Genomic DNA, 55,185 nt, shown 5'->3' on the forward strand with positions numbered 1-55,185 from the left:
CAACGATGGTGTTAGAAGGTGAAGTCGACATAAGCCGAAAGCTTGTCAGAACTTGCAAACCAACAGATATCACATACCCAATTAGGGGAAGCGACTCAACACCGATTCCCCAACCGAATTGCTTGACGACCATAGAGCGTTGGAACCACCTGATCCCATCCCGAACTCAGTAGTGAAACGACGCATCGCCGATGGTAGTGTGGGGTTTCCCCATGTGAGAGTAGGTCATCGTCAAGCTCCTATCCCCAAACCCCCAATCCGAGTAATCGGGTTGGGGGTTTGGCTTTTGGGGCCCAGAAAACAGGTAATCTATCGGAGCTGCTCCGGCGAAGGGTCGCCGGCAGGGAGAGGGCGTTTCCCACCCTCATGCCTGATTGCCATCACCGGTCCAAACCAAGCGCAGACGCGGCGGTCGAACCGAATGAGTCATCGTCCGACGCCGCACACTGAACAGCGAATTTCCGAAACTGGATGCTGGACTGCCGAGCCTTGCCAATGCCTGATACGGCCGATTCCCGGTCTCTTGCCGAGCGCCCGCTCGACGAACTGATCGCCTGCCACGAGTGCGATCTGCTGATGCTCAAGCCCAACCTGGCGCTGGGGCAGAAGGCGATCTGTCCGCGTTGCGGCTACGAGCTCTACACCCACCGCCACAGCGTCGTGTCGCGCAGCCTGGCACTGGTCCTGGCGGCGCTGCTCCTCTACTTCCCGGCCAACTTCCTGCCGATCATGCGGCTGGATCTGCGCTCACATAACCCATCAAAGCGGCTGGAGTTGCTCGTGGAGTCGTCCGTTTTGCGTCAGTTCCATGAATTCGTCGCCTAGCCTGTCACTTTCTTCCATAGCCTTTCGCCAGTAGCGCTCTCTACCCAGGTCGTCGCCCAGGAAGCGGGTGAAGTCCTTACGGTCCGGCAGCTTGCAGTGGGGAAGACGACCTAGATAATCCTTCGAAGGGGAAACCAGCAGGACGTTTCGAAGGCGTTCGCTGCAGCCCTTTCGCCAGGGAAGCGCCTTATCGAACCAGCCAGGAATGACCTTGTCGGTGAAGTGCGGGTAAAGCACTACACCTTCTCCCGTATAGGGAAGGTCTAGGTGGTAGTCGAGCAGGCCACCGTCTCGATAGGTCCCGGGGCCCAGGCCGGGAATATCTTTCACTCCTTCCATCACCATGGGAATCGAGCCCGATGCCAGTAGTGCCTGGCGCAGGTTGCCGGTGTCCAGCGGCAGGTAGCGTGAGGGAAAGTCGCTGAGCGCGGCCAGCGGGGGTGGCAAGCGACTGTCGTGCAGAATGACGCGCTCGAAATGGCGAGCGAGGCGACGGCGGCCCAGCAGATTGCTGCCGGCCACCGACGACAGGCCAAGGCCGAGGCGGCCTCGGTGATCGGCGGACAGCAGCCCGTTGCTTTTCACCACCACGATGTTCAGCCGATTCAGCGGTGAATTCAGGATGTCTGCATCCTGGCCGGCGAGCAGTTCATCCAGCATGCGGATACAGGCGCGGCTGACTTCGGCCATGCTCACGCCCTTGGCGAAGCGCTGCGATGTGTAAAGCTCGCCCAGTCGACGAATCCCGTCGACTGGGTCGGGCAGGCAGGCACTGGCGAAGCGCCAGGAACCGATCGATGCGCCGATCAGCGACCGTTCCCGCGGCGCACCAGGTAGCCACTCCCCGAACAGGGCGAGATCCAATCCCTGGATACCCAGTGCCTTGGGTCCGCCGGCCGCTCCGGGTAAGATGCCGACGTCCTCGGCGTGCAAACCCCGCTCGCGTATGCGTGTCAGGGCTCGCGCTCCGGCGCGGAGGGAAAGCGCAGGGAATTTGATATGGATGGCGGTCATGCTGGGCTCCGGTTCTAGCGCACGATTATAAGGATTCGTACGGCTCGCCCAAGCAGCCTTCATGGGCCGAATGATGGGGATGTCCTCGCCGGATGCTTCGGTACCTGCGGTTCAGCTTGAGTTAAGCGGCGTTGGATAGTCTGTGCTTGTCCAAACAAAACACAGGAATCCAAAAGATGAATGCCAAGATCACTGCCCTTTTTGCCGCTGCCGCCTTCGCCTCCCTTACCAGCCTGGCGCAGGCCAAGGACCTCGGCCCGGATGAAGCGCTGAAACTGCGTGACGCCGGCACGGTCCAGAATTTCGAGAAGCTGAACCAGGCCGCGTTGGCCAAACACCCAGGTTCGGTGATCGAGGAAACCGAATTGGAAGAGGAATATGGGCGCTATCTGTACAAGGTAGAGCTGCGCGACAAGCAGGGTATCCAGTGGGACCTCGAGCTTGACGCCACCAATGGCCAAGTACTGAAGGATCACCAGGACGATTGATGAAGCGATTTACCCCTTTCTGCTCGGCGCTGTTCGCCTCTTTTGTTCTGGCCCTGGTCGTGCCTGCTTCCGCACGCGACCTGGACCAGGACGAGGCTCTGCGCTTGCGTGAGAAAGGCATCATTCAGCCGCTGGAAACGCTGCTGCAAAACGCCCTGGGACGCCATCCCGGGGCGCGTTTGCTGGAAGCCGAGCTTGAGGAGGAGGACGACGTACTCGTCTATGAGATCGAGCTGCTCACCACCGAGGGCGTGGTGCGCGAGATCGAGCTCGATGCGTCGACGGGCAGGATTCTGAAGGACGAGGAAGACGACTGATGCGCCTGTTGCTGGTGGAGGACAGCGTACCGCTGGCCGACGAACTGATCGCCGATCTCACCGCCAAGGGCTACGCCGTGGATTGGCTGGCGGACGGTCGCGACGCGCTCTATCAAGGGGCGAGCGAGCCCTATGACCTGATCATCCTCGACCTGGGGTTGCCCGGGAAGCCCGGGCTCGAACTGCTCGCCGAGTGGCGCGCAGGGGGGCTGAGCGTACCCGTGCTGATCCTCACTGCCCGCGGTTCCTGGGCCGAGCGCATCGACGGGCTCAAGGCCGGCGCCGACGACTATGTCACCAAACCCTTCCACCCCGAGGAGCTGCAACTGCGTATCCAGGCGCTGCTGCGGCGTTCCCATGGGTTGGCCAATCAGCCGCACCTGGAGGCATCAGGGCTGCAGCTGAACGAATCCGAGCAGACGGTGAGCCTGGAAAATCGCGTCACCGAGCTGACCGCGGGCGAATTCCGCCTATTGCGATACTTCATGCTGCATCCCGGGCAGATTCTTTCGAAAACCCGCCTGGCCGAGCACCTCTATGACGGCGAGACCGAGCGCGATTCGAATGTGCTCGAGGTCCACGTTAACCGGCTTCGCGGCAAGCTCGGCCGCGAGGTGATCGAGACCCGTCGCGGCCAGGGTTATCGCTTCGCCGGTATCAAGGCTTGAGGTCGATTCAGCGGCGTCTTGGACTCGGGCTCGGCGGTGCGCTGCTGGTGGTGGGGCTGCTTCTTGCGCAGACGAGCCTCTGGCTTTTCGAGTCGGGCCTGCGCCGGTACCTGGAAGACAACCTGCGGGACGACAGCGAGGCCCTGCTCGCGGCGCTGGTACGCGGCCAGAATGGCCCGCAACTGGACGAGTCGCGGGTAGGCCCGGCCTTCCAGCAGCCGCTGTCGGGGCACTATTTTCATATCGACGTGGACGGCAAGACCTGGCGCTCGCGATCGCTGTGGGACAGCACGCTCCCGTTGCCGGAGAAGCCGGGCCTGATGGAGGCGTTGGCGAACGGCCCTCAGGCGCAGCAATTGCTGGTCTACCGCGCCGACTACCGGCGGCTCGGGCGCTCGCTGTCGATAACGGTGGCACAGGATTACACGCCGATTCTCGACAGTTTCCGACGCGTCCGTATCGTCGGGCTGGCACTCGGCGCGGGTGCCTTGTTGCTGATCCTGCTGCTGCAACGGCTTACCGTTCGACGCGCGCTGCGGCCGCTCGAGCGCGCCCGAGTACAGATCGCGCAGCTTCAGGATGGCCGCCGCGGCACCCTCGATTCCGATGTCCCCGACGAGCTGGAGCCTCTGGTCAGGCAGATCAACCACTTGCTCGAGCACACCGAACAGACCCTGCAACGCTCGCGCAATGCCCTCGGCAACCTCGGTCACGCGCTGAAAACGCCGCTGGCGGTACTGGTCAGTTTGCTTGCGCGAAGCGAGTTCGATGCCCATCCGGCGTTGCGTCAGACCTTGCGCGAGCAGCTGGAGCAGATTGAGCAGCGCCTGGCTCGTGAGCTGGGCCGCGCGCGGCTGGCCGGCGAGGTCCTGCCGGGCGCGCAATTCGTCTGCGCCCGGGAGCTACCCGCGCTTTTCGCGACCCTGCAGATGATTCACGGTCAGGCGTGCGTTCTGAGCTGGGAGGCCGAGCCCCACCTGAGCATTCAGCGTGATCGCGAGGACGTGCTGGAGTTGCTGGGCAATCTGCTGGACAACGCCTGCAAATGGGCCGATTCGAAGGTGCGCCTGCAGGTGCTCGAAGCGCGCGGCGGGATCGTCCTGCTGATCGATGATGACGGCCCCGGAATCGAGACGAGCCGCCGTGACGACGTGTTGGGGCGAGGGGTTCGACTCGACGAGCAGGTCAGCGGCCATGGCCTTGGCCTGAGCATCGTCCGCGATATCGTGGAGGCGTGGCGGGGGCATGTCGATCTGCTCGATAGCCCGCTGGGCGGGTTGCGCGTGAGTATCCGGCTACCTGCGTCGGCCGGCGGGGCTGGCCCTTCCTGAGCCAGAATGCAATCCGCCCGGCGCGCGATGCGGACCGGGCGGATTCGACATCCGGGTTACGGCAGGATCAGGAGAGGAAGCCACCGTCGACGTTCAGCGCCACGCCGGTGGTGTAGCTGGACGCGTCGCTGGCGAGGTAGAGCACGGTGCCGGCCATTTCGCTCGGGTCGGCGACGCGCTTGAGCGGGATGCGTTGCAACGCCATCTTCAGGATGCTGTCGTTCTTGGTCAGCGCGGAGGCGAACTTGGTATCGGTAAGGCCCGGCAGCAGGGCGTTGCAGCGGATACCGAACTGCGCGCATTCCTTGGCGAATACCTTGGTCATGCTGATCACCGCCGCTTTGGTCACCGAGTAGATGCCCTGGAACTCGCCCGGCGAAACGCCATTGATCGAGGCGACGTTGATGATGCTGCCGCCGCCGTTTTCCTTCATCAGCTTGCCGCCTTCGATGGACATGAAGTAGTAGCCGCGGATGTTCACGTCGACGGTCTTCTGGAAGGCCGAAAGGTCGGTGTCCAGCACGTTGCAGAACTGCGGGTTGGTGGCGGCGTTGTTGACCAGGATGTCCAGGCGCCCGAACTGTTCGCGAATCTGCGCGAACACGCTCTGGATCTGTTCCATTTCGCCGATGTGGCAGGCGATGGCGGTGGCTTTGCCCCCTTCGGCGGTGATCGCGTCGGCCACGGCCTGGCAGCCGTCGATCTTGCGGCTCGACACGATGACATGGGCGCCTTGCTGGGCGAGCAGTTTGGCGATCGCTTCGCCGATACCGCGGCTGGCGCCGGAGACGAAGGCGATCTTGCCGTCGAGGTCGAACAGGTGCGTCTTGGACATGGGGTTCCCCTTGTTATTGGTCGTTAGAGCCGAGACTTGCCGATGACTTGCAGGCTCATGTGCTCAAGCAGTTTGTTCATCTGGACGAACTGGGCGAAGCGCTTGTCCTGCGTCTGGCCGTGGTAGAAGCGGTAGTAGATCTGCTGGACAATGCCGGCCAGGCGGAACAGGCCGTAGGTGTAGTAGAAATCGAAGCTGGGTATGTCGATGCCGGCACGTTCGGCGTAGTAGTCGACGAACTCCTGGCGCGTCAGCATGCCCGGCGCGTTGCTCGGCTGGCGGCGCATCAGCTGGACCGGCGCCGGGTCGCCGGCCTCGATCCAGTAAGCGAGGGTGTTGCCCAGGTCCATCAGCGGATCGCCGATGGTGGTCAGCTCCCAGTCGAGTACGCCGATGATGCGCATCGGATCGTTCGGGTCGAGGATCACGTTGTCGAAGCGGTAGTCGTTGTGGACGATGCCCGGCTTGGGATGATCGGCCGGCATCTTGTCCTTCAGCCAGGCCTTCACCGGCTCCCAGCTCGGCGCATCGGGCGTCAGCGCCTTCTCGTAGCGATCGCTCCAACCGCCGATCTGGCGTTGTACGTAGCCTTCCGGTTTGCCGAGATCGCCGAGGCCGCAGGCCTGATAGTCGACGTTATGCAGGTCGACCAGCTTGTCGATGAAGCTCTTGCATAGCGCACGGGTGCGGGTTTCGTCGAGGTTGAGTTCGGCCGGCAGGTCGGCGCGCAGGATGATTCCCTTTACCCGCTCCATCACATAGAACTCGGCGCCGATGACCGACTCGTCGACGCAGTGCACGTAGGCTTTCGGGCAGTAGGGGAAATCGTCCCGCAGCAGATTGAGGATGCGGAATTCGCGTCCCATGTCGTGCGCGGACTTCGCCTTGTGCCCGAACGGCGGCCGGCGCAGGACGAACTCCTGGCCGGGGTACTCCAGCAGATAGGTGAGGTTGGAGGCGCCGCCGGGGAACTGGCTGATGCGGGGCGTTCCATCCAGCCCGGGGATTTGCGTCTTGAGATAGGCGTCGATGGCGGCGGCGTCGAGTTCCTCGCCATCGCGGATGCCGGTGGATTGATCAGTCAGCGTCATGTTTATCCCTTCTACTTATGATCGGCGCCTTTGATTATTGGACAATCTAATGCGCTTGCCGAAGCCTTCACAAGGCATGCAGGCCGTTATAGACCAGCGTGTTGCCGGCTGATCAGGTTGCCTGATCGCCGTCCGGGCAATAAAAAACCGGAGTGAATGACTCCGGTTTTTTCGCTGCCTGGGTCGATCAGACCGGGAACAGTTCGCTCAGCTTCATGGCCAGCATCATGTCGCCTTCGGCGCGCAGTTTGCCGCCCATGAAAGCCTGCATGCCGTCGGTTTCGCCGCTGGTGATGCCCTGCAGGGTCTCGGTGTCCATGATCAGGGTGACGTTCGGTGCGTCGGCGTCGCCCTTCTGCACGTCGCAGGTGCCATCCTTGACGACCAGATAGTGGTTTTCGCCATCTTCGATGTTGAACTGGAAGACCAGATCCAGGCCGGCAGCCGCGCCAGCGTTGAACTTGGATTTCATGGTTTGGATGATGTCTGCGGAATTGCTCATGGTTTCGTTCCTTTGTTATGGATGATGACGGCCACGCAGGGCCGATTGGCCGGCGCTCAGCGGTAGGTGATGAGCTCCGGCGCCTTCAACAGTTCCAGGTGCGCGTGACTGTTGAAGGAAGCCAGTGACACTTCGTTGCCCCGAAACCGCAGGTGGCTGAGCGAGGTGTTGACGATCTGCCAGTTGAGTTCGAATGCCTTGACCGCCGGAACCCCGATGATCAATTGCAGCAGGGCGCTGATGGTGCCGCCGGAGGTGAACACGACGATGCGGTCTCTCGGCCCGGCGCTGCTCAGCAGCCGCTCGAGCCCGCTGCGCGCCTGGTCGAGGAAGGACTGCCAGCTTTGCAGGCCTTCGCGTTCGTGCTCGCCGGAAATCCAGCGGCCGATGATCAGCGAGAACAGGCGCTGGAATTCGGCGCGGTGCTCGGCGGCGTTGCGCATGATGTGCAGCGCGTCGGGCTCTTCGGCGAGGATGTCCGGCAGGTGTGCGCGGATCACCTCGTCGGCCTTGAACTCATTGAAGGCCGCGTCGGTTTCCAGTTCGGGAATCGTCAGCCCGGCATCGCGCATGCGGGCGACCGCGGTCGCACCGGTATGCTGCTGGCGGCGCAGGTCGCCGCTCAGGCAGCGGTCGAAGGTGATGCCGACACGCGCCAGGTGGTCGCCCAGCACTTCGGCCTGACGCACGCCGGTGGCGGACAGCACGTCGTAGTCGTCGGCACCGAACGAAGCCTGGCCATGTCGAATCAGATAGATGCTGCCCACGTCCGCTTTCATCCCGGTACGCTGAAGTTTCGCGAGAGTAGGGGGATCGGCGGCGCACTGTCAACGAAAAAACATACGCTTGTTTGAATGCCGGCGACGAGCAGTCGAGTTGGCTTGCCGGTGGCTACCCACGGGCCGCGGCCGGTATGCTTGGGAAAGAACAGGTCGTCGGCACTGGCCGGCGCATAGCGATGAAGGAGTCGATGTGGAGTTTCTGGCGGATTACGCAAGCTTTCTGGCCAAGACGCTGACCGTGGTGCTGGCGATCCTGGTGGTGCTGCTCACCATCGCCGCGCTGCGAGGCCGAGGACGCAACCGCAGCAGCGGTCAGCTCAACGTGCACAAGCTGAATGATTTCTACAAGGGCCTGCGCGACCGGCTGGAGCAGTCGGTGATCGACAAGGACCGCCTGAAGAGCCAGCGCAAGGCAGAAGCCAAGGCGGAAAAACTGGCGAAGAAGGCTGCAGAACCTAAGCCGCGCGTCTATGTGCTGGATTTCGACGGCGACATCAAGGCCTCCGCCGTGGAGAACCTGCGCCACGAGGTGACGGCGCTGCTGACGCTGGCTACGCCCAAGGATGAGGTGGTGTTGCGCCTGGAGAGCGGCGGCGGCATGGTTCACAGCTACGGGCTGGCGTCTTCGCAGCTGGCGCGAATCCGCCAGGCCGGCGTTCCGCTGACCGTCTGCGTTGACAAGGTCGCGGCCAGCGGCGGCTACATGATGGCCTGCATCGGCGAGAAGATCATCTCCGCGCCCTTCGCCATCCTTGGTTCGATCGGCGTGGTTGCGCAGTTGCCGAACGTCCATCGGCTGCTGAAGAAACATGATGTCGATTTCGAAGTGCTTACCGCAGGCGAGTTCAAGCGCACCCTGACCGTGTTCGGCGAGAACACCGAGAAGGGCCGGGAGAAATTCCAGGAGGACCTTGAAACCACCCACGAGCTGTTCAAGAACTTCGTCGCGCGCTACCGCCCGCAGCTGGCGATCGACGAGATCGCCACGGGAGAGGTCTGGCTCGGCATGGCCGCGTTGGGCAAGCAACTGGTCGACGAGTTGAAGACCAGCGACGAGTACCTGGCCGAACGCGCCAAGGATGCCGACCTGTTTCATCTGCACTACGCGGAGAAGAAGAGCCTTCAGGAGCGCTTCGGCATGGCCGCCAGCGTTGCCGTCGACCGCGTGCTGCTGAACTGGTGGAGCCGGCTCAACCAACAACGATTCTGGTAGGAGGACAAGATGAGCACATTCAAGGCGTTACAGGTCAGCGAGGGCCAGGACGGGGCATTCGTGCAGCGGGTGGTGGAGCGCGATGTCGCCGACCTGCCCGCCGGCGATGTGCTGGTCCGCGTTCGCTATTCGTCGCTCAACTTCAAGGACGCGCTGTCCGCCAGCGGCAATCGCGGCGTCACCAAACAGTTTCCGCACACGCCGGGCATCGACGCGGCCGGCACGGTGGTCGAGTCCGCCGTCGGTGAGTTCGCCGTCGGTGACGAGGTGATCGTCACCGGCTACGACCTGGGCATGAACACCGCTGGCGGCTTCGGCCAGTACATCCGCGTACCGGCGCCCTGGCTGATCAAGCGTCCACAGGGGCTGAGCCTGCGCGAGGCGATGGTGCTGGGCACAGCCGGGCTGACGGCGGCGCTCTGTGTGGACAAACTCGAGAGCGCCGGGCTGGATCCCCAGGCCGGTCCGGTTCTGGTTACCGGTGCCAGCGGCGGCGTCGGCAGCGTCGCCGTGGCTCTGCTCTCCAGCCTCGGCTACACGGTGGCGGCGGCCACTGGCAAAGCGGAGCAGGCGGATTACCTGCGCAGCCTGGGCGCCACGCAGATCGTCACCCGCGAGGCGCTCCAGGAGGGCCTGGAAAAACCCATGCTCAAGGAGCAGTGGGCGGGAGCGGTGGATACCGTCGGCGGCGACATCCTGTTCAACGTGGTCAAGTCGCTGCGCTACGGTGGCAGCGTCGCCTGTTGCGGGCTGACGGCGGGCGTGGGGTTCAAGGCCAACGTCATGCCGTTCATCCTGCGCGGTGTGAACCTGCTGGGCGTCGATTCGGTGGAGCTGCCGCTGGTGGTCAAGGCGTCCATGTGGGACAAGCTCTCGCTGCAATGGAAGTTGGCCAACCTGGACGAATTGAGCCGTGAAATCAGCCTCGACGCATTGCCCGAAGCGATCGTGGCGATTCTCGCCGGAAAGCAGGTCGGTCGCCTGCTGGTCAATCTCGGCTGAGCCGCCGATTCATTGGCCGGCATCAACTTGGCCGGCCCGCCGAACTGGCACAGTGCTGCCCTCACTTAGCTGCCTGGGGGCATCATGAAAGAATTCCGCATTGCGCTGATCGGCGCGGGTGAAACCGGCACGCCGCTGCTCGAACAACTTCTCGCCGCACCGTTCGTGAAGATGCTTGGTGTGGCCGATATCGATGTGCAGAGCCCTGGCATGATCCTGGCGCGCCAGCATGGCGTGCACGTCACCACCGATTTCACCGAGCTGGCCGCGATTGGCGAGGAACTGGATATCCTCATCGACGTGACCGGGAAGCCGGAAGTCCGCGAGCTGCTGCGCAAGCAGATGATCGACAGCGGCAACCGCCACACCCTGATCATGCATGAGCTGATCAGCCTGCTGATGCTTTCGCTGTCGGCGGGCAAGCTGGTGGAGAGCAAGCACGTGGCGCTGGACTACCACGCCTGACCCTTCCCCCGCACAAGAAAAAGCCCCGCTCTGCGGGGCTTTTTCATTCATGCCTGGCGGCGTCGGAACAGCGGTAGAGGCTGGTCGGCGGATGCCTGGTAGACCTCGGAGAAGTCATCCAGACCCTTGAGGGCATCGAAGGGGTCCTTGTCTTCACGCACGGCGAAGGCGTCGAAACCGCAACGCTTGAGCGCGAACATCTGGTCGCGCAGCACATCGCCGATAGCGCGCACTTCGCCCTTGTAGCCGTAGCGGGTGCGCAGCATGTAGGCGGTAGAGGAGTGCCGGCCATCGGTGAACGCCGGGAAATTCAGGGCGATCACCTGGAAGTGCTCCAGCTGGTCGGCGATTTCCTCGATTTCCTCACCGGCTTCCAGCCACACGCCCAGCCCGCCGTCGCGCGCCTTGAGGGCGTGGGCGTGCTCGCGCCACAGCGAAAGCGGAACGATCAGGTCGTCGCAGTTGGGCATGCCGTCGAGCGTGGCATCCTTGCCGAGCAGGTGCCACGTCTCGTTGACGACCTTGCCGTCCTTAATGATTCGTTGCATATACACGCTCCTTGAACGGGTCGATGCCCACGCGGCGGAAGGTGTCGAGGAAGCTCTCGTCTTCGCCGCGTTTTTCCACGTAGACGTTGATCAGCTTGTCGATCACGTCGGCCATGTCGTCCTGGGCGAAGGATGGACCGAGGATCTGCGCCAGGCTGGCGTCGCGACCCGAGCTGCCGCCGAGGGATACCTGGTAGAACTCCTGGCCCTTCTTGTCGACGCCGAGAATGCCGATGTGGCCGACGTGGTGGTGGCCGCAGGCGTTCATGCAGCCCGAGATGTTCAGGTCGATGTTGCCCAGGTCGAAGAGGTAGTCGAGATCGTCGAAACGGCGCTGGATGGCTTCGGCGATCGGAATCGACTTGGCGTTGGCCAGCGAACAGAAATCGCCACCCGGGCAGCAGATGATATCGGTCAGCAAGCCCACGTTCGGGGTGGCGAAACCGTGCTCGCGCAGTTCGCCCCACAGGGTGAACAGCTGACGCTGCTCGACGTCGGCGAGGATGATGTTCTGGTTATGGCTGTTGCGCACTTCGCCGAAGCTGTACCGATCGGCGAGGTCGGCGATGGCATCGAACTGCTTGTCTGTCACGTCGCCGGGCGCCACGCCGGTGGGCTTGAGCGACAGGGTCACCGCGCAGTAGCCGGGCTTCTTGTGCGGGAAGACGTTACGCGAGCGCCAGCGGGCGAAGCCGGGATGCTCGGCGTCCAGTTGCGCGAGCGCCGCATCCTGGTCTTCAAGGGCCTGGTAGGCCGGGTCGACGAAGCAACTGGCGACGCGTTGCAGCTCGGCCTCGGTCAGAGTCGTCGGGCCGTCTTTCAGGTGCTCCCATTCGGCGTTCACGCGCTCGGCGAATACCTCGGGGGTCAGTGCCTTGACCAGAATCTTGATCCGCGCCTTGTACTTGTTATCGCGACGGCCATAGCGGTTGTACACGCGCAGGATGGCGTCGAGATAGCTGAGCAGGTGTTTCCACGGCAGGAACTCGTTGATGAAGCTGCCGATCACCGGGGTACGGCCGAGGCCACCGCCGACGGAAACGCGGAAGCCCAGTTCGCCCTCGGCGTTCTTCACCGCTTCCAGGCCGATGTCGTGCACTTCGATGGCGGCGCGATCACTGGTGGAACCGTTCACCGCGATCTTGAACTTGCGCGGCAGGTGCGAGAACTCGGGGTGGAAGGTCGACCACTGGCGAATGATTTCGCACCAGGGGCGCGGATCGACCAGTTCATCCTTGGCTACGCCAGCGAACTGATCGGTGGTGGTGTTGCGGATGCAGTTGCCGCTGGTCTGAATCGCGTGCATCTGCACGGTCGCCAGCTCGGCGAGGATATCCGGTATGTCTTCCAGCTCCGGCCAGTTGAACTGCACGTTCTGCCGGGTACTGATGTGGGCGTAGCCCTTGTCGTAGTCGCGAGCGATCTTCGCCAGCATGCGAACCTGGCGAGAGGAGAGCAGACCATAGGGCACGGCGACACGCAGCATGGGCGCGAAACGCTGAATGTAGAGGCCGTTCTGCAGGCGCAGTGGGCGGAACTCTTCACCGGACAGTTCGCCGGCAAGGTAGCGGCGGGTCTGATCGCGGAACTGCTTTACGCGGTCCTCGACGATTTTTTGATCGTACTCGTCGTATACGTACATATAAGGTGGGTCCTGTTTTCAGGCTGTTCTACAGCTGCTAGCGCGCACGGTCGCGCTCTCCAGAACGGAGCCGCGGAAAGATACCAGCAAGCAGATATGCGCAAAAGTGCTGTTTAGGCATATCGAAAGAACGGCTAATGCTAAGCGCTGCGTGTTGCGTCGCCTTGAGAGACGCTGTCACATCGACTTAACTACTGCTGTGCCGTCCACAACAATAAGGAGAACGGAATGAGCGAGCCGTCCGAACACCCTGAAAGCCGCGACAGCATCGTCGATGCCTGGGCGATCTTCATCCTGATCGTCATCGCGGTGAGCACTGCAGTCTTCTGGGTAAGCCATCAGTAGCCACGCCTGCTATACGCCAGCGATGCTGAGTACCAGTTTGACCACGCCGAGTACCAGAACCACGAAGAGCAGCGTGAAAAGCACGCCGAGTGCGATGAAATGCACCGGTTTGCCGCGGCTGAAATCGCGCGCGCGGTTTTTCCCGCTCTGCACGCCGAGTGCCGCAGCCAGCACGCTGCCGAGCATTTCGCGAAACGTCAGGGGTTTGTCGTCCGGTTCGTCTGTCATGTCTTGTTCCTTTTTTTCGTACAGTCTAGTTGCGGCTTTCGCGACGCCACGGTCTACTCGATCACTGGTGCTGACGTGGTTCATTGTCCGAGAGCTTTTTTCCAGGCGTGCTGATAGAGGTGGGGGTGGCATGCAGCCGAAGCCGTCGAGCAGGGCTGTCTCGCGACGTTTTCGTGCGCTCTGTGGCGCGTTGATTCTGGCTACTGGCGCGGCCGCTCGCGGGGAGCCGGTGAACGTCTATATCGGTCACGGGCAGATGCCGTTCGCGGACAGCGGGCCGGACCAGGTCGGGCTGTTCGGCGAGGTGATGGGCGAACTCTGTGCGCGCCTGACGCTGGAGTGCCGCATTCGCGACGTGCCCTGGAAGCGCGTGCAGCACGACGTCGCCGAGGACCCGCGAGGCATCGTGTTGAACCTGGGGCGCACGCCCGAGCGTGAGGGAAACTTCATCTGGCTGGTCGACGTGGTGCCCACCTCGTACGTGCTGGTGAGCGTCGAGCAGTCGTTCGACAGCCTGGACCAGGCGCTGCGGGCCGGGCCGGTCGTCGTCATGGGGGGGACGCCGCGCGCCGAGGAGGTGCATGCCCACAGTGCCGGCGCGCAGCGCGTGGTCGAGGTCACCGATCCGGAGATGGCCGCCCGCATGCTCGCCAGCCGGCGAGTGGTCGCCTGGTACGAGATCGACCTGCGCTCGCTTTACCTGTGGAAGCGCCTGGGCCTCAACCATCAGCCGATGCATATCGGCAAGCCGATCTCGTCGACCGACAGCTACATCGCCGCCAGCCCGAAGTTTCGCGGTGCCCAGGCGCTGAAGGCACGGATGAACAAGGCCTTCGAAGCCATGAAGCACGATGGCAGTTGGCGACGGATGCTGGCGGGCTACCTGGACGAACGCAAGGTCGAGGAGCTTCTGCAGGCCGAACTCTGAAAAGGCGCATTCGCCCGGCGGTTTGCAACTTCTTGCTGCTCTGGCGATCCCGTCGCTCGTCGAGCCGATCACCTTCATATCGCCTTGGGCAGGGCACGCCGACGCCCGTCGCTGGTCAATAACCTCTATGAGCCCAGCGGCCCTTTCCTGCGTCCGCTGCCAGACGACCGACCAGTGAAGCCAGCCGATGCAGACGACACAAGAACAGTACGCCAATTTCCGCGCGGCCTGGGTTGCCCAGGCGCAGGCGAATCCCTGGGTGACCGTGGGCCTGGTGCTCGCCTTGCTGGCGCTGCTCGGGCTGATTCTCAGCGCCGGGTTGAGCGCCTTCGAGGAAAACCCGGAGCGCCTGCGTTATGCGCTGTACGGCGGGTTCGCAGGGTTCGCCGCCACCGCGGTCGGTGCGTTGCTGGCGGTCGGTTTGCGCAACATTTCCTCTCGCCTGCAGGACGTGATGCTGGGCTTCGCCGCCGGGATGATGCTCGCCGCCAGCTCGTTCTCGCTGATCCTGCCGGGGCTCGACGCCGCCCGGGAAATCACCGGCAACGACGTGCTGGCGGCCTGCACCGTGGTGCTCGGCCTGGGCCTGGGCACCCTGCTGATGGTCGGCCTGGACCGTTTCACCCCGCATGAGCACGAAATCGGCGGGCGCCACGGTCCGGAAAGCCAGCGGATCAATCGGGTCTGGCTGTTCGTCTTCGCCATCACGCTGCACAACCTGCCGGAGGGCATGGCCATCGGCGTAGGCTTCGCCGGTGGCGATCTCACCGTCGGCATTCCACTGGCTACCGCGATCTCGCTGCAGGACATTCCAGAAGGCCTGGCGGTGGCGATGGCGCTGCGCACCACCGGCCTGTCGGCGCTGAGTGCGGCGCTGATCGCCGTCGCCACCGGGTTGATGGAGCCACTGGGTTCGCTGCTCGGCGTCGGCATCTCCAGCGGCTACGCCATCGCCTATCCCACCAGCATGGGACTGGCCGCCGGGGCGATGATCTTCGTCGTCAGCCACGAGATCATTCCGGAAACCCACCGCAACGGACATCAGAGCGCCGCGACCATGGGGCTGATGGGCGGTTTCGCGGCGATGATGTTCCTCGACACGGCCCTCGGTTAGAGGCGCCGCAAGCGTCTCAGTGCAGGCCGAGCCCGGCGAGGAAGTCGTCGACATCGGCGGTGTAGCCGGCGTCGGCACCGAGCAGTTCATTGATCTGCCGGTGCGAGTAATCCTTGCGTATCACCCTGGTTTTCACCCCGAGTCGGTCGGTCTTGGCGGTGAACATGTCCACCTGGGCGCAGGAGTCGTCGCGTCGGGTCGAACAGACAGCGAGCAGCGGATGCATCGCCGCCGTCACCGCGTAAAACGGTGACGCCGACTTCCACAGCGCCTTGTCCTTGCCGAATGCGCGGTCGTAGAGCGGCAGATGTCGGGACTGCATGATCGTCTCTATGTCATAGACGGCGCTGTCCAGCGCGACGGTTCCGAGCCACGGCCTGGGCACCACGCCGGCGCTCAACGTCCCATCGGTGGCCAGCAGGGTAACGAGATGCGCGCCGGCCGAATGGCCCATCAACACCACCTTGGCAGGATCGCCGCCCCAGCTGGCGGCCTGGCTTTGCACCGCCGCCAGAGCGCGGGCTACATCGCGGGCCTGCTCGATCGGATCGGCATCCGGGAGCAGCCGGTAGTTGGTGGAAACGAAGATGTAGCCCTTGGCCAGGTAATGCGCGGCCTTGTTGTCGACCACCGGGCTGTTGCGTTTGTCGCCCTCCGACCAGCCGCCACCGTGAACCATCAGGATCAGTGGGGCCGATTGCGCATGCGGCGGCAGATAGACGTCGAAGCGTTGCAGGGGGGCGGTACCGTAGCTCAGGTCCCGCCGGACCTGGCTACCGGCGGGCAATGACGCACGCACGGTGGATTCGTTCTTCTCTGCCCGAGCGGCCTGGCGGGCCTCTATCGCGTCGCGGAGCGGTCCGGCCTGGGCGACGCTGCCGGCGAGCGCAGCGATCAGGAACGCATGGACGAGGTGTTTTCCAACAGGCGAGGGCATGGCGACTCTCCGACGGGGGAAAGACGCGATGCTAGCCGATGGCTGCGCCCGGGCGATAGACGGTCGTGATGGCCTCAGCCCGGTCGCCGTTGCAGCCTACGCGTATTGACCACATCTACCGCGCGGGCGCGCAACTGGCCGCAGCCACCCTCGATGTCCTGACCGGCCGAATTGCGCACCTTGGTCAGTACGCCGCGGCTGTGGAGGTAGCGCACGATCTCGACGATGCGCGCGCCGGCCGGGCGCTGGTACTCGTCGTCCTCCAGGCTGTTGTAGGGAATCAGGTTCATCACCGCGTACTTGCCCCTGAGCAGGCGCAGGATGCCGTCGAGTTCTTCCTGGCTGTCGTTGATCCCGTCGAGCAGCGTCCACTGGTACTGGATCGGAAACCCCACCGTGCGGGCGTAGGTTTCGCCCAGCTCGACCAGCTCGTCGGGATCGATGCGCGGCGCGCGCGGCAGCAGGCGCTGGCGCAACGCGGCGTCGGTACTGTGCAGCGAGAGGGCCAGGGCGGGCTTGACCCGCTGCTGCGGCAGGCGCTCGAACACCCGCGGGTCGCCGACCGTGGAGAAGACCAGATTCTTGTGGCCGATGCCGCCGTCGGTGCCGAGCAGGTCGATGGCGTCGAGCACGTTGTCCAGGTTGTGCGCCGGCTCGCCCATGCCCATGAACACGACCTTCTTCACCGGGCGAAAACGTCGGGCGAGGGCGACCTGGGCAACGATTTCCGCGCTGCCCAACTGGCGCAGAAGACCGCTCTTGCCGGTCATGCAGAACACGCAGCCCACCGCGCAGCCGACCTGGCTCGACACGCAGAGACCATCGCGCGGCAGCAGCACGCTTTCCACCATCTGCCCATCGGCCAGCGCCACCAGCAACCGCGCGGAGCCGTCAGCGGCAGGATGTTCGGAGCGCAACCGAGCCAGCCCGGCAACCTCACCGGCGAGCGCCGCCAGCCCCTCGCGGACGCTCAGAGGCAGGAAATCCTGGGCCTGCTGGTGGCGGGTGCCGCTGTCCAGAGGCAGACCCTTCAGCCAGGCACGGCTGATCCGGCCGATGTGCACGGGCTTGGCGCCGAGGTCGGCGAGGCGCTGGTGAATGTCTTGGATACGCATGGGGCGCGAATCCTACCATTGGCGTGGATACAGGCGAAGGTGGCCGCTACGGGCGGCTCTGTCGCAAATCCGACATTGGCCACCCATTCAAAGGCTGTCACTGTGCGGTTTCCGACAAGGGTTTTTAGCCTGTAGCAAAAATCCTTTTGGATCATGTGGTTAGAGGACTCTCAGAGGCTGGCCCGGTTTCTGCTCTGGCGTGTACCAGCGCCCGGCATTCCGGGCGATCAAGGACCCCCACTCAGCGAGAGATGAACGATGGCCAGGATCGGACTTTTTTTCGGCAGCAATACCGGCAAGACCCGCAAGGTCGCCAAACTGATCAAGAAGCGCTTCGACGACGACACCATGGCCGATCCGCTCAACGTCAACCGCGCGACCCCCGAGGACCTCGCTCAGTATCAGTACCTCATCCTCGGCACCCCGACTCTGGGCGACGGCCAGTTGCCGGGGCTGTCCTCGGACTGCGATAGCGAGAGCTGGGAGGAATTCCTGCCGCAGCTCGAAGGCGTCGACTTCACCGGCAAGACGGTGGCGCTCTATGGACTGGGTGATTCGGTGAGCTACGCCGACGAGTTCCTCGACGCGATGATCGTGCTCTATCGCTTCGTCGTCGAACGCGGTGCCAAGGTGGTTGGCGCCTGGCCCACCGAGGGCTACGACTTCGAGCACTCCGAGTCGATCGTCGACGGCAAGTTCGTCGGTCTCGCGCTGGACCTCGACAACCAGAGCGGCATGACCGACGAACTGCTCACCGCTTGGCTCGGCCTGATCGCCAAGGACTTCGATCTGCCGCTGTAAGGCGTCGCCGCGAAGGCTCCGGCACGCGCCTTCGCTCAGACGATATCCAGCGAGCGCTTGTGCTGTGGCGGCGGGAAGGCGGCGTCCAGGGCGCGAAGGTCCTCGGCATCCAGCTGGATCTCCAGCGCCGCCGCGTTTGCCTGCACATGTTCCGTTTGCACCGCTTTCGGGATGGCCAGAACCGGGCGCTCGTCCCACTGAGGGCGGATCGCCCAGGCCAGCAGAATCTGCCCGACGCCGGCGCGGTGCTTGTCCGCCACGGCCTGCACCTGCGGGTGAGTCCACACCGCGTCGTCCAGCCCGCCCGCCTGGGCCAACGGGCAGTAGGCCATGACCGGCATGCGCCGTTCCGCCTGGTAGGGCAGCAGGTCGAAGTCGATCCCGCGCGAACCGAGGTTGTAGAGCACCTGGTTGGTCTGGCAGTGCGCGCCGAAAGGCGTTCCGGCCAGCTCGCGGAGGTCGTCGACATCGAAGTTCGAAACGCCGTAGCTGCCGATCTTGCCCTGGGCGATGAGCGTCTCGAAGGCGCCGAGGGTTTCCTCCAGGGGAGTCGACGAGCGCCAGTGCAGCAGGTAGAGGTCCAGGTGCTCGGTGCCCAAGCGCCGCAAGCTGTTCTCGCAGGCCTTGATCAGGGCGTCATGTCTGGCGTGGCTGGGCAGCACCTTGCTGACCAGGAACACCTCGTCGCGGCGCCCGCGGATCGCTTCGCCGACGACCTCCTCGGAACGACCGTCTCCATACATTTCCGCGGTGTCGATCAGCCTCAGGCCGAGGTCGAGCCCCATTCGCAGCGCGCGGACCTCGTCGTTGCGACGTGAAGACCGCTCGCCCATCCGCCAGGTGCCCTGGCCGATGGCGGGGATGTTCCTGGCGTTGGGAAATCTGACCTGCGGAAGGGGCATGCGGGTGTCCTCGAGGAAGAGGGTTTCTGGGCGTCCATCTTCTCCGATGGCGAATCGATGCCAGCGTTCCCCGAGCGACGAGCAGAACGCCAGTTACTGCCGGGCGCCGGCTTCTCGGGCAGCGGGAGACGCTGGCGTGCTATCGTTCGCGCCGCTGCAAACCCGCACGTGGAGCTCCCATGAAATTCATACACCAGCGCGAACACCTCAACGAAGACGACCTCGTCATCATCGAATGCTCGCAGACTTGCAATATCCGCCTGATGAACGACGCCAACTTCCGTGCGTTCAAGAACGGCGGCCGCCATGTCTACCACGGCGGCGCCTTCGATACCTTTCCGGCGAAGATCACCGTGCCCAGCACCGGTTTCTGGAATATCACCCTCGACACCGTCACTCGCAAGGCCATCAGCGTCACGCGCAAGCCGACGCTGAAGCACTCGATCAAGATCGTCCGTCGCTCGAGTTCGCGCCTGAGCTGATCGCGTGCGGCATGCGCGGCTGCGGCTTGCGCAACGGCCAGTAGTTCTTGATCGGCAGGAAGAACAGCGCGAACAACCGCACCCGTTCGACGATGTAGTAGAGGGCGATGGGCAGCGCGCAGGCAAGGGTGAAGGAGATCAACCCGGCAGGCATGCCACTGATTCCCAGCTTGGTTTCCAGCAGGTAGTACGACTTGTTCTGGATGAAGGCGTGGAAGATCAGGATCAGCAGGCTCGCCTCGCCGATGTAGGAAAACACCTTCGCCACCACCGCCTTGCCCTGGCCGAGAAGATGGGCGACGGCCAGCGTGATGTAGATGCCGCACACGGCTTCCAGCGTGGTGATCACCACGTCGTCGTACAGCCGCTTGTTCAGGTCCATGGTGGCGTTGAAGGCGTAATGGCAGATCGCGAAGATCGTCACGGCGCCAAGCAGCAGCGGAATCGAGAGGCTGAAGTTGAATACCTTCTCGCGCAGCCAGTACCCCAGCAGGAAGAAGCCCAGCGTGACCGGTAGCAGGTCAAGGCTGAACGGCATGCCCTTGAACTCGTACTGATCGCCCGGAAACGACAGCCCGCGTATCCAGTCCTGATTCATCGCCACTGCGCCGAGCATGAAAAAACTCGCCATGAAGGCCAAGCGCGGGCGGATACCCAGTTGCAGCTTCTCGAACGCCGAGATGCCCAGCCAGGCAACGATCGTCAGCAGGAACAGGTGGGTGAGGAACCAGAGCGGCGACCAGTAGCTGGTCATCCCGTTCTCATCGCCGTACAGCGTGCGCAGGCTGCCGCCGGTACTGTGCAACACGCGCGCGGCGTACTCGGTGAAGTTCAGCGGCTTGGCCAGGACAACCGCCAGACCGAACAGAATCAGCGTTACGAAATAGGGTTTGAGCAGCGAGTCGAACTTGTTGAAAGACAGTTTCGCCAGTGAGTCGGTGTGGCGGAAGAACAATCCCGAGAGGAAGAAGAAGAACGGCATGTGGAAGGAATAGATGACATTGAACAGATCGTTCTTGGTGTCCGAGACGATCCAGTTGTGGCCGAACACCACCAGCAATATCCCCATGCCCCGCGCAATATCGATATGTGCATATCTGGCTTTCATGAAGTCCCCTTTCATCGATAATGGAAGTCGATCGGCCGATGTCCGACAAGACTGCGTTTCCGAGATGGAGAGACACAAAAGCGAGATGCTATGCCCGTCAGAGCCCGGCGAGTCGGCCTCGCCAACAGGCCTGGTAGTGGCCTACTGCTGCTGGCGTCGTAATTAACGACGCTCTAGGGTAGTGACGGTTAATACAGGCGGCGAATAAAACTGACTAGCGGTAAATGACTGTCTGGTCATATCCGGTTATTCAAAAGAAAGGCTTCGATATTGAACTTATTTAAATATCGAGTGACTAATGCCACACTCATAGTGGCGAAATGCAATTAATGGCTAATTGTCATCGCCAGTTCAATCAGGTTGATTTTGAAGTGCCATTATTCTCGCGGGCCCAGGATTTTTTAACATTGGAACGAATGAATGGGCGGCGGGGAAGTTGTCTGGGTATTACCGGTTATCCAGGCGCCTGTTGGCCGTGAAGTAATCCGCTTCGCGAATCAGTTGATCCCAGGCGGGAAGAGCCTCGTGGTACGGCAAGATGCCGCTTTCGCCCGTCGCGGGCAGGGCAAGCAGAAGCTTGTCCACCTTCTCCGAACCCTTGAGCAGAATCACTTCGCCTTCCTGCGCGTCGTTCAGCAGATCGCGCAGTTCCGCATGGTTGGCCGCGTACAGGACGACGCCGTTGCGTTCGTCTTCTTCCGCCCCTTTCAGCGAGGGGGGCTTGTCTCCGAAGAAAACCAGCCGCTCGCAGTGCGGCCTGGCCAGCGCATAGGCGCGGTTGTAGCTGCGCCCGGTGGAGCCCGGATAATCGGAAATCTTGCCGATCACGATGGTCCTGCGCGGCGCCTCGGGGAATGCGTCCATGAGCGAAAACGCCAGGCCGAGGGTGGAGAGTGGCGACTTGATGGTGTCGCACAGGTAGGTCGGACCTCCCGCGACGCGATGGATCGAACATCGTCCTGCCATCTGCACGTAGCTTCGCGCGCGCTCGGCGATTTCGGCCAGCGACATCCCCAGATGGTGGGCGCAGGCGACTCCGGCCAGCGCGCTGACGATGAAGTGCCTGCCCAGCAGGCCGATATCGAACGCCGCGGTTTCCGCGCCGTGGCTGCAATCGAACCGTAGCCGGCCGTTCGCCGAAACCCGCACGTCGCTCGCACGGAAATCCGCCTCCGGGCTTTCTCCGAAGCGCACCGCCCTGCCTGGCGCCAGCTCGGCCATCTTCGCCACCAGTGGGTCGTCGGCATTGAGAAAGGCAGTGCCGCCGGCCGCGAAGACGCCCGAGACCAGCTTGCCTTTCTCCTGCGCGGTCGCGTCGGTCCCGCGGTAGTTGGTGTAGTGGTCGTTGGATATGACGGTGACGATGGCCAGTTGCGGCTGGACGAGCGCCGCGGAGGCATCGATGGCGCCCGGTCCGTGGCCGCTGATCTCGAACAGGGCGATCTCGTCCTGGGCCTCGAGGCGCTGGATGCGACGGGCGATGGGCTCGCTGGTGTTGTAGATCAGCGACAGCGCGCAGCGCTTCCTGGCGGACAGCAGGTGGTGGAGGAACGCCGCCGTGGTGCTTTTGGCGCCGCTGCCGGTTATCCCGATGAAGGTGGTGTCCCCAAGACCCTGGCGATGGGCGAGGGCCTGCTCGCGGGCGAGGTCCGAGCGCGAGAGCACCTGCTCGCCCAGCAGTCGCGCCCGGATCTTGCGGAAGGATCGCAGCAGATTCATCGGCGCCGCTTCAGTTGTCGTAGCCGAGGTTCGGCGCCAGCCAGCGTTCGCTGACCGCCAGCTCCTGGCCTTTGCGGGCGCTGTAGCGTTCGACCTGGTCCTTGTCCACCTTGCCGACGGCGAAGTACTGCGCCTGCGGGTGGGCGAAATACCAGCCGCTGACGGCCGCCGCGGGGAACATCGCGTAGTGCTCGGTGAGGAACACACCGCTGCGTCCGGCCTTGTCGAAGTCGGCCTCGGGATCGAGCAGAGCGAACAGCGCCTTCTTCTCGGTGTGGTCCGGGCAGGCCGGGTAGCCGGGGGCCGGGCGGATGCCCTTGTAGGCTTCCTTGATCAACTCTTCGTTGCTCAGGTGCTCGTCCGGCTGGTAGCCCCAGTATTCCTTGCGCACCTGTTCGTGCAGCCATTCGGCGCAGGCCTCGGCGAGGCGGTCGGCCAATGCCTTGACCATGATCGAGTTGTAGTCGTCGCCGGCGTTCTGGTACGCCTTGGCGACTTCCTCGGCGCCGATGCCGGCGGTGGTGATGAAGCCGCCGATGTAGTCGCGCACGCCGCTGTCCTTCGGCGCGACGAAATCGGCCAGCGACAGGTTCGGTTTACCGTCCGGCTTGATGGTCTGCTGGCGCAGGTGATGCAGCGTCGCCAGCGTCTCGCCGTCGTCGCCATAGACTTCCAGGTCGTCGTCCTGCACCTGGTTGGCCGGCCAGAAGCCGAAGACGGCGCGCGCCTTGATCAGCTTCTCGTCGATCAGCTTCTTCAACATCGCCTGGGCATCGGCGAACAGCGCGCTGGCGGCCTCGCCGACCACCTCGTCGGTCAGGATGCGCGGGTATTTGCCGGCCAGGTCCCAGGAGATGAAGAACGGTGTCCAGTCGATGTATTCGGCCAGCGTCGCCAGGTCGATGTCGTCGAGCAGCCTGACGCCGGTGAAGGAGGGCACCGGGGCCTGGTAACCGGCCCAGTCGAACGACGGCTTGTTGGCGACCGACTGCTCGTAGCTCAGGCGCTCGGTGCGCGCGCTGCGGTTGGCGGTGCGCTCGCGCACCTCGACGTACTCGGCGCGGGTGCGCTCGACGAAGCCGGCCTTCAGTTCCCTGGACAGCAGCTGGGTCGCCACACCGACCGCGCGGGAGGCATCGGTGACGTAGACCACGGCGTCGTTCTGGTATTTCGGCTCGATCTTCACCGCGGTGTGCGCTTTCGAGGTGGTGGCGCCGCCGATCATCAGTGGTAGGTGGAAATTCTGCCGCTGCATCTCGCGGGCGACATGCACCATCTCGTCCAGCGACGGCGTGATCAGCCCGGACAGGCCGATGATGTCGCACTTCTCGGCGATGGCGGTCTGCAGGATCTTCTCGGCCGGCACCATCACGCCCATGTCGACGATGTCGTAGCCGTTGCAGCCGAGCACCACGCCGACGATGTTCTTGCCGATGTCGTGCACGTCGCCTTTCACGGTGGCCATGAGGATCTTGCCCTTGGCTTCCGGCTTGTCGCCTTTCTCCGCTTCGATGAAGGGAATCAGATGCGCCACGGCCTGCTTCATGACGCGCGCGGACTTGACCACCTGCGGCAGGAACATCTTGCCCGAGCCGAACAGGTCGCCGACCACGTTCATCCCGCTCATCAGCGGCCCTTCGATGACCTCGATCGGCCGCGCGCACTGCAGGCGGAACTCCTCGGTGTCTTCGACGATGAACGCGGTGATGCCCTTGACCAGCGCATGTTCCAGGCGCTTGCCGACCGGCAGCGCGCGCCACTCCTCGGTTTCCGCTTCCTTGACGCTGCCGTCGCCCTTGAACTTGTCGGCGATGGCCAGCAGCGCATCGGTGCCTTCGAGCGTGCGATTGAGCACCACGTCTTCCACGGCGTCGCGCAGCTCTTTGGGAATCTCGTCGTAGATCTCCAACTGGCCGGCGTTGACGATGCCCATCGTCAGGCCGTTCTGGATCGCGTAGTAGAGGAACACCGAGTGGATCGCCTCGCGCACCGGGTTGTTGCCGCGGAAGGAGAACGACACGTTGGAGACGCCGCCACTCGACAGGGCGAACGGCAGGTGGTCGCGGATGTAAGCGCAGGCCTCGATGAAGTCCACCGCGTAGTTGTTGTGTTCCTCGATGCCGGTGGCGACGGCGAAGATGTTCGGGTCGAAGATGATGTCTTCCGGCGGGAAGCCGACTTCATCCACCAGGATGTCGTAGCTGCGCTGGCAGATCTCGCGCTTGCGCGCCGCGGTGTCGGCCTGGCCGGCTTCGTCGAAGGCCATCACCACCACGGCGGCGCCGTAGCGCTTGCACAGGCGGGCGTGGTGCTTGAACGCCTCGACGCCTTCCTTCATCGAGATCGAGTTGACGATGCCCTTGCCCTGGATGCACTTGAGGCCGGCCTCGATCACGTCCCACTTCGAGGAGTCGATCATGATCGGCACGCGGGAGATGTCCGGCTCGCCGGCGATGAGGTTGAGGAACTTCACCATCGCCGCCTTGGAGTCGAGCATGCCCTCGTCCATGTTGATGTCGATCACCTGGGCGCCGACTTCTACCTGCTGCAGGGCGACTTCCAGGGCCTCGGTGTAGTTCTCCTCGCGGATCAGCCGGGCGAACTTGGCCGAGCCGGTGATGTTGGTGCGCTCGCCGACGTTCACGAACAGCGAGTTGCGATCGATGGTGAACGGCTCCAGGCCGGACAGGCGGCAGGCCTTGGGAATCTCCGGGATGACGCGCGGCGGGTATTTGCCGACGGCTTCGGCGATCGCCTGGATGTGCGCCGGGGTGGTGCCGCAGCAGCCGCCGATGATGTTGAGGAAGCCGGAGGCGGCGAATTCCTCGATCACCACGGCCATTTCAGCCGGGGTTTCGTCGTATTCGCCGAAGGCATTCGGCAGGCCGGCGTTCGGGTGGGCGGACACGTGGGTGCCGGCCTTGGCGGCCAGTTCGGCCAGGTACGGGCGCAGGTCGGCGGCGCCAAGGGCGCAGTTCAGGCCCACGGAAATCGGCTTGGCGTGCGCCACCGAGTTCCAGAAGGCTTCGGTGGTCTGCCCGGACAGCGTGCGGCCGGAGGCATCGGTGATGGTGCCGGAGATCATTATCGGCAGCTCGAAGCCGATCTCCTCGAACACGCCCTGCACGGCGAAGATCGCCGCCTTGGCGTTGAGGGTGTCGAAGATGGTTTCGATCAGGATCAGGTCGGCGCCGCCCTCGATCAGGCCGCGGGTGGCTTCGGTGTAGTTCTCCACCAGTTCGTCGAAGGTGACGTTGCGGTAGCCGGGGTCGTTGACGTCCGGGGAAATCGAGCAGGTGCGGCTGGTCGGGCCGAGCACGCCGGCGACGAAGCGCGGCTTGTTGGGGGTCTCCAACGTCTTCGCATCGGCCACGCGGCGCGCCAGACGGGCGCCTTCGACGTTCAATTCGTAGACCAGCGCTTCCATGCCGTAGTCGGCCTGGGATACCTGGGTGGCGTTGAAGGTGTTGGTCTCGAGAATGTCGGCGCCGGCGTCCAGGTAGGCCTTCTCGATGGCGCCGATCACGTCCGGACGGCTGAGGATCAGCAGGTCGTTGTTGCCCTTGACGTCGCTCGGCCAGTCGGCGAAACGCTCGCCGCGGTAGTCCGCTTCCTCCAGCTTGTAGCTCTGGATCATCGTGCCCATGCCGCCGTCGAGGATGAGAATGCGCTCGCGAAGTGCGTGCTGGAGGGCCTGGAGGCGGGCGCGATCGTGCATGGTGACTACCTGGGGTAAAGCGGGAAGAGGGCGCGAATGATAGCAAAGTTGCGCTACGGCTAATCCTCGCCCGCATTTGTATGAGAAATACTCATGCAGGCGTGATGCCTGGCGGTCGCCGGCCCCGCTAGAATCGCGGCTCATTTTTTCCGGGAAAACGCTACATGCGCATCCGCCTGCTTCTCGCTGTTTTCCTGGTGATATCCGCAGAGGCGCTGGGCGCCGAGGGCATCTCCTACAGCCGCGACATCCAGCCGATCCTCACGCAGAAGTGCGTGGCCTGCCACACCTGCTACGACGCGCCCTGCCAGCTGAACCTGGGCGGCACCGAGGGCGTCCTGCGCGGGGCCAGCAAGCTGCCGGTGTATGACGGCGAGCGGCGCAAGGCGCAGGAGCCGACGCGGCTTTATCTGGATGCCCGGGGCGAGGCGGCCTGGCGGCGCAAGGATTTCTATTCGGTGCTCCACGACCGCGATGGCCAGGCCGCGCTGATGAAGCGAATGCTGGAGCTTGGCCGGCAGGAACCGCCGACGCCGAACGCCAAGCTGCCGGCCGACCTGGATATCGGTATCGGTCGCGACAACCAATGCCCGCTGCCGGAGGAGTTCGACGCCTACGCCAAGCGCTTCGCCCATGCCGGCATGCCGTTCGCGGTCACCGGGCTCAGCGAGCAGGAATACACCACGCTGCAAACCTGGCTGGCGCAGGGCGCGCCGGTGGATCAGCAGGACATGCAGCCGAACCTGAGCGAGGTGGCACAGATCTCCGACTGGGAGCGCCTGCTCAACGCGCCCGGCGCACGCGAGTCGCTGGTCAACCGCTGGCTGTTCGAGCACCTGTTCCTCGCGCACCTGTATTTCGACGGTGGCGAAAGCGGGCATTTCTTCCAGTTGGTGCGCTCGCGCACGCCGAGCGGCCAACCGATCGACCCAATCGCCACGCGGCGGCCGAACGACGATCCGGGCACCGTCTTCTACTACCGCCTGTGGCCGATCCAGGGCGTGATCGTGCACAAGACGCACATCACCTATCCGCTCAGCGCGCAGAAGCTGGCGCGGGTGCGCCAGCTGTTCTACAGCGGCGACTGGCGGGCCGATGCGGTGCCCGGGTACGGCGCGCAGCGACGCGCCAACCCGTTCGAGACCTTCGCCGCGATTCCGCCGCAGGCGCGTTACCAGTTCATGCTGGATAACGCGGAATACTTCGTGCGCACCTTCATCCGCGGGCCGGTGTGCCGCGGGCAGATCGCCACGGACGTGATCCGCGATAATTTCTGGACGACCTTCCAGGCGCCCGAGCACGACCTTTACCTGACCGACGCCAAATACCGCGAGGAGGCGACGCCGCTGCTGGCGATGCCGGGCCAGTTCGACGACGTAGGCGACCTGCTCGGCCTCTGGCTCGCCTACCGCGACAAGCGCAACGCCTATGAGCAATTGCGCATGAAGGCCTACGCCAAGGCACCTCCAGCCGCTTGGGGCGATATCTGGCGCGGTAATGACAACGCGCTGCTGTCGATCTTCCGCCACTTCGACAGCGCGTCGGTACGCAAGGGGCTCATCGGCGACGTGCCGAAAACCCTCTGGCTGCTCGACTATCCGTTGTTCGAGCGGACCTACTACCAACTGGTGGTGAACTTCGACGTGTTCGGCAACGTCTCGCACCAGGCCCAGACACGCCTGTATTTCGACCTGATCCGCAATGGCGCCGAGGTGAATTTCCTCCGCCTGCTGCCGGCCGCGGCGCGGCAGGCCGAGCTGGACAGCTGGTACCAGAACAGCGGGCGGCTGAAGATGTGGCTGGATTACCAGGGCATCGATACGCACACGCCGAGCGTGCTGGGCTTGCCGGAAAAGTACGCCAAGCGCGCCTTCGGACTGGCGCTGGTGGAGCATTTCGCGGCGGTCAATGCATATCCCGACCCGATCAATCGCTGCCGCGACGGACGCTGTTTCCGCCCGCAGGCGGCGCCGGTGCTGCAGCGGGTCGAACAAGCGCTGAGTCGCCTGGTAAGCCGGCCGGCGACCGAACTGGAGGTGATCGACGAACTGCCGGAGGCGACCCTGCTGCGGGTCGAGCGGGGCGACGGTCGACGCGAGATCTACACGCTGCTGCGCAACCGCGCGCACAGTAACGTGGCCTTCCTGCTTGGTGAGTCGCTGCGCTACCAGCCCGGCCTCGACACCCTGACGCTGTATCCGGGCGTGCTGACCAGCTACCCGAACTTCATCTTCGACCTCCAGGCGAGCGAGGCCGACGCCTTCGTGGCCGCGCTGGAGCAGGTGCGCGACCCGGCGAGCTTCGAGCGGGTCGTGGAGCGTTGGGGCATCCGGCGCAGCCATCCGGACTTCTGGCACTACTTCCTCGATCTCTCGAACTACCTGCGCGAGACCGAGCCGGTGGAGGCGGGGATGCTCGACATGAACCGCTACCAGAACCTTTAGCGGGCGCCGCGCCACCGTTCCGCCGGGCGGCGGCGACGAATTTTCTGCCCTCGAACGCGGTCGACATCTTGAGAAAAGATGCAGGGCCGCGCCGGGCAGTGGCGGACTTTCCAGACTGCGGCGGGCGAAACAGGCGGTGTATCGCCGGGCGCCGGGAGGGCGTCTCGCACGAGTGACGCGGTATGTTGATTTCGCTTCAGGCGCTCAGAGCGGTTGCGGCCTGGATGGTGGTTTGCCACCACGTGATGCAGGTGTTCTTCGACTTCAAGGCAGACAGCCCGATCGGGCAATTCTTCGTGCAGAAGGGCGCCATCGGCGTCGATATCTTCTTCGTCATCAGCGGCTTCGTGATCTACCTGTCCACCGCCGGCAAGGACATCCAGGCTGGGCGTTTCCTGCTCAACCGGATCATGCGCATCGTGCCGGCGTACTGGCTGTACAGCCTGCTGATGGCGGCGATCATTCTCTATGCCCAGCAAATGACGCCGGGGCAGACCTTCGAGCTGCGTCACCTGATCCTCTCGCTGCTGTTCATCCCGGCGGAAAACCCCGGCGGCTACGGGCTCTATCCGACGCTGAACGTCGGCTGGACGCTGAACTACGAAATGTTCTTCTACCTGGTGTTCGCCCTGTCGCTGGTGGCGCCGCAGCGCCTGCGCCCGCTGTTGATCGCCGTCACGCTGGCACTGGTGAGCACCTTGCTGGCGCATCAGGACTGGCTGAGCAATTTCTACCGCAACAGCATCCTGTACGAGTTCCTCTTCGGAGTGGCCATCGGCATCGCTTACCGGCGTGGCTGGATCGGCCAAGGCACCTGGCTGCCGTTGCTCATCCTGGCGGCATCGATGGCGCTGGTGCTGCATCTGGATGCTTCGTCGCGGCTGCTCAACTGGGGCGTTCCCAGCGCGTTCATCGTCGTCGCCTGCGTCGCGCTGGAACCCTGGTTCGCGCGGGTGAAACCGCTGAAGATGCTCGGCGACTGTTCCTATTCGGTGTACCTGGTGCACGTCATCGTGCTGTCCACCGGCTGGTACCTGTACGAACGCTTCGGCTTCGACGAGTACTGGGTGATCGCCGCGTGCATGCCGGCGATCCTGCTGATTTCCTGGGCCAGTTACCAACTGATCGAGCGTCGGCTGTTTTTCCGCACCCGGCGCTGGCTCGAACCGCAGGCGGCGCGGGCGGATGCCTGAATGCTTTCCCGACTAAAAAGCTAGGACTTTATCCGGGCGACCGCTTTGGCGTAGACTGGACGCATGTATCGCGAGGAATCGACATGAGCGCTATCACCATTACCGACGCCGCCCACGACTATCTGGCCGACCTCCTGGCCAAGCAGAACACCACGGGTATCGGCATCCGCGTGTTCATCACCCAGCCCGGCACGCAATACGCGGAAACCTGCATCGCCTATTGCAAGCCGGGCGAAGAAAAACCCGAAGACACCGCACTGGCGTTGAAGAGCTTCACCGCTTGGATCGACTCGGTGAGCGAAGCCTTCCTGGAAGATGCCGTGGTGGATTACGCCACCGACCGCATGGGCGGCCAGCTGACCATCAAGGCGCCGAACGCGAAAGTGCCGATGGTCAACGAGGACAGCCCGCTCAACGAGCGCATCAACTACTACCTGCAGACCGAGATCAACCCGGGCCTGGCGAGCCACGGCGGCCAGGTCACCCTGGTGGATATCGTCGACGAAGGCGTTGCCGTGCTGCAGTTCGGTGGCGGTTGCCAGGGCTGCGGGCAGGCCGACGTGACCCTCAAGGAGGGCATCGAGAAAACCTTGCTCGAACGCATCCCGCAGCTTAAGGGCGTGCGTGACGTTACCGATCATAGCGTTCGGGAAAACGCGTACTACTGATCGACCCAGCAGTTAAGAAAGCGGCCCTGGTGCCGCTTTTTTTTTGCCTATCCGCCAGGCCGCCGCCGTGCGACGTGAGGGGGCGTTCACGGCTTTTTTTGGGCGCATGGCTCGACTTCCGTCCGCGCTCGGGCGATAAACGTGTGGCGAAGAGCCGCGACGTTTCATCCCATTGTCGTGATTGAATTTTTTGAGCTGCGAGACGGCTGCCTATGTCCCTGATTCCCTTGCTCGTCTGCGACGACTCCAACATGGCGCGCAAGCAGTTGCTGCGCGCCCTGCCAGTGGACTGGGCGGTGTCCGTCACGCAGGCGACCAATGGCCGCGAAGGGCTGGAGGCGATTCGCCGCGGCGAGGGCGAGATCGTCCTGCTCGACCTGACCATGCCGGAAATGGATGGCTATGAAGTGCTCGCCGCGATGCGGGCCGAAGGCCTGTCCAGCCGCGTGATCGTGGTGTCCGGCGACGTTCAGGAGGAAGCGGTACGCCGCGTGATGGCGCTCGGTGCGCTGGCCTTCCTGCGCAAGCCGGCCGATCCGCAGGAGCTGGCCGATACGCTGAAACGCCTCGGCCTGCTGGGCGCGCCGGGCGTGCCTCCAGTCCCGGTGGCGAGCCTTGCCGAAACCACGGTCGGCTTTCGCGATGCCTTCCGCGAGACCGTCAACGTCGCCATGGGCCGTGCGGCGGCGTTGCTGGCGCGGGTGCTCAAGGTGTTCGTGCAGTTGCCGGTGCCCAACGTGAACATCCTCGAAGTCGGCGAACTGCACATGGCGCTGGCCGATGCGCAGCGTGGCGAGCGCCTGACCGCGGTCTGCCAGGGCTACATCGGCGAAGGCATCGCCGGGGAGGCGCTGCTGATCTTCCATGACTCCGAAGTGGCCGACATGGCGCGGCTGATGCGCTGGTCGTCGAGCGAGTACTCGGAGATGGAAATGCTGCTGGACCTCTCCAGCGTGCTGATTGGCGCCTGCCTCAGCGGCATCGCCGAACAGATCGACGTGGTGTTTTCCCAGAGTCATCCGCAGGTTCTCGGTGCCCATGCCGGCCTCGACGACCTCATCCAGGTCAACCAGCGTCGCTGGAAGAAGACCCTGGCGGTGGAGATCAGCTACAGCCTGGAAGGGCACGACATTCACTTCGACCTGCTGCTGCTGTTCACCGAGGATTCGGTGGAGCTGCTGTCGCACAAACTCGCTCACGTGATGAACTGACCATGGCAGAGATCGATCTGGAAGAATTCCATTGGCTGGCGGCCATCGTGCAGGGCATCGATGTCGGCGTGGTGGTGCTCGACCGTGCCTACCGCGTGGAGGTGTGGAACACCTTCATGGAGAACCGTTCCGGGCTGCAGCCCAGCCAGGCCTATCACCGCTCCTTCTTCGAGCTGTTCCCGGAGGTCAACGAGGAGTGGTTCCGCATGAAGGTGGAAAGCGTCGCCACGCTGGGCACGCCGGGTTTCACGGTGTGGGAGCAGCGACCGTACCTGGTGCGCTTCAAGAACTACCAGCCGATCACCGGGCGTGAAGACTTCATGTACCAGAACACCACGCTGCTGCCGTTGCGCTCGGTGAACAGTGAGATCGGCCACATCTGCCTGGTGATCTACGACGTCACCGACGTGGCGATCAACCGACGCCAGTTGCAGGCGGTCAACGCCAAGCTGGAGGGGCTGTCGCGCATCGACCGTCTCACCGGGCTGTTCAACCGCGACCACTGGGACGAATGCCTGCGGCACGAGTTCGCCCGCACCCAGCGCTACGACAGCCCGCTGTCGCTGGTGATGATGGACATCGATCACTTCAAGGCGATCAACGACAGCTTCGGATACCTGGCGGGCGACCAGGTCATCCAGCGCCTGTCGGAGTTGCTCCGCGAGCACATTCGCGATGTCGACATCGCCGGCCGCTACAGCGGCGAGGAGTTCGTCGTGCTGCTGCCGGATACCGGCAAGGACGGCGGCCTGGTGTTCGCGGAACGCCTGCGCACTGGGGTGGAGAGGTTGCGCGTCGAGCATGACGGCCACGTTATCCCGTTCACCATCAGCCTGGGCGTGGCCCAGCCCACTGCGCTCTGCGTCGATCACCACATGCTCATCGAGTGGGCCGACCAGGCGCTGTACAGCTCGAAGAAGGGCGGGCGCAACCAGGTTTCGGTGTACCTGTAGCGCCGCTCAGGCGCAGTCGGCCTTCGATTCGGCGGCGTTCTGCAGGTTCTCCAGAAACTTCATCAGCGCGACTTCCTCCACGCGCAGCCCCTTGCGCGGCCTCGGCTTCTTCAGCTCGGCCAGCGTGCCGTCACCGAAGGCATCGATCACCGCCGGATGGATGTAGCACTTGCGGCAGATGGCCGGGGTGTTGCCGAGCTGGCTGGCGACCGCCTTGACGATTTCCACCACCTGCTTGCGGGGGTCGACCTCGCCGGCGAGCCTGGCGCTTTCGCAGAGGCTTTCCAGGGCGAGCGCGCTGCCGGCCCAGGTGCGGTAGTCCTTGGCGGTGAAGTCTTCGCCAGCGTGAGTCTGCAGGTAGGCGTTGATGTCGGAGGAGGTCACCACATGGCGCTCGCCGTCCTCGTCCAGGTACTGGAAGAGGTGCTGGCCGGGCAGTTCCAGGCAGCGTTTGACGATCCTCGCCAGGCGCGGATGGCTGAGTTTGACGTTGTGTTCGATGCCGCTCTTGCCGCGGAAATGGAAACGAATGGCGGTGCCTTTGACGTCGACGTGGCGATTGCGCAGCGTGGTCAGACCGAACGACTTGTTCTCTTTGGCGTAACGGCTGTTGCCGACGCGGATCAGCGTCGAATCCAGCAGCGAAACGACCGTGGCCATCACCTTGTCGCGGCCCATGCCCGGTTGTGCCAGGTGTTTTTCCAGGGTGGCGCGCAGTTTGGGCAGGGCACGCCCGAACGCGAGCATGCGTTCGTACTTGTCCGCATCGCGAACCTCGCGCCAGCGCGGGTGGTAGCGGTACTGCTTGCGTCCGCGCGCGTCGCGGCCGGTGGCCTGCAGGTGCCCGCTGGGGTTGGGACAGATCCAGACATCGGTATAGGCCGGCGGAATCGCCAGCTTGTTGATCCGGCTGATCTCGCTCTCGTCGCGGATACGCTCGCCGTCGACATCGAAGTAGACGAACTTGCCGCGCAGCTTGCGCCGGCTGATGCCGGGCTGCGTATCGTCGACATAGCTGAGGTCGGGCGGAAGCGTCGAACAGAGCGGGGTGCCGGTGTCCGCGGACTCGTCCGGCGGCACCGGCAGCCGCCCTTCGGCCAGCGGTATCAGGCGCATACGTACTCCTTGAAGCGAACGCGCTGCGAGGCAGCGAGGGGTCTGGGTGCTGCCGGCGACTCAGGCGTCGGAACCGCGATACGGCTCGCCTTCCTTCTCGGCGCTGTTACGCAGAAGCAGCTCAATGGCCATGGCCATTTCGTCGATGGCTTCGCGATAGAGCGCGGGGTTGTCCTGGGTTTCCGCCTGGTCGGCGTGTTTGCGGGCGGTGTTGAGGTGCTGAATGATTTCGGAATGGTCGCCGAGCATCGTCTGGTTCCTCTGGTGAGTATCTGCATTGCCTAGAAACAGTGACCCGGTCGCAAAGGCGGCGGTTCAGCCCACCGGTCAGCGCGCCCTCGGGCGGTCGGTCGCCATGGACCAGCGTTTGCGTTCGCAGCGCGGGCAGGGGCCGCCCTGTCCGTAGTCCAGCGACTGGACGAAGCCACAGCGGCAGCAGGCGTAGAGGCCGTTCTGGTGGACGGTCTCGACGACCACCCGCTCGCTGGGCGGAAGCACGGACAGCCCGTGGCGCGTCTCATCGCTGTCGAAGAAGTACAGGCTCACGTCGCCGTTCACCTCGAGGATGCCCAGGCGCACCTGGCCCAGGTGCTCGACGCCTTGCTGGCGCAGCTCCATGAAGAATTCGTCGTCGGAGATGTTGGTGGCCTCCAGCGTCGGCAGGTCGTACTGGCCATCGCGGATGATCACCATCGGCTTGCCCTCCATCCAGGCGCCGAAGCGCGGGCTGCGCTCCATCGCGTACGTGGTGGCGCGATACAGCACCAGCAGGGTGATGAAGACCATCACGATCGGCAGCAGGGGAACATCGTCGTAGAAGGACACATCGCCCGCCGCCGAGCCCAGGGTGAGGATCACCACCACCTCGAACAGCGACAGCTGGCGCACGCCGCGGCGCCCGGAGATCTTCAGGAAGGCGAACACCGCGAGGTAGGCGAAGCTGGCGCGCAGCGCGACCTCGCCGAGGAACAGCACGGGGAATTCGTCCAGCAGCATGCGTTTGAGGTCGAACGCTTCCATTGCTTCTACCTGGCTTCAGCAGTGTTTGAGGTCCACCTGGAAGGGCATCGACCAGGGATACAGCGCATGCCCGTCCTTGCTCAGCTCCAGCCGCGCCTGTTCGATCAGCCCGGCGAAACGGATCGGCTCGCTGTACTGCGAGCGCGCCAGGTGGGCGATGGAGTAGAGGGCTCGGCCGGCCTCGTCGCTCACCTTCAGGGAGAAGCTGGCGTCCTCGCGGTCGGCAACGGTCGTGCAGTGGAGCGGGAGGAAGGCCTGATCGATGATGCGTCGGGCTTCGTCGAGGGTGAGGTGCGTGGTACTCATGGTGATCCTCCCGCCGGTGGCTGAGGGATAGACCGGAGCAGCGCTCCCGGAGTTCGTCGCGGGGCCTGCGGCACGCTGTCGGTGCGCAGATACGAAAAGGCCCGGCGATTGCCGGGCCTTTCGGTTTACTCGGGCATGCTCCACGGGGAGAGCCTAAAGCCTTCCTGGCTAAGCTCCTGCCGCGCCTGCTGGAGGATTTCCGCCAGCTGCTGCGGATCGCAGTAGGTGGTGCGGGAAATCTTCGAGCGACCGAGGACCCGGGTGCAGGTCCTGTCGACGACGCTCAGGCTCAGTTCACCACTGCCTTCCAGCGGAGCCCAGGCGACGCATTCGAATGGTTGGAAAGCGCGGCCGGCGATCAAAAGTGCTTCGTTGACACGGAGCGGGGCATTCATGGGGGCGGTCTCTTAAAAGTGCCTAAATGGAGGGGCCTGGTACGGTCACTTGCAGCAGGCTCGGTCATGTCATTGATGTCGGTGTTAAGCCGGAAGTCACGGGATGTCGACAATCGGAAAATAAATGTCGCGTGTAGGGATTTTTCGCGGGGTTCCTATTCGGTTCGGCGGGTGAACGGGTTGTTCGGATGAATCACTTCAAGGTCGGTTTCCAGCGCCTGGATCAGTCGGTCGATCTCCTTGTGGGTGAGCTTGGTGTTGCAGCGGATTCCAGTGACGGTCAGCAAGGGGTCAGCGGTCAGTGGGTCCAGCACCCGGACCAGAAGGCTGTCCGGCGTCTCGAAGGAAACCTCCAGACCCAGCGGTCTGAAGTGGCGCCGCATCAGTTCCAGCGCCTGGGGCAGAGTGAGCCTGTTCAACCATGGGGTCCTACTTGCAACGCAGAGATGCGAACCCGGCATGGGTTCGAATGGACGAGGCGAAACTAGCACCCCGCCAGCGACGGCTCCTTGACCCGCGGCAGCTGAATTCCGCCGTGGCGTGAATCCGATGAACGTACGAAGAGCCGCACGACCCTGCGCTGTCCACCATAGGTACCCACGCGATGGAGAAGAAGATGCACACGATCAGATTCCCGTTACTCGTCCTGGCCACCGTCATTCCCCTCGTCAGTCACGCGGGCGCCGGTTTGAGCCTGGAAGACCAGCGTCGCCAGAGCGGCGAGCAGATGGAAAACAACCGCCAGCAGGTGGGTGACAACCTCAACCAGATCCGTACTCCCGCCGATCAGGCGGCGCCGGGCACGGCCAACTCCGCCAACGGCACGTCGACTAACGGCAATTCGGTGAACAGCGGCAACGGCACCCCCACGACCACCGGCCAGCAGCGCTCCACCACCGAGCCCGGCACGCCCACCACCGGCCAGCAGCGTTCGACCGTCGCGCCTGGCACGCCCACCACGGGCCAGGAGCGTTCCACGGTCACGCCGGGTACGCCAACCACTACGAGCCCGGGCAACACCGACGGGACGCTCAACCAGAATGGCGCGAACCCGAGCAATTCCGGCGGCGCGGGCACCAGCGGTACAGGCAGCAACAACGGTGGAGCACCCATCGGCGGAAGCGGAAGCGGTGGTAGCTCCGGATCTGGCTTCGGTTCGGGTTCAGGCGCCGGCGGTTCAGGTGGAGCAGGCGCAGGCGGTGGTGGCGGCGGTAGCTGAAGCGCTCACTGGCGTGGATAGACGATCACGGCCGCGCGCAGCTTGCGCCGGCCGAACCGGCTCATCTTGTCGAACTCGGCGTGGCTGACCGGCACGTGCTGGCAGTCCATCTGCCGGCGATGGATGCTGTGGTCCACGTCCGGGTCGTGCAGGTAGACGAAGTCTTCGTCGCAGTCGGTGACGATCACCCAGTGCGGCGCCTTGGAGCGCGTCAGCCGATAGCTGCTGATCAGCACCAGCGGTTGTCCGCCGGCAGCGAGCGCGGCCGGAATGTCCAGCGGCCCGCGTTTTAGCGACTGCACGTCGCTCTGCTCCAGCTCGGCACAGAAATCTTCATGCACCACCCGCATCACCGCGCGTTTCTCCTCGCTGCGCACGCCGTCGAGGAACAGCGGCCCGCTGACGCTCACCATCAGGCTGACGCGGAACCCGCGTCGCCAGGCGGCCAGCGCGAGGCCATGGGGGCCGCAGCCGCCATGCCCGGCGGTCATGTAAATGGTGGTTGCCTCGCGCCACAGGCGCAGTTCCTCGCGGCGCGTCATGCGGAAATCGCGATCGAGCGCCGCTATCGCCATCAGTAACGACGCCGGGCCGCAGGTGAACTCGGTGGTCTGCCGGTAATAGGGCGAGCGCTTGCGCCGACCCTGGCTGAGTTGGCGAATGCGTTTCTCGTAGCGCAGCGCTTCGGTGTGGTCCTCGTAGTAGTCGCTGAGGCGGGCGAAGGGCAGGTAGCCGTTGCGTTCGTAGAGGGCGATGGCGGCGCCGTTGTCCGGGCGAACCTCCAGGCGCAGGAAGGCGCAGTCGTTTTCCAGAGCGGCCTGTTCTGCCGCTTCCAGAAGCCGTTGCCCGAGGCCGTGCCCGCGCGCCTGTGGATCGCTGGCGATGGAGTACAGGCGCGCCAGCGAGGTGCCCTGGTGGAACAGCACCAGCGCGTAGCCGAGGAGGCGCCCGTCTTCCTCGGCGAGCGTCAGCCGGGCGTTGGCGCGGGTGATCATCCAGTGGAAATTCCGCCGCGAGAGGCGGTCGTGGTCGAAGCAGCGGTTTTCCAGTTCCACCAGGGCGGCGATGTCTTCGGCCGTGGCGAGGCGTAGGGCGGCTTTCATCGATAAGGAGTTTCCAGAACGGGCGAACGCGATGTTTGTCTCGCATGTCCTAGCACAGACAGGCGGGGGCGCCTTTTGCTCCCGGCATATGAGCGGGAGCGATCGTGAGCAGACTCGTCATTGTGGTCGAGCGCAAGGAGGATTGGACCTCCTACTATCCAAGCGAAGATGTCATCAGTGTCCAGGAGTATCTGGAACAACCCAACGACGATGCCAGCGGCAAGCGGGTTCAGGTGATCAACCTGTGCCGCAACTACAAGTACCTCGGCCACGGCTACTACTGCTCGCTGCTGGCCGAGGCGCGCGGGCATCGGGTGATCCCCAGCGTGCGCACCATCAGCGAACTGGCGCGCAAGGCGCTTTACAGCCTGGCGCTGGAATACCTCGACAAGTCCCTCGACAAGGCGCTGGCCGACCACCCGTTCGGCAGCACCGACGGCTTCACCCTCACGCTGTATTTCGGCCGAACCGAGATCGAACCGCTGCAGGACCTGGCGCGCCAACTGTTCGAGGCGTTTCCCTGTCCGCTGTTGCTGGTGGAATTCCGCCGCAACGACAGCTGGCACATCACCGGAATCAAGCCCGGCAGCCTGCACAAGCTGCGCGACGACCAGGAGGACCACTTCGCCAACGTCCTCGACGCCTTCAACCGCAAGATCTGGCGACGCCCACGTTCACGCCGTCTGGTGCGCTTCGACCTGGCGATCCTGCAGGACCCGGACGAAGCTTTCCCGCCGTCCAATCGCAAGGCGCTGAAGAACTTCATCCGCGTCGGCAAGCGCCTCGGCATCGAGGTGGACCTGATCGAGAAGAAGGACTTCTCCCGCCTGGCCGAGTACGACGCGCTGTTCATCCGTGAAACCACCAGCGTCAGCGACCACACCTACCGCTTCGCCAAACGCGCCGAAAGCGAGGGGCTGGTGGTGCTGGACGATCCCGCGTCCATCCTGCGCTGCACCAACAAGGTGTACCTCACGGACCTGCTGCGCGCCCACAAGCTGGGCATGCCAGCCACGGAAATACTCTACAAGGACCGCCCGCACGAACTGGACAACCTGGGCGAGCGGCTGGGATTCCCGCTGGTGCTGAAGATCCCCGACGGCAGTTTTTCCCGTGGGGTGATCAAGGTCGAGGATCAGCAGGCGCTGCTCAAGGTGACGGCTGAGCTGTTCGAGCGCTCGGTGCTGCTGCTGGCACAGGAGTTCTTCTACACCGAGTACGACTGGCGCATCGGCATGCTCAATCACAAGCCGATCTTTGCCTGCAAATACTTCATGTCCAAGGGCCACTGGCAGATCTACGACCACCGCCCGGACGCCCAGGAAGTCAGTGGCGACTTCCAGACGCTGCCGGTGGAAGAGGTGCCGCGCGAGGTGCTGGAGCTGGCCACCACCACCGCCAACCTGATCGGCGACGGGCTCTACGGGGTGGACCTGAAGCAGGCGGGCGACAAGGTGGTGGTCATCGAGGTCAACGACAACCCGAACATCGACGCCGGCATCGAGGACGTGCACCTGCAGGACGAGCTCTATGCCGCGGTGTTGCTGGAATTCGTGCGCCGTCTGGAGCTCAAGCGCAAGGGCCAACCCTGGTCGGAAAACCAGGAGGGTGTGATCTAGCGCGTCGCCGTGAACGCGATGGCGCGCTCACGGCAGCGGACCGGCGTCGGCGCCGGTCAGACGCGGAACTGGCCGAGCAGCCGTCCCAGTTGGTCGGCGAGCTGACCGAGGTTCTTGCTCGCGCTGCTGGTCTCTTCGGCGGACAGTGCGCTGGTGTGCGCCAGGCTCGCGGCTTCGGTGACGTTGCGGTTGATGTCCTCCACCACATGCGATTGCTGCAGCGTGGCACTGGCGATGGAGGCGTTGGCGCCGGCAAGGTTGCGCATCGACTGGGCGATCAGTTGCAGGCTCTCGCTGGCCTGGCTGGCCTGGTCAACGGTCAGTTGGGAGGCCTCGCTGCTTTCGTGGATGACCTTCACCGCGGCGCCGGAGTTGGTTTGCAGGCGCTCGATCATGCCCTGAATTTCCGCCGTCGATTGCTGCGTGCGCTGGGCCAGCAGGCGTACCTCGTCGGCCACCACGGCGAAACCGCGGCCCTGCTCGCCGGCACGGGCCGCCTCGATGGCGGCGTTAAGCGCGAGGAGGTTGGTCTGCTCGGCGATGGCCCGGATCACCTCCAGCACCTTGCCGATCTGCGAGCTTTCCTGCGCCAGCGCCTGGATCACTTGCACGGCCTGGCCGATGGTGCCGGACAGCTGGTCGATCTGGCGCAGGCTGTTGTCGATGTTCTGCTGGCCCTGGTTGGCCTGCTCCTCGGCGTTGCGCACTTCGTTGGCCGCTTCCTCGGCGCTTTTCGCCACGTCCTGCACGCCATAGGTGACTTCGTTGATCGCGGTAGCGACCAGCTCCATCTGCTGCGACTGCTGCTGGCTGGTCTGGTAGCCCTGATTGGCGACGCCGTCCAGCGAGCGCGCGGCTTCGTCCAGCGAGCGCGAGGCGGCGAGCGATTCGCCGATGACCTGGCGCAGCTTGAGGGTGAAGGCGTTGAAGTGCCTGGACATCTGCGCCAGCTCGTCGTTGCCCTGGGTGTCGAGGCTGCGGGTAAGGTCTGCCTCGCCGCTGGCGATGTTGGCCATGGCGCCGACCGCGGCATTCAGCGGCACCACGATGCTGCGCGCGATCAGCATCACCAGCAGGGTCATCACCACGGCGATGCCCAGGCCGATCAGCGACGCGTGCAGCGCCTGGCCGTAGAACTGCGCCTGCATGTCGTCGATGTAGATGCCGGTGCCGAGCACCCAGCCCCAGGGCTCGAACAGCTGGATGTAGGACACCTTGGGGACCGGGTCGGCGCTGCCCGCCTTCGGCCAGCGGTAGTCCACCATGCCGCCGCCCTGCTTGCGCGCGAGGGCGACCATTTCGTTGAACAGCGCCTTGCCGTCCGGGTCCTTGATCGCCGAGAGGTCCTGGCCTTCGAGCTTCTGGTTGACCGGATGCATGATCATCTTCGGCCCGAGGTCGTTGATCCAGAAGTACTCGGTCTTGTCGTAGCGCAGGCTGCGGATCATCGCGGCGGCCTGCGTCTGGGCCTGCTCGCGGGTCAGGGTGCCTGCAACCTCCTGGTCATGGAAGTTCTGCAGGATGGCGCTGGCGCTCTGCACCAAATGACGGGTCTTCTCGACCTTCCCCTCGTAAAGGTCGTTGTGGATCTGTTGCAGCATGAACACGCCGAGCGCCACCAGCATGGCGACAGCAACCGCGAGAATCAGCATCAGCCGACGGCTGATGGGCAAACTTCGGAGACTGCGCATGGTGAAGCCCTCGATATTGTTGTTATTGCTCTAGCGTGGGAACTGTAGCGGTTCCACGACTGTCCGAAACCCGGTTTGCCAGCCTTTAGCCAGCTTCTGATAGCATTTCGGCAAAGCGCGGGCAAACCTGAGCGTGGGGCGGTTATGTCGCACCCCCCTGCGCACCGAGCCGTATGCGTTTTTAAACCTGGGAACTGGGGGAATGATGGATCTTTGGAGCGCCTTTCAGGCACTGGTTCTGGGTATTGTCGAAGGGCTGACCGAATTCCTGCCGATCTCCAGCACGGGCCACCTGATCGTGGTCGGTGACCTGCTGGAGTTCAACGGCGACCGATCCACCGCGTTCAAGATCATCATCCAGCTGGGCGCGATCCTGGCGGTGATGTGGGAGTTCCGCAGCCGCATCATCGACGTGGTGGTCGGCCTGCCGACGCAACGTCGCGCGCAACGTTTCACGCTGAATCTGCTGATCGCCTTCATTCCGGCGGTGGTCCTCGGGCTGCTGTTCGCCGACCTTATCGAGCACTGGCTGTTCAACCCGATTACCGTCGCTACTGCGCTGATCATCGGCGGTGTGGTGATGATCTGGGCCGAGCAGCGCGTGCATACGATTCGCGCCGAAACGGTCGACGACATGGACTGGAAGCTTGCCCTGAAGGTCGGTTTCGCCCAGTGCCTGGCGCTCATCCCGGGCACCTCGCGCTCCGGCTCGACGATCATCGGCGGCCTGCTGTTCGGCCTCTCGCGCAAGGCGGCCGCAGAGTTCTCGTTCTTCCTGGCGATGCCGACGATGGTCGCGGCGACGGTCTATTCGCTCTTCAAGTACCGCGAGATCCTCCACCTCAGCGATCTCCCGGTATTCGCCATCGGCTTCATCTCCACCTTCATCGTGGCGATGATCACCGTGCGCGCCTTGCTCAAGTTCATCGCCAACCACAGCTACGCGGTGTTCGGCTGGTACCGGATCGCCTTCGGCCTGGTGATTCTGGCGACCTGGCAGTTCGGCTGGATCGACTGGAGCACGGCCCAGGGCTGAGGCGATTCGCAGGGACGCGAGCGATGGAACTGCGCGGCACCTTGAAAAGCTGGAACGACGAGAAGGGTTTCGGCTTCATCGTTCCGCAGGCGGGCGGGCCCCAGGTCTTCGTGCATGTCTCGGCGATGCGCGGCGAGCGTCGGCCACGGCCCGGCGACACCGTGCTCTATACGGTGTCCAGCGAGTCGGGCGAACGTCCGCGCGCCAGCCATGCACGGTTGCCGGGGCTGTCGCTGGACGATCCGGCGATCCGCCAGAAACCACGCAACACCGCCAAGCCCGTCACCCGCTACAGCGCCTCCCCGGCACGCACGACGCGCAGGCCACTCCATCTGCAACTGAAACTGACGCTCTTCGTGCTGTTGTGCCTGCTGCCGGCAGGCGGCGTCGCGCAGCTGGCCTGGCGCGGAAGCTTCTGGCCGGCGGCCGCCTATCTGTTGCTCAGTGTGCTGGCCTTCCTGCTCTACGGGATCGACAAGCGACGCGCGCTGTCCGGCGGCCGGCGCACGCCGGAAAACACCCTGCACCTGATCGAACTGTTGGGCGGCTGGCCGGGCGCGCTGATCGCTCAGCAGGCGTTTCGCCACAAGACGCGAAAGCTTTCCTACCAGCTGCTTTTCTGGCTGATCGTGCTGTTGCACCAGGCGTTCTGGATCGATTGGCTGTTGCTTGGCCGGCGTTTCATTCCGTTCTAGCGGCGCTCGGCCTGGCGGTACATCCACAGGCTTAGCAGCAGGCCGGCGAGGGCCATCAGCGCGGCGCTGAAGAAGATGCTGGCGAAGCCCAGGCCATTGGCGATGGCGCCCATCAGCGGGCCGGCGATGCCCAGCGCGATGTCGAAGAACACCGCGTAGGCGCCCAGCGCCGAGCTGCGGCTGGAGGCGGGTATCCGCGAGATCGCCTCGACTCCCAGGGCCGGATACACTAGCGACAGGCCGAAGCCGGTCAGCGCCGCGCCGCACAGCGCCAGCCAGGGCTGATGGGCGAAACCGAGCAGCAGCAAACCCAGGCATTCCACGCCGAGACAGGCGATCGCCACGCGATAGCCGCCCAGTCGTTTGATCGCGCCACCGAACAGCAGTCGCGCGCCGATGAACGAGGCGCCGAACGCGGTCAGGCAATAGGCGGCACCACTCCAGCCCAGGCTGGCGTAGTACAGGGTGATGAAGGTGCCGATGGTGCCGAAGCCGATCGAACCCAGCGCGAGCCCCAGCCCGTTGGGTGCGATCTGCCAGAGCACCCGGCGAAACGGCAGGCGCTCGCCGGGAACGATGGGCGCCGGCGGCCGGTTCCAGGCCAGGCCCAGGGCGACGACGCCCAGCAGGGTGATCGAGGCACCCATGCTCCACAGGCCCAGCGCACCGACCATCAACACTCCGAGCGGTGCGCCGATCGCCACTGCGCCATAGGCGGCGATACCGTTCCAGGAAATCACCCGCGCGGTGTTTTCCGCTCCGACACGGCCGATGCCCCAGCTGATCGCGCCGGTGCCCACCAGGCCCTGCGAAATGCCCAGCACCACGCGGCCGGCGAGCAGCAGGCCCAGGCTGGCGGACGGCCAGGCCTGGATCGAGGTGGATATCAGCGTAAGGATGCCGCTCAGGGTGCAGCCGACGAGGCCGAACGTCACCGCCTTCTTCGCGCCCAGGCGGTCGGCCGTGGCGCCGGCCAGCGGTCGGGAGAGCAGGGTGGCGAGGTACTGGCTGCTGATCACCACGCCCGCCAGCACCGAGCCATATGCCAGGTCGTCGTGTACGTAGCCAGGCAGAACGGCCAGTGGAATGCCGATGCTGAGGAAGGCGATGAAGGTAAAGAAGACGATGCTGATGATTTGCAGCGTGATCGGTGGAGAAGGCTGCGCGGGCGGGCTCATGGACACTCGAAGCGGTGGCAGAACAGGTTCGCCATGATCGCTTGTCCCCGGTAATTAAGAAAGCTAGCTAAGCAATTCACTCGTCGTCCAGCAGCAGCCCGATCCGCTTGCGCTTTGGCAGGCGCGCCACCACAAGTTGGTGGGAACGGCGCAGCAGCAGGGATAGTTCGGCATCGCCCAGCGGGAAGGGCGGCGCCATGGCGATCCAGTGGGCGCGGGCCAGATAGGGCGCCGGATGAATGCCGGGACGGTCGCAGAAGCCAAGGAACAGGTCGGCGTCGACCTTGAAGGCGAGGCGTTCGCCGAGGAAATCGACGATGGCGAACATCTTGTTGCCGGCGACCGAGAAGACCCGGTTATGGCCCCACTTGAGGTCCTCCCGGGCGCCCGGCAACTGCAGGCAGAAGGCGGCGACGGCATCCGGTGACATGTTCCGTTCTCCTCTCTTTGGTGCGATTGGGTCGGCTCGACAGCACGCATCTCACGACGGATCATGGCTGACCTTCAACCCCGTGCAGCAGGAAATTCCATGTCCCTCTCCATGTATCAGGCCTCCGTCCCGGTGTTCGTGCGCATGTTCGGCAACCTGTCGGCGATCCTCGACAAGGCTGCGGCCTTTGCCGAAGCCAAGAAGATCGACCCCTCCGTGCTGGTCAATGCGCGTCTGGCGGTCGACATGCTGCCGCTGTCGAAACAGGTCCAGATCGCCAGCGATGCGGCCAAGGGCGCCGGCGCCCGCCTGACCGGCAGCGATGTTCCGAGCTTCGCCGACACCGAAACCACCTTTCCCGAATTGCAGGCGCGCATCGCCAAGACCGTGGACTTTCTCAAGGGCCTGGATGCCGCGCAGTTCGACGGCAGCGAGTCGAAGGAGATCGTGCTCACGCTGGCGAAGGGTGAGGTGACGTTCAAGGGTGATGCCTACCTGCTGAACTTCGTCCTGCCTAACTTCTATTTCCACATGACCACCGCCTACGCGATCCTCCGCCACAACGGCCTCGACCTGGGCAAGATGGACTACCTGGGCGCTCTCTGATCCGTCCTCTGGTCCGATCCGTGCATCGTTTCCCGCGACCCGGCGCCCCTGTGCGTCCGGGGCTCGCGGAAATGCACGGGAGGGGAGCATGTCAGGGCGTTTTCTCACAGTGTTCTTGGCGACCATGCTCACCGCACTGCCGATCGCAGGGCATGCCGCCCCCAGTTGGGGCGTCGGTCTGCACCGGCTGACGCTGGAGGACCCGGTCGACCACCAGCCGATGAGCGCCGTCGCGTTCTATCCGTCCTGGGTCAAGCGCGGCGACACGCATATCGACCTGTTCCGCATCGCTGGCCGCGAAGACACGCCGCCGGCGCCGGGCCGCTTCCCGCTGATCGTGCTGTCCCATGGCAATGGCGGCTCGCCCCTGGCGCATCACGACCTGGCGACCGCGCTGGCGCATCGCGGCTTCATCGTACTGGCGGTGCAGCATCCTGGTGACAACGTCGACGACCAGAGCCGCATCGGCCGCTTCAGCAACCTCTATGGCCGCCCGATGCAGCTCTCCGCGGCGATCGACGCGGTCGGCCAGGACAAACTGCTCGGAGAGGAGGTCGACAGCCGCCAGGTCGGGGTGATCGGCTACTCGGCGGGCGGGGAGTCGGCGTTGATCCTGGCCGGCGGCCATCCCGAACTCCAGCACCTTCGCCAGTACTGTGAAAAACAGCCGGACGACGCCGAAGCCTGCGAGCGTGCCGCGAGCCTGGCGATCGACGATGACGTGGTGGAAGCCGCGCCGGATTCGCGGGTGCGTTCGCTCCTGCTGCTGGCGCCGCTCGGCCTGATGTTCGGGCGCCAGGACCTGGCCGACGTCCAGGTGCCCGTGCTGCTCTACGCCGGCGCCGAGGACCACCTGCTGCTGCCGGCGGAAAACGCCGCAGCGCTGGCGCGGCGTCTGCCGGGACCTGCCGATTACCGTGTGGTGCCAGGTGCCGGGCATTTCGTTTTCATGGCGCCCTGTTCGGCGGAGATGCGCGAGGCCGCGCCGCAGCTCTGCGACGACGGCGAAGGGGTCGATCGCATGGCCGTTCACGACAGCCTCAACAGCGAGGCCGTGCGCTTCTTCAGCCAGACGCTGACGGCCCCCCAGACCGCCGCGCAGTTATAGCGCTGCTGACGAGGGACCGCGGCGATCCGCACGGCCCGCCACCGGCCGCGCTAGCGGTGCATCGAGCCCGTCCTGCGAGGAGCGTGCAGCGGCGCTTGAGCCGCCGCGCTTCCAAGCCTTCATGCAACTGCCCCGGGACCTATGCGACAATATGCACAAATCTGGCATGACCCCCCGCATTTGTTGCCCCACAGCTCGGCCATAGCGTGCAGGTGCTGCTCACGATCTGTGCCCGCTGTCGTCTATCGACCGACTCCAGCAACTCTCAAGTTACTGATAGGTAAACCTCTTGATCTCCACCGCAAACATCACCATGCAGTTCGGCGCCAAGCCGCTGTTCGAAAACGTGTCCGTCAAGTTCAACAACGGCAACCGCTACGGCCTGATCGGCGCCAACGGCTGTGGCAAGTCGACCTTCATGAAGATCCTCGGTGGTGACCTGGAGCCGTCCGGTGGGCAGGTGATGCTCGAGCCGAACGTGCGCCTCGGCAAGCTGCGCCAGGACCAGTTCGCCTACGAAGAATTCAACGTGATCGACACCGTGATCATGGGTCACGAAGAACTGTGGAAGGTCAAGGCCGAGCGCGACCGCATCTACTCGCTGCCGGAAATGAGCGAAGAAGACGGCATGAAGGTGGGCGAGCTCGAAGGCGAGTTCGCCGAGATGGACGGCTACACCGCCGAGTCCCGCGCGGGCGAGCTGTTGCTCGGCCTGGGCATTCCCCTGGAACAGCACTTCGGCCCGATGAGCGAAGTCGCCCCTGGCTGGAAGCTGCGCGTGCTGCTGGCCCAGGCGCTGTTCGCCGACCCGGACGTGCTGCTGCTCGACGAGCCGACCAACCACCTGGACATCAACACCATCCGCTGGCTGGAAAACATCCTCACGGCGCGTAACAGCACCATGATCATCATTTCCCACGACCGTCACTTTCTCAACGCGGTCTGCACCCACATGGCCGACCTGGATTACGGCGAGCTGCGCCTGTTCCCTGGCAACTACGACGAATACATGATGGCCTCCACCCAGGCCCGCGAGCAGCTGCTGGCCGACAACGCCAAGAAGAAGGCGCAGATCGCCGAGTTGCAGACCTTCGTCAGCCGCTTCTCGGCCAACGCCTCCAAGGCCAAGCAGGCCACCAGCCGCGCCAAGCAGATCGACAAGATCCAATTGGCCGAGGTCAAGCCGTCGAGCCGCGTCAGCCCGTTCATCCGCTTCGACCAGACCAAGAAGTTGCACCGCCAGGCGGTGACCGTCGAGAAGCTGTCGAAGGCCTTCGACGACAAGGTGCTGTTCAAGAACTTCGGCTTCACCATCGAAGCCGGCGAGCGCGTGGCCATCATCGGCCCCAACGGCATTGGCAAGACCACCTTGCTGCGCACCCTGGTCGGCGAAATGTCCCCGGACGCCGGCAGTGTGAAATGGACCGACAGCGCCGAAGTGGGTTACTACGCCCAGGATCACGCCCACGACTTCGAGGCCGACGAGACCCTGTTCGAGTGGATGGGCCAGTGGACCAGCGGCGAGCAGAACATCCGCGCCGCCCTGGGCCGCATGCTGTTCTCCTCCGACGATATCCAGAAGTCGGTGAAGGTGCTGTCCGGCGGGGAACAGGGCCGCATGCTGTTCGGCAAGCTGGCCTGCCAGAAGCCCAACGTGCTGGTGATGGACGAACCGACCAACCACCTCGACATGGAGTCCATCGAGGCGCTCAACCTGGCGCTGGAGAACTACCTGGGCACGCTGATCTTCGTCAGCCACGACCGCGAGTTCGTCAGCTCCCTGGCCACGCGCATCATCGAGCTTTCGGACAACGGCGTGACCGACTTCTCCGGCAGCTACGACGACTACCTGCGCAGCCAGGGCGTGATCGTCTGACGCGTCGCCGCGTCATGAAAAGCCCCGCCGATGCGGGGCTTTTTCGTTGCGGCGCGCTGCGATCCGCCCAGCTGCGACGGTAGCGATCAACAGCGGTGATTGGTCTTTCGGCGGCCGCTCGTACAAGCTCGCAAGCGAAGCGCCTGAAAGACGCTCGCTATCACCGTACTAGAGACGCTGTATTAGATCGTCTCCGTAGCGGCGGCTAGTCTTGCCTCCTACGGAACGACCGGCCGTTGCCACCGGATGAGCGTCGAGGAATGGACCGCGAGCCCGTTCTGAGCCTCCCGGGGCCGCCGCTTCGTCGAGCCATTGCGGCGATAGACCGATCGCATACCCACACGCTGATTTCACTCATCGCTGCCCGGCATCCGGGGCCGGATGGAAAGCGGGATGAGTACCACCGAGGGATCACCCATGACGACCGAATCGAAATGTCCGTTCAACCACGCGGCGGGCGGCGGCACCACGAACCGTGACTGGTGGCCGAACCAGCTGAACCTGAAGATCCTGCACCAGCATTCGTCGCTGTCCGATCCGATGGATGAGGACTTCGACTACGCCACGGCGTTCAAGAGCCTCGACTTCGAGGCGGTGAAAGCCGACCTGCGCACGCTGATGACCGACTCGCAGGACTGGTGGCCAGCGGACTTCGGCCACTACGGCCCGTTGTTCATCCGCATGGCCTGGCACAGCGCCGGCACCTATCGCACCGGCGATGGCCGCGGCGGCGCCGGTGCCGGCCAGCAGCGTTTCGCACCCCTCAACAGCTGGCCGGACAACGTCAGCCTGGACAAGGCGCGCCGGCTGATCTGGCCGGTGAAGCAGAAGTACGGGCGCAACATCTCCTGGGCCGACCTGATCGTCCTCACGGGCAACGTCGCCCTGGAGTCCATGGGCTTCAAGACCTTCGGCTACTCCGGCGGCCGCGCGGACGTCTGGGAGCCCGACGAGGACGTGTACTGGGGGACGGAAACCACCTGGCTCGGCGGCGACAACCGCTACGGCAAGGGCGCCAAGGACATGCAGCCGCCGGGCGAGGGCGACCTGGTCGCCGAGCCGGAAAAACACGGCGAGGAAGAAAGCCGCACGAACCAGGGCGAGCGCCATCTGGAAAACCCGCTCGCCGCGGTGCAGATGGGCCTCATCTACGTGAACCCGGAAGGCCCCGAAGGCAACCCCGACCCGGTCGCCTCGGCGAAGGACATTCGCGAAACCTTCGGCCGCATGGCGATGAACGACGAGGAAACCGTGGCGCTGATCGCCGGTGGCCACGCCTTCGGCAAGACCCACGGCGCCGGCCCGGCGGACAACGTCGGCGCCGAGCCCGAGGCGGCCGACCTGGAAGAGCAGGGCCTGGGCTGGAAAAGCACCTTCGGGACCGGCAAGGGCGGCGACACCATCACCAGCGGCCTGGAAGTCACCTGGACCTCGACGCCCACCCGCTGGAGCAACGAGTACCTGGAAAACCTGTTTGGCTTCGACTGGGAGCTGACCAAGAGCCCGGCCGGCGCCCATCAATGGCAGCCGAAAAACGGCGCGGGCGCCGGCAAGATTCCCGACGCCCATGACCCGAGCAAGCGCCGCGCGCCGAGCATGCTGACTTCCGACCTGGCACTGCGCTTCGACCCGGCCTACGAGAAGATCGCCCGACGCTTCCTGGAGAACCCGGATCAGCTCAGCGACGCCTTCGCCCGCGCCTGGTTCAAGCTGACTCACCGCGACATGGGCCCGCTGGCGCGCTATCTCGGGCCGGAAATGCCCACCGAGGAGCTGCTCTGGCAGGACCCGATTCCGCCCCTCGATCACCCGCTGGTGGACCAGGCCGACATCGATGCCTTGAAAGCCCAGGTTCTAGCCTCCGGATTGACGGTGTCGCAGCTGGTTTCCACCGCCTGGGCGGCGGCGTCCACCTTCCGCGGGTCCGACAAGCGCGGCGGTGCCAACGGCGGACGCCTGCGTCTGGCTCCGCAGAAGTTCTGGCAGGCCAACCAGCCCGAGCAACTGGCGAAGGTGCTGTCCGCCCTCGAGGGTATCCAGCAGGCGTTCAACGCCGCGCAGTCCGGCGGCAAGAAGGTGTCCCTGGCCGACCTGATCGTGCTGGCTGGCGGCGTCGGTGTCGAGCAGGCAGCGAAGAACGCCGGTCATGCGGTGACGGTGCCGTTCACACCGGGGCGGATGGATGCCTCGCAGGAGCAGACCGACGTCGAGTCGTTCGGCTTCCTCGAGCCGATCGCCGATGGCTTCCGCAACTACCTCAAGGGCCATTACAAGGTGTCGGCCGAGGCGTTGCTGGTGGACAAGGCGCAACTGCTTACGCTCACCGCGCCGGAAATGACGGTACTGGTCGGCGGTCTTCGCGTGCTGAACACCAATGTCGGGCAGACCGCCCACGGCGTGTTCACCCAGCGTCCGGAGACGCTCAGCAACGACTTTTTCACCCATCTGCTGGACATGGGCGTGGAATGGCGCGCGCTGTCACCCGCGAAAGATCTGTTCGAAGGCCGCGACCGCAAGACCGGGGCCGTCAGGTGGACCGGCAGCCGCGTCGATTTGGTGTTCGGCTCGCACGCGCAGCTGCGCGCCATCGCGGAGGTCTACGCCAGCGCCGACGCGCAGGAGAAATTCGTCCGGGATTTCGTCGCGGCCTGGACCAAGGTGATGAACCTCGACCGTTTCGACCTGGCCTGAGCGACGTCCGGCTGTAGCGAGCCCCGGCCTGAGCGATCAGGTCGTGGCTTCTTTTTGCGGGTTTCAGCGCAGGTGGGCGAGTCGCGAACCGGGCGATTCCAGTTCGCCGATCTTCTCCAGCCGGGCGCCGGATCGTTCTACCGGCGGATTTTGCGTTCAGCGGTGCGCGAGGTGTTGCCTAACCCACTGCTCGGCGGTGGTCACCGGAATCGACTGTCGCGCGTTGAACGTGTCCGCCTTGGGCCATGCCACGCCTCTGCCTTGGGCGAACACGGCGCGGTACTTCTTGATGGGATGCGTCGGGTCTTTCTCCAGTTCCTGGAGCAGGTACGGAACGGTCCAGACGTTACGCTTGAACGGCCGGCCCAGTGCGCGCTCGAGAAGGTTCGCGACCTCGCCGTACGTCACCGTATCTCCCGCCAGGTAGAGGATCTCGTCACGCCAGCGAGGTTCGTAGAACACGATTTCCGCGGTCAGTACGCCGATGTCGTCCGGAGTGGTGAGCGTCACGCTGTTCTCGAGGCTGCCCAAGGCGTTCAGGGTATCGTTTTCGAAGTCGACCACCCCGAACATGGGCTCGAAAAGGAAGCTGGTGAACATGCCGGTCGAGATGATCACCCATTCGGTTTTGTCCTGGGCGCGAAGCAACTCGCGCACATCGAGCTGGGCATCGAACAGATCCTGCGGACTGCCGCGGCCGATCACGTCGTAGTCGACGCCGAACTGCCAGGGGAAGTAGCGCTTCACGCCCGACCTGAGGGCCGCCGTCGCCAGCTTCATGGGCGTTTCCGGACCCGCGACCATGCCTGCGCAGCCTATTACCCTGTCGAACCGCGCGAACACTTCGGCAAGCTGATCGATCGAGTCATTCACCAGGTCCGCGGCGACCATCTGGATGCCGAGGTCTCGAAGCCCGTCGATTTCCGTCTTCTTCGCAGGCTCCTGGGTGTTGATGGTCGAGTCCCGGAGCAGGACGCTGATTCGACAGCCGGGCGCGCGTTTCGCGACTCGCGCCAGGTTGCGCAATACCGGAAGGCCAAGTTCGCCTGCGCCCAGGACGAGAATCGATTGAGGAGAGAGCGGGGTCGCTTCGGTCATGACTAATCCTGATCAAGTTGCCTATAACATGGGCAAATGCTTTCACGATCCGTCGGCGCTCGTAAGAAGGCACACGTGTGATACCAGGGGGACAAATGGCTGATCGGGAAACGCTGAACCGGGCAGAAATCGTCTGCCAGACGCTTAGCGAGGATGATGATGGCGTCAGGCGAGAGGTCCTCGCCCACGCCGGTAGCCGCTGGTCGCTGGGAATCCTGCATGCCCTGGGGGTGTACGGAAAGATGCGCCATGCCGAGATAAAAAGGCAGATGACGGGCGTGACTCAGCGAATGCTGACGAAGACCCTGCGTTCGATGGAGAGAGACGGTCTTCTGACGCGACAGGAGTTCAGCGAGATTCCCCCACGCGTCGAATACGAGCTGACAGCGCTGGGGAGGGGGCTGTTGATCCGCATGTCGCCGATCTGGACCTGGGTCGTCGAGAACGTCGAGGACGTGCGCAAGGCGCGTCGTCGTTTCGACAGCCAGGAGGGCAAGAGGCCGTCGTGGCAGACACCCACGCCGCTCCCGGTGGATCAGGAAACGTCCGGGTAATCGTCGCGCGAGGACCTTGGCCGTTCATACCGGCGAGGTAAGCCGCACGCACGGCGCCGTCCGTTCACCACCATCGGAGCCGATCTGCATCGCCCGAGCGTAAGCCCGTTGGCCACCGATCTCAGGTGGCAACGCAACGGGGCGACATCGGTATACGGCGGTCAGAAGGACGAAAGGGCGCCGGCGGAACTGAGTCGGGTCATCGCCAGTTCCGCGCGGATTTCATCGACGACCTGCTGTGCGCCCGAAGGGGTGTCCAGTTTGAAGAGCGGAATCCCGGTTACCACCAGATGCGTCATGTCGTCGGTAGCGTCGTAAATCCTCACGCTGAAGCTGTCGCGCTCCAGTGTGCACTTGCAATCAAAAGGGGTGAACGACGATTCGATCAAGGTTCTCGCGGCCTCGAACCGTGTGGGCATGGATCAACTCCGACAACGCAACGGGAAAGCGCCCAGGCGCTTCGTTCAAGCCGGCATCATAAAGGCAAAGAGCGCGTTCACCCAATGGGCTTGTCTTGCGATTTCCGCTTGCCCAGTGACTGTTCGAGTGTGTCGCGTTCGCGGCGCAAGTCTGCCAGTACGGTTTCCAGCAGGCTGATATTGCGGAACTGCTGCACGGTGAGCGTCCGGCTCAGCAATCGGTTGTCGCCCAAGATCGGCGCGATGATCTCGATATGGTCATTGTCCCGTTGATCGATGAACAGATCGGGGTTACGCACGCTGAAACTGCTGTAGGGCATGGGGCGCTCGGGATATCTGGTCTTGTAGGACGGTCGACACTGTACAAAATTGATGGGCGCAGGGCGAATGGGTTCTGTCCATTCGTCGAGTGGCAGAGTGTCGAAACGCTGGAGACGCTCCGCCAGCCGCTCTACGACGGAGGCTTGACCCGCCGGTCAGGCGTTCGGCGCGGCCGTTGGTAGTGCGCTATACCAGTCACTAGCGCTTGTGGTCCGGTTGGAGGCGCTGCACCCACTACCGTCGAATGTCTTCGGGGGAGATGCCATGAACTGCCTGATCTGCAATGCCGACGCCCATGAGTTCCACAACGGATTCGACGGGATCGAATGCGAATGCCATCACTGCGGGCATTACGCGATCACCGATGCGCTGCTGAAGATTCGCCACGGCCGCCACTTCGACGTGTTCGATACACGCGTGCTGCTTGCCGTGCTGCGCGGCGAGCATCCCCACGCCGTGCCCGTCATCACAGAGGCGAACGTCTACTGGCAACGCCTGTTGGCCTGAGCAGCGCTGGGTCGTCGGAACCGTCGGTTGTTCCCGAAGGTCTTTTCCCCAACGGGCAGCTATTGCCCGAATCACCGCGGAGCCGTCCGCGTCTGACCGAGGGGAACAGCCGATATGGATATTTTCGAAGCACTGCGCCAGAGCCACGACCGCCAGCGTGAATTCGCCACGGCGGTGATCGCCACGCACGGCGACACGCCCGATCGCGCCGAAACCTATCAACAACTGAAAAGCGAGCTGGTGGCCCATGAGCGCGCCGAGGAGCGGCATTTCTACATTCCGCTGATGGAGTACGACAACGGCGTGGACCTGTCCCGGCACGCGATTTCCGAGCACCATGAGATGGACGAGATGATGGAAGAGCTCGAGGCCACCGATCCCTCGAGCCCGGCCTGGCTGCCGCTCGCCAAGAAGCTCAAGGAAAAGGTTTTCCATCACCTCGAAGAGGAAGAGCACAAGTTCTTCCAGATGGCGGGCAAGCTGCTTTCCGAGCAGCAGAAGACCTCGTTGACCAAACCGTACTTCGAGGATTACGAGGCCAGCCTGGCCGAGGAGGCCTGATCCATGCGGCGATCAGGTTCGACCGCCGCGAACGTTGCCTGACCAACGACCTCGAATCCCGAGATACCCACGTAGCGAGGTAGCCATGAACGACAACGAGCTGGATCACAGCCAATCGAAAACCCCCTATGACGAGCCGGACGTGACCATGGTCGACGGCGGCGAGAAGGAAACCGGCGAAGACCCGGATTTCGACGATGTCGAATCCGACTCCGCCGGCACCTACGACAGGGAAGGGTGAGCCCCGCGAGGCGCACGAAAAAGCCCGGCCGATGCCGGGCTTTTTCGTGCCTGGCGGCGGGTTCTGCCTGATTTGTTTACGTGCGAAAAGTTGACAGATCGACGCTGCGTGCCGCGCTGCCTAAGGTTTGGCCCACGAACCAAGCCGAATATGGAGCACGAACATGCTGTCGATCGAATTGATGCTGGAAAACCTCGAGGCCAGCCTGGCTGTGCTGACGATCATGGGCGCCCTGGCCTGGCTGGCCTACGCGCCGAGCGGGTCGCACTCCCTGCGCGGCTGATTCAGCGGTACAGCCAGCGCTCCAGGTCATCCAGGTTGGCCACCACGATCTGCTGCGCCGCCGCCTTGGCCTGAACCTTCGTGGGGTCGATCTGGTAGCGCTGCAGCACGTACTGCACCAGCGCGCCACGGCTGGGAACGGCCAGTCGGCCGTCCTGCATGCCGTAGTCGGCTTCGATGATCGCCTTCTGTTCCGCGGACAGCCGCGGGTCGGCGGTGAGGATCACGTCCAGCTCGGTATTCCAGCCTTCGTCCTGTTCGCGACCGTGCTCCGAGGGGGCGAAATGTTCCGGCTCGCCACGGAAACGGCTGAGCACGAAATCCCGGTAATCGCGGTTCTTCTCGCAATAGGCGCGCACATGCCAGCGCATGCCGGTGTAGACCAGCGTGTGCGGGCTGATCACGCGGAATTCCGGCTCAGGCGTGCTCAGCGAGACGTACTCGGTCTCCAGGCGCAGTCCCTCGCGGCAGGCCTGCAGGATCGGTCGCAGGACTTCGGGGCGAATGCTCCGATCCGGCACCTG

The 55,185-nt window shown here is 64.1% G+C and carries 55 protein-coding genes, 1 rRNA gene and 3 pseudogenes (1 of these 59 only partly in view); 30 read left to right on the forward strand and 29 right to left on the reverse strand.

The genetic code is table 11. From position 1 onward, the window contains the following. Positions 1-121 precede the first annotated feature (121 nt). Both rrf and BLV15_RS15990 read left to right on the forward strand, forming a co-directional pair. Positions 122-237 (forward strand): 5S ribosomal RNA (gene rrf, locus BLV15_RS15985). Between the two features lie 258 nt (positions 238-495). Then, a pseudogene (locus BLV15_RS15990) lies at positions 496-744 on the forward strand (paraquat-inducible protein A); the annotation flags it as partial. 15 nt (positions 745-759) lie between these two features. Here BLV15_RS15990 and BLV15_RS15995 read toward each other — a convergent pair. Then, positions 760-1,839, reverse strand: a complete 1,080-nt coding sequence (locus BLV15_RS15995) for a patatin-like phospholipase family protein (RefSeq protein ID WP_090230424.1) — start codon at positions 1,837-1,839, stop codon at positions 760-762. Positions 1,840-2,015: 176 nt separating this feature from the next. Here BLV15_RS15995 and BLV15_RS16000 point away from each other — a divergent pair, with 176 nt between their 5' ends. Genes BLV15_RS16000 through BLV15_RS16015 form a run of 4 tightly spaced genes read left to right on the forward strand, consistent with a single transcriptional unit; the run spans position 2,016 to position 4,643 of the window. Continuing rightward, positions 2,016-2,327, forward strand: coding sequence for a PepSY domain-containing protein (locus BLV15_RS16000; protein ID WP_090230426.1), 312 nt, complete (start codon positions 2,016-2,018; stop codon positions 2,325-2,327). Continuing rightward, entirely contained in the window at positions 2,327-2,644 is a 318-nt protein-coding gene (locus BLV15_RS16005) for a PepSY domain-containing protein (protein ID WP_090230429.1), read from the forward strand. Before BLV15_RS16000 ends, BLV15_RS16005 begins: the two co-directional genes overlap by 1 nt. Next, positions 2,644-3,312, forward strand: coding sequence for a response regulator transcription factor (locus BLV15_RS16010; protein ID WP_090230431.1), 669 nt, complete (start codon positions 2,644-2,646; stop codon positions 3,310-3,312). The genes BLV15_RS16005 and BLV15_RS16010 overlap by 1 nt, the downstream gene beginning before the upstream one ends. Beyond that, the gene (locus BLV15_RS16015) at positions 3,309-4,643 is read left to right on the forward strand and encodes an ATP-binding protein (RefSeq protein WP_090230434.1); all 1,335 of its coding nucleotides are present in this window, start codon (positions 3,309-3,311) and stop codon (positions 4,641-4,643) included. The genes BLV15_RS16010 and BLV15_RS16015 overlap by 4 nt, the downstream gene beginning before the upstream one ends. 67 nt (positions 4,644-4,710) lie before the next feature. Here BLV15_RS16015 and BLV15_RS16020 read toward each other — a convergent pair whose 3' ends face one another. From BLV15_RS16020 to BLV15_RS16035, 4 genes are all read right to left on the reverse strand, one after another. Continuing rightward, positions 4,711-5,478, reverse strand: coding sequence for an SDR family oxidoreductase (locus BLV15_RS16020; protein WP_090230437.1), 768 nt, complete (start codon positions 5,476-5,478; stop codon positions 4,711-4,713). 23 nt (positions 5,479-5,501) lie between these two features. Then, positions 5,502-6,569 carry a phosphotransferase family protein gene (locus BLV15_RS16025; protein ID WP_090230439.1) on the reverse strand — a complete coding sequence of 356 codons (1,068 nt, stop codon included), beginning with the start codon at positions 6,567-6,569 and terminating at the stop codon, positions 5,502-5,504. 187 nt (positions 6,570-6,756) lie between these two features. Continuing rightward, entirely contained in the window at positions 6,757-7,071 is a 315-nt protein-coding gene (locus BLV15_RS16030) for an SCP2 sterol-binding domain-containing protein (protein WP_090230441.1), read from the reverse strand. A gap of 56 nt (positions 7,072-7,127) precedes the next feature. Continuing rightward, positions 7,128-7,838, reverse strand: a complete 711-nt coding sequence (locus BLV15_RS16035; RefSeq protein ID WP_090230444.1) for a histidine phosphatase family protein — start codon at positions 7,836-7,838, stop codon at positions 7,128-7,130. Positions 7,839-8,043: 205 nt separating this feature from the next. Here BLV15_RS16035 and sohB point away from each other — a divergent pair, with 205 nt between their 5' ends. From sohB to BLV15_RS16050, 3 genes are all read left to right on the forward strand, one after another. Then, positions 8,044-9,066: a protease SohB gene (gene sohB / locus BLV15_RS16040; RefSeq protein ID WP_090230446.1), complete on the forward strand. Its 1,023-nt coding sequence runs from the start codon at positions 8,044-8,046 to the stop codon at positions 9,064-9,066. A 9-nt stretch (positions 9,067-9,075) separates the two neighbouring features. After that, a complete protein-coding gene (locus tag BLV15_RS16045) occupies positions 9,076-10,068 on the forward strand; it encodes a YhdH/YhfP family quinone oxidoreductase (protein WP_090230449.1) in 993 nt (330 codons plus the stop codon). Positions 10,069-10,152: 84 nt separating this feature from the next. Continuing rightward, on the forward strand, positions 10,153-10,533 hold the full coding sequence (locus BLV15_RS16050) for an oxidoreductase (protein ID WP_090230451.1): 381 nt from the start codon (positions 10,153-10,155) through the stop codon (positions 10,531-10,533). A 47-nt stretch (positions 10,534-10,580) separates the two neighbouring features. Here BLV15_RS16050 and BLV15_RS16055 read toward each other — a convergent pair whose 3' ends face one another. The 3 genes from BLV15_RS16055 to BLV15_RS16065 form a co-directional block, all read right to left on the reverse strand. Continuing rightward, the gene (locus BLV15_RS16055) at positions 10,581-11,081 is read right to left on the reverse strand and encodes a DUF934 domain-containing protein (protein WP_090230454.1); all 501 of its coding nucleotides are present in this window, start codon (positions 11,079-11,081) and stop codon (positions 10,581-10,583) included. Beyond that, positions 11,065-12,723: a nitrite/sulfite reductase gene (locus BLV15_RS16060; RefSeq protein WP_090230457.1), complete on the reverse strand. Its 1,659-nt coding sequence runs from the start codon at positions 12,721-12,723 to the stop codon at positions 11,065-11,067. Before BLV15_RS16060 ends, BLV15_RS16055 begins: the two co-directional genes overlap by 17 nt. A 354-nt stretch (positions 12,724-13,077) precedes the next feature. Next, entirely contained in the window at positions 13,078-13,296 is a 219-nt protein-coding gene (locus BLV15_RS16065) for a DUF2970 domain-containing protein (RefSeq protein WP_090230458.1), read from the reverse strand. A gap of 229 nt (positions 13,297-13,525) precedes the next feature. Here BLV15_RS16065 and BLV15_RS16070 point away from each other — a divergent pair, with 229 nt between their 5' ends. Next, complete coding sequence (locus BLV15_RS16070; protein ID WP_175534382.1) at positions 13,526-14,224, forward strand: substrate-binding periplasmic protein; 699 nt, start codon at positions 13,526-13,528, stop codon at positions 14,222-14,224. Positions 14,225-14,411: 187 nt separating this feature from the next. Further along, positions 14,412-15,338 (forward strand): ZIP family metal transporter, encoded by a 927-nt coding sequence (locus BLV15_RS16075; protein WP_090230463.1) that lies wholly within the window; start codon positions 14,412-14,414, stop codon positions 15,336-15,338. A gap of 16 nt (positions 15,339-15,354) precedes the next feature. Here BLV15_RS16075 and BLV15_RS16080 read toward each other — a convergent pair whose 3' ends face one another. Both BLV15_RS16080 and BLV15_RS16085 read right to left on the reverse strand, forming a co-directional pair. Continuing rightward, the gene (locus tag BLV15_RS16080; RefSeq protein ID WP_090230466.1) at positions 15,355-16,275 is read right to left on the reverse strand and encodes an alpha/beta hydrolase; all 921 of its coding nucleotides are present in this window, start codon (positions 16,273-16,275) and stop codon (positions 15,355-15,357) included. Positions 16,276-16,349: 74 nt separating this feature from the next. Then, positions 16,350-17,390, reverse strand: coding sequence for an RNA methyltransferase (locus tag BLV15_RS16085; protein ID WP_090230468.1), 1,041 nt, complete (start codon positions 17,388-17,390; stop codon positions 16,350-16,352). A 258-nt stretch (positions 17,391-17,648) separates the two neighbouring features. Here BLV15_RS16085 and BLV15_RS16090 point away from each other — a divergent pair, with 258 nt between their 5' ends. Next, the gene (locus BLV15_RS16090; RefSeq protein WP_090230471.1) at positions 17,649-18,191 is read left to right on the forward strand and encodes a flavodoxin; all 543 of its coding nucleotides are present in this window, start codon (positions 17,649-17,651) and stop codon (positions 18,189-18,191) included. A gap of 35 nt (positions 18,192-18,226) precedes the next feature. Here BLV15_RS16090 and BLV15_RS16095 read toward each other — a convergent pair whose 3' ends face one another. After that, positions 18,227-19,093, reverse strand: a complete 867-nt coding sequence (locus BLV15_RS16095) for an aldo/keto reductase (RefSeq protein ID WP_090230473.1) — start codon at positions 19,091-19,093, stop codon at positions 18,227-18,229. A 179-nt stretch (positions 19,094-19,272) separates the two neighbouring features. On the opposite strand from BLV15_RS16095, the gene BLV15_RS16100 reads away from it, so the two are divergent. Continuing rightward, positions 19,273-19,575, forward strand: a complete 303-nt coding sequence (locus BLV15_RS16100) for a DUF1883 domain-containing protein (protein WP_090230475.1) — start codon at positions 19,273-19,275, stop codon at positions 19,573-19,575. Here BLV15_RS16100 and BLV15_RS16105 read toward each other — a convergent pair. From BLV15_RS16105 to metH, 3 genes are all read right to left on the reverse strand, one after another. Beyond that, complete coding sequence (locus BLV15_RS16105; protein ID WP_175534383.1) at positions 19,538-20,683, reverse strand: acyltransferase family protein; 1,146 nt, start codon at positions 20,681-20,683, stop codon at positions 19,538-19,540. The two genes, BLV15_RS16100 and BLV15_RS16105, sit on opposite strands and share 38 nt — an antisense overlap. Before the next feature lie 447 nt (positions 20,684-21,130). Continuing rightward, positions 21,131-22,402 (reverse strand): Mur ligase family protein, encoded by a 1,272-nt coding sequence (locus BLV15_RS16110; protein ID WP_090230480.1) that lies wholly within the window; start codon positions 22,400-22,402, stop codon positions 21,131-21,133. 10 nt (positions 22,403-22,412) lie between these two features. Further along, positions 22,413-26,120 carry a methionine synthase gene (gene metH / locus BLV15_RS16115; protein WP_090230482.1) on the reverse strand — a complete coding sequence of 1,236 codons (3,708 nt, stop codon included), beginning with the start codon at positions 26,118-26,120 and terminating at the stop codon, positions 22,413-22,415. A 164-nt stretch (positions 26,121-26,284) separates the two neighbouring features. Between metH and BLV15_RS16120 the strand changes: the two genes are divergently transcribed. The 5 genes from BLV15_RS16120 to BLV15_RS16140 all read left to right on the forward strand — a co-directional run bounded on the left by BLV15_RS16120 (position 26,285) and on the right by BLV15_RS16140 (position 32,589). Continuing rightward, positions 26,285-28,564, forward strand: a complete 2,280-nt coding sequence (locus tag BLV15_RS16120) for a fatty acid cis/trans isomerase (RefSeq protein ID WP_090230484.1) — start codon at positions 26,285-26,287, stop codon at positions 28,562-28,564. 182 nt (positions 28,565-28,746) lie between these two features. Further along, positions 28,747-29,757 carry an acyltransferase family protein gene (locus tag BLV15_RS16125; RefSeq protein WP_090230487.1) on the forward strand — a complete coding sequence of 337 codons (1,011 nt, stop codon included), beginning with the start codon at positions 28,747-28,749 and terminating at the stop codon, positions 29,755-29,757. Between the two features lie 83 nt (positions 29,758-29,840). Continuing rightward, positions 29,841-30,425 (forward strand): Fe-S biogenesis protein NfuA, encoded by a 585-nt coding sequence (gene nfuA / locus BLV15_RS16130; protein WP_090230489.1) that lies wholly within the window; start codon positions 29,841-29,843, stop codon positions 30,423-30,425. A gap of 212 nt (positions 30,426-30,637) precedes the next feature. Further along, positions 30,638-31,636, forward strand: a complete 999-nt coding sequence (locus tag BLV15_RS16135) for a response regulator (RefSeq protein ID WP_090230493.1) — start codon at positions 30,638-30,640, stop codon at positions 31,634-31,636. 2 nt (positions 31,637-31,638) lie between these two features. Next, positions 31,639-32,589, forward strand: a complete 951-nt coding sequence (locus tag BLV15_RS16140) for a sensor domain-containing diguanylate cyclase (RefSeq protein WP_090230494.1) — start codon at positions 31,639-31,641, stop codon at positions 32,587-32,589. A gap of 6 nt (positions 32,590-32,595) precedes the next feature. Here BLV15_RS16140 and BLV15_RS16145 read toward each other — a convergent pair whose 3' ends face one another. The 6 genes from BLV15_RS16145 to BLV15_RS16170 form a co-directional block, all read right to left on the reverse strand. Then, positions 32,596-33,705 (reverse strand): DNA topoisomerase IB, encoded by a 1,110-nt coding sequence (locus BLV15_RS16145; protein WP_175534384.1) that lies wholly within the window; start codon positions 33,703-33,705, stop codon positions 32,596-32,598. Positions 33,706-33,765: 60 nt separating this feature from the next. After that, positions 33,766-33,954, reverse strand: coding sequence for a hypothetical protein (locus BLV15_RS16150; RefSeq protein ID WP_090230497.1), 189 nt, complete (start codon positions 33,952-33,954; stop codon positions 33,766-33,768). A gap of 78 nt (positions 33,955-34,032) precedes the next feature. Continuing rightward, complete coding sequence (locus BLV15_RS16155; RefSeq protein ID WP_090230501.1) at positions 34,033-34,725, reverse strand: DUF421 domain-containing protein; 693 nt, start codon at positions 34,723-34,725, stop codon at positions 34,033-34,035. Positions 34,726-34,740: 15 nt separating this feature from the next. After that, on the reverse strand, positions 34,741-35,031 hold the full coding sequence (locus tag BLV15_RS16160) for a DUF1652 domain-containing protein (protein ID WP_090230504.1): 291 nt from the start codon (positions 35,029-35,031) through the stop codon (positions 34,741-34,743). A 125-nt stretch (positions 35,032-35,156) separates the two neighbouring features. Beyond that, on the reverse strand, positions 35,157-35,426 hold the full coding sequence (locus BLV15_RS16165; RefSeq protein WP_090230506.1) for a hypothetical protein: 270 nt from the start codon (positions 35,424-35,426) through the stop codon (positions 35,157-35,159). A 155-nt stretch (positions 35,427-35,581) separates the two neighbouring features. Further along, positions 35,582-35,845: a DUF1652 domain-containing protein gene (locus BLV15_RS16170; RefSeq protein ID WP_175534385.1), complete on the reverse strand. Its 264-nt coding sequence runs from the start codon at positions 35,843-35,845 to the stop codon at positions 35,582-35,584. A gap of 185 nt (positions 35,846-36,030) precedes the next feature. On the opposite strand from BLV15_RS16170, the gene BLV15_RS16175 reads away from it, so the two are divergent. Further along, positions 36,031-36,645 (forward strand): hypothetical protein, encoded by a 615-nt coding sequence (locus BLV15_RS16175; protein ID WP_090230511.1) that lies wholly within the window; start codon positions 36,031-36,033, stop codon positions 36,643-36,645. 5 nt (positions 36,646-36,650) lie between these two features. On the opposite strand, the gene BLV15_RS16180 is transcribed toward BLV15_RS16175, so the two are convergent. After that, positions 36,651-37,748: a GNAT family N-acetyltransferase/peptidase C39 family protein gene (locus BLV15_RS16180; RefSeq protein WP_090230513.1), complete on the reverse strand. Its 1,098-nt coding sequence runs from the start codon at positions 37,746-37,748 to the stop codon at positions 36,651-36,653. Between the two features lie 104 nt (positions 37,749-37,852). Here BLV15_RS16180 and BLV15_RS16185 point away from each other — a divergent pair, with 104 nt between their 5' ends. Continuing rightward, positions 37,853-39,367, forward strand: a complete 1,515-nt coding sequence (locus tag BLV15_RS16185) for a RimK family protein (protein WP_090230515.1) — start codon at positions 37,853-37,855, stop codon at positions 39,365-39,367. A gap of 56 nt (positions 39,368-39,423) precedes the next feature. On the opposite strand, the pseudogene BLV15_RS22560 reads toward BLV15_RS16185, so the two are convergent. Beyond that, a pseudogene (locus tag BLV15_RS22560) lies at positions 39,424-40,182 on the reverse strand (methyl-accepting chemotaxis protein); the annotation flags it as partial. 144 nt (positions 40,183-40,326) lie between these two features. Then, positions 40,327-41,058: pseudogene (locus BLV15_RS22565) on the reverse strand (cache domain-containing protein); the annotation flags it as partial. Between the two features lie 205 nt (positions 41,059-41,263). On the opposite strand from BLV15_RS22565, the gene BLV15_RS16195 reads away from it, so the two are divergent. After that, positions 41,264-42,094, forward strand: coding sequence for an undecaprenyl-diphosphate phosphatase (locus tag BLV15_RS16195; RefSeq protein WP_090231067.1), 831 nt, complete (start codon positions 41,264-41,266; stop codon positions 42,092-42,094). A 23-nt stretch (positions 42,095-42,117) separates the two neighbouring features. After that, on the forward strand, positions 42,118-42,789 hold the full coding sequence (locus tag BLV15_RS16200; protein WP_090230521.1) for a DUF1294 domain-containing protein: 672 nt from the start codon (positions 42,118-42,120) through the stop codon (positions 42,787-42,789). Here the strand turns inward: BLV15_RS16200 and BLV15_RS16205 are convergent. Together BLV15_RS16205 and BLV15_RS16210 are read right to left on the reverse strand one after the other, a co-directional pair. Further along, positions 42,786-43,967, reverse strand: a complete 1,182-nt coding sequence (locus tag BLV15_RS16205) for an MFS transporter (RefSeq protein ID WP_090230523.1) — start codon at positions 43,965-43,967, stop codon at positions 42,786-42,788. The two genes, BLV15_RS16200 and BLV15_RS16205, sit on opposite strands and share 4 nt — an antisense overlap. A 76-nt stretch (positions 43,968-44,043) precedes the next feature. Next, the gene (locus BLV15_RS16210; RefSeq protein WP_090230525.1) at positions 44,044-44,397 is read right to left on the reverse strand and encodes an MmcQ/YjbR family DNA-binding protein; all 354 of its coding nucleotides are present in this window, start codon (positions 44,395-44,397) and stop codon (positions 44,044-44,046) included. 99 nt (positions 44,398-44,496) lie between these two features. Between BLV15_RS16210 and BLV15_RS16215 the strand changes: the two genes are divergently transcribed. From BLV15_RS16215 to katG, 4 genes are all read left to right on the forward strand, one after another. Then, a complete protein-coding gene (locus tag BLV15_RS16215; protein ID WP_090230528.1) occupies positions 44,497-45,003 on the forward strand; it encodes a DUF1993 domain-containing protein in 507 nt (168 codons plus the stop codon). Between the two features lie 88 nt (positions 45,004-45,091). Continuing rightward, a complete protein-coding gene (locus tag BLV15_RS16220) occupies positions 45,092-46,111 on the forward strand; it encodes an alpha/beta hydrolase family protein (protein ID WP_139210730.1) in 1,020 nt (339 codons plus the stop codon). 289 nt (positions 46,112-46,400) lie between these two features. Then, entirely contained in the window at positions 46,401-47,987 is a 1,587-nt protein-coding gene (locus tag BLV15_RS16225) for an ABC-F family ATPase (protein ID WP_090230530.1), read from the forward strand. Between the two features lie 417 nt (positions 47,988-48,404). Then, positions 48,405-50,678 carry a catalase/peroxidase HPI gene (katG, locus tag BLV15_RS16230; protein ID WP_090230533.1) on the forward strand — a complete coding sequence of 758 codons (2,274 nt, stop codon included), beginning with the start codon at positions 48,405-48,407 and terminating at the stop codon, positions 50,676-50,678. Positions 50,679-50,834: 156 nt separating this feature from the next. Here the strand turns inward: katG and BLV15_RS16235 are convergent, their stop codons facing one another. Further along, complete coding sequence (locus BLV15_RS16235) at positions 50,835-51,776, reverse strand: aromatic alcohol reductase (protein WP_090230535.1); 942 nt, start codon at positions 51,774-51,776, stop codon at positions 50,835-50,837. 95 nt (positions 51,777-51,871) lie between these two features. Between BLV15_RS16235 and BLV15_RS16240 the strand changes: the two genes are divergently transcribed. Continuing rightward, complete coding sequence (locus BLV15_RS16240; protein ID WP_090230538.1) at positions 51,872-52,330, forward strand: winged helix-turn-helix transcriptional regulator; 459 nt, start codon at positions 51,872-51,874, stop codon at positions 52,328-52,330. 161 nt (positions 52,331-52,491) lie between these two features. Here the strand turns inward: BLV15_RS16240 and BLV15_RS16245 are convergent, their stop codons facing one another. Together BLV15_RS16245 and BLV15_RS16250 are read right to left on the reverse strand one after the other, a co-directional pair. Beyond that, entirely contained in the window at positions 52,492-52,749 is a 258-nt protein-coding gene (locus tag BLV15_RS16245) for a DUF1652 domain-containing protein (RefSeq protein ID WP_090230541.1), read from the reverse strand. 77 nt (positions 52,750-52,826) lie between these two features. Continuing rightward, positions 52,827-53,069, reverse strand: coding sequence for a hypothetical protein (locus tag BLV15_RS16250; protein ID WP_090230544.1), 243 nt, complete (start codon positions 53,067-53,069; stop codon positions 52,827-52,829). A 265-nt stretch (positions 53,070-53,334) separates the two neighbouring features. Here BLV15_RS16250 and BLV15_RS16255 point away from each other — a divergent pair, with 265 nt between their 5' ends. The 3 genes from BLV15_RS16255 (at position 53,335) to BLV15_RS22130 (ending at position 54,379) form a co-directional block, all read left to right on the forward strand. Further along, complete coding sequence (locus BLV15_RS16255; protein ID WP_090230546.1) at positions 53,335-53,577, forward strand: hypothetical protein; 243 nt, start codon at positions 53,335-53,337, stop codon at positions 53,575-53,577. Positions 53,578-53,691: 114 nt separating this feature from the next. Continuing rightward, positions 53,692-54,138 carry a hemerythrin domain-containing protein gene (locus BLV15_RS16260; RefSeq protein ID WP_090230549.1) on the forward strand — a complete coding sequence of 149 codons (447 nt, stop codon included), beginning with the start codon at positions 53,692-53,694 and terminating at the stop codon, positions 54,136-54,138. Between the two features lie 85 nt (positions 54,139-54,223). Next, positions 54,224-54,379: a hypothetical protein gene (locus tag BLV15_RS22130; RefSeq protein WP_175534380.1), complete on the forward strand. Its 156-nt coding sequence runs from the start codon at positions 54,224-54,226 to the stop codon at positions 54,377-54,379. A gap of 284 nt (positions 54,380-54,663) precedes the next feature. Here the strand turns inward: BLV15_RS22130 and BLV15_RS16265 are convergent, their stop codons facing one another. Continuing rightward, positions 54,664-55,185: the 3' portion of a helix-turn-helix transcriptional regulator gene (locus tag BLV15_RS16265; RefSeq protein WP_090230552.1), read on the reverse strand. Its footprint extends 345 nt past the window's final position; the window shows 522 of its 867 coding nt (coding positions 346-867); its start codon lies beyond the right edge, outside the window — the gene reads right to left on this strand; the stop codon is at positions 54,664-54,666.

The sequence above is a fragment of the Pseudomonas kuykendallii genome (genome assembly GCF_900106975.1).
Lineage (GTDB): Bacteria > Pseudomonadota > Gammaproteobacteria > Pseudomonadales > Pseudomonadaceae > Pseudomonas_O > Pseudomonas_O kuykendallii.

Coding starts and splice junctions, on each gene's coding strand:
- BLV15_RS16075 (WP_090230463.1), top strand. CDS start 14,412: ATGCAGACGACACAAGAACAGTACGCCAATTTCCGCGCGGCCTGGGTT.
- BLV15_RS16160 (WP_090230504.1), bottom strand. CDS start 35,031: ATGAGTACCACGCACCTCACCCTCGACGAAGCCCGACGCATCATCGAT.
- BLV15_RS16060 (WP_090230457.1), bottom strand. CDS start 12,723: ATGTACGTATACGACGAGTACGATCAAAAAATCGTCGAGGACCGCGTA.
- BLV15_RS16135 (WP_090230493.1), top strand. CDS start 30,638: ATGTCCCTGATTCCCTTGCTCGTCTGCGACGACTCCAACATGGCGCGC.
- BLV15_RS16055 (WP_090230454.1), bottom strand. CDS start 11,081: ATGCAACGAATCATTAAGGACGGCAAGGTCGTCAACGAGACGTGGCAC.
- BLV15_RS16240 (WP_090230538.1), top strand. CDS start 51,872: ATGGCTGATCGGGAAACGCTGAACCGGGCAGAAATCGTCTGCCAGACG.
- BLV15_RS16195 (WP_090231067.1), top strand. CDS start 41,264: ATGGATCTTTGGAGCGCCTTTCAGGCACTGGTTCTGGGTATTGTCGAA.
- BLV15_RS16100 (WP_090230475.1), top strand. CDS start 19,273: ATGAAATTCATACACCAGCGCGAACACCTCAACGAAGACGACCTCGTC.
- BLV15_RS16210 (WP_090230525.1), bottom strand. CDS start 44,397: ATGTCACCGGATGCCGTCGCCGCCTTCTGCCTGCAGTTGCCGGGCGCC.
- BLV15_RS16025 (WP_090230439.1), bottom strand. CDS start 6,569: ATGACGCTGACTGATCAATCCACCGGCATCCGCGATGGCGAGGAACTC.
- BLV15_RS16045 (WP_090230449.1), top strand. CDS start 9,076: ATGAGCACATTCAAGGCGTTACAGGTCAGCGAGGGCCAGGACGGGGCA.
- BLV15_RS16065 (WP_090230458.1), bottom strand. CDS start 13,296: ATGACAGACGAACCGGACGACAAACCCCTGACGTTTCGCGAAATGCTC.
- BLV15_RS16105 (WP_175534383.1), bottom strand. CDS start 20,683: ATGAAAGCCAGATATGCACATATCGATATTGCGCGGGGCATGGGGATA.
- BLV15_RS16120 (WP_090230484.1), top strand. CDS start 26,285: ATGCGCATCCGCCTGCTTCTCGCTGTTTTCCTGGTGATATCCGCAGAG.
- BLV15_RS16085 (WP_090230468.1), bottom strand. CDS start 17,390: ATGCGTATCCAAGACATTCACCAGCGCCTCGCCGACCTCGGCGCCAAG.
- BLV15_RS15995 (WP_090230424.1), bottom strand. CDS start 1,839: ATGACCGCCATCCATATCAAATTCCCTGCGCTTTCCCTCCGCGCCGGA.
- BLV15_RS16180 (WP_090230513.1), bottom strand. CDS start 37,748: ATGAAAGCCGCCCTACGCCTCGCCACGGCCGAAGACATCGCCGCCCTG.
- BLV15_RS16150 (WP_090230497.1), bottom strand. CDS start 33,954: ATGCTCGGCGACCATTCCGAAATCATTCAGCACCTCAACACCGCCCGC.
- BLV15_RS16205 (WP_090230523.1), bottom strand. CDS start 43,967: ATGAGCCCGCCCGCGCAGCCTTCTCCACCGATCACGCTGCAAATCATC.
- BLV15_RS16005 (WP_090230429.1), top strand. CDS start 2,327: ATGAAGCGATTTACCCCTTTCTGCTCGGCGCTGTTCGCCTCTTTTGTT.
- BLV15_RS16080 (WP_090230466.1), bottom strand. CDS start 16,275: ATGCCCTCGCCTGTTGGAAAACACCTCGTCCATGCGTTCCTGATCGCT.
- metH (WP_090230482.1), bottom strand. CDS start 26,120: ATGCACGATCGCGCCCGCCTCCAGGCCCTCCAGCACGCACTTCGCGAG.
- BLV15_RS16090 (WP_090230471.1), top strand. CDS start 17,649: ATGGCCAGGATCGGACTTTTTTTCGGCAGCAATACCGGCAAGACCCGC.
- BLV15_RS16245 (WP_090230541.1), bottom strand. CDS start 52,749: ATGCCCACACGGTTCGAGGCCGCGAGAACCTTGATCGAATCGTCGTTC.
- BLV15_RS16220 (WP_139210730.1), top strand. CDS start 45,092: ATGTCAGGGCGTTTTCTCACAGTGTTCTTGGCGACCATGCTCACCGCA.
- BLV15_RS16260 (WP_090230549.1), top strand. CDS start 53,692: ATGGATATTTTCGAAGCACTGCGCCAGAGCCACGACCGCCAGCGTGAA.
- BLV15_RS16095 (WP_090230473.1), bottom strand. CDS start 19,093: ATGCCCCTTCCGCAGGTCAGATTTCCCAACGCCAGGAACATCCCCGCC.
- BLV15_RS16175 (WP_090230511.1), top strand. CDS start 36,031: ATGGAGAAGAAGATGCACACGATCAGATTCCCGTTACTCGTCCTGGCC.
- BLV15_RS16050 (WP_090230451.1), top strand. CDS start 10,153: ATGAAAGAATTCCGCATTGCGCTGATCGGCGCGGGTGAAACCGGCACG.
- BLV15_RS16250 (WP_090230544.1), bottom strand. CDS start 53,069: ATGCCCTACAGCAGTTTCAGCGTGCGTAACCCCGATCTGTTCATCGAT.
- BLV15_RS16010 (WP_090230431.1), top strand. CDS start 2,644: ATGCGCCTGTTGCTGGTGGAGGACAGCGTACCGCTGGCCGACGAACTG.
- BLV15_RS16125 (WP_090230487.1), top strand. CDS start 28,747: ATGTTGATTTCGCTTCAGGCGCTCAGAGCGGTTGCGGCCTGGATGGTG.
- BLV15_RS16030 (WP_090230441.1), bottom strand. CDS start 7,071: ATGAGCAATTCCGCAGACATCATCCAAACCATGAAATCCAAGTTCAAC.
- BLV15_RS22130 (WP_175534380.1), top strand. CDS start 54,224: ATGAACGACAACGAGCTGGATCACAGCCAATCGAAAACCCCCTATGAC.
- BLV15_RS16255 (WP_090230546.1), top strand. CDS start 53,335: ATGAACTGCCTGATCTGCAATGCCGACGCCCATGAGTTCCACAACGGA.
- BLV15_RS16215 (WP_090230528.1), top strand. CDS start 44,497: ATGTCCCTCTCCATGTATCAGGCCTCCGTCCCGGTGTTCGTGCGCATG.
- BLV15_RS16165 (WP_090230506.1), bottom strand. CDS start 35,426: ATGAATGCCCCGCTCCGTGTCAACGAAGCACTTTTGATCGCCGGCCGC.
- BLV15_RS16200 (WP_090230521.1), top strand. CDS start 42,118: ATGGAACTGCGCGGCACCTTGAAAAGCTGGAACGACGAGAAGGGTTTC.
- BLV15_RS16140 (WP_090230494.1), top strand. CDS start 31,639: ATGGCAGAGATCGATCTGGAAGAATTCCATTGGCTGGCGGCCATCGTG.
- BLV15_RS16020 (WP_090230437.1), bottom strand. CDS start 5,478: ATGTCCAAGACGCACCTGTTCGACCTCGACGGCAAGATCGCCTTCGTC.
- katG (WP_090230533.1), top strand. CDS start 48,405: ATGACGACCGAATCGAAATGTCCGTTCAACCACGCGGCGGGCGGCGGC.
- BLV15_RS16145 (WP_175534384.1), bottom strand. CDS start 33,705: ATGCGCCTGATACCGCTGGCCGAAGGGCGGCTGCCGGTGCCGCCGGAC.
- nfuA (WP_090230489.1), top strand. CDS start 29,841: ATGAGCGCTATCACCATTACCGACGCCGCCCACGACTATCTGGCCGAC.
- BLV15_RS16235 (WP_090230535.1), bottom strand. CDS start 51,776: ATGACCGAAGCGACCCCGCTCTCTCCTCAATCGATTCTCGTCCTGGGC.
- BLV15_RS16000 (WP_090230426.1), top strand. CDS start 2,016: ATGAATGCCAAGATCACTGCCCTTTTTGCCGCTGCCGCCTTCGCCTCC.
- BLV15_RS16155 (WP_090230501.1), bottom strand. CDS start 34,725: ATGGAAGCGTTCGACCTCAAACGCATGCTGCTGGACGAATTCCCCGTG.
- BLV15_RS16110 (WP_090230480.1), bottom strand. CDS start 22,402: ATGAATCTGCTGCGATCCTTCCGCAAGATCCGGGCGCGACTGCTGGGC.